This is a genomic window from Intrasporangium sp. (genome assembly GCF_040414665.1).
Classification (GTDB): domain Bacteria; phylum Actinomycetota; class Actinomycetes; order Actinomycetales; family Dermatophilaceae; genus Intrasporangium.
Genome location: NZ_JBEDUL010000021.1, coordinates 1 through 45616, shown reverse-complemented (window position 1 = coordinate 45616; position 45616 = coordinate 1). Strand labels below are relative to the sequence as shown.

The window sequence follows — 45616 nt, the reverse complement described above, 5'->3', positions numbered from 1 at the left end:
ACGCGGCCTTTCCAATCCCCTCCCGCGACGTTGGGACGCGCTGAGTCTGGCAGTGGGTCGCCTGCATTGGCGCGATTGCCTGCGACAGAAGGGCCGTCGACCTCTTGGAGGAGGCGGTTGTCCTTCTGGGCGGCGTGGTCTGCGAGGCGGCTGCCGCCGTGAGCGACTGCCCCGGCGCCGGCAGCGACCAGCCCGGCTGCGGCGACATTGATCGGAACCCCGGCGACCGCTCCCACGCCCGTGGCGTCCAGCGCGACTCCGGCGACCTCGCCTCCGGCTCCGACGACGATCATTCCGGCACCAATGGCCATCTCGAGGAGGTCCTCGGGATGCTCGGCGGCGGCTTCGAGCACGTTGGCCGCACCGTTCACCACGGGGACAGCGGTGTGGTTGTAGGTCCACGCGGCGGTGTCCCCGGCGGTCTCGAGCGCGCTCTCCCACCACGTGTCCGTCCCGGCCTGCGCGACGACCTGGCCGACCGGTGGGCTCGAGGCCGCCTGGATCTGCTGCTGCGCCAGGTGCAGCCCGGCGAGCACGTCAGCGCGAACGGCCGTGCCGCCACGACCCCCTCCGGCGGCGCCGCTCATCCGCGCGAGAGTGCGCGCACAACGGGCGCCAGACTCAGTGAGGTCGTCCACGCAGGCGCCGTAGGCACGATGGATCGCTCTCATCGTCTGATCGAGCTCGCGGTCGGCCCGCTCGCCGAGCTGGACCGCGATCACGGGGTCGGTTCCGCCCCGACGCGAGGCGGCGAGCGAGCGGGCGTGCTCGTCGCGTGCCCTCGCCGCGTTGGCCCGCAGGGCGCGGACCCGGCCCTGCGCGTGCTCGAGGGCGTCCGCATAGGTCGTCAGCGCCAGACTCGCCGCATCGAGCCCCGGCAGCAGCCGCTGCGCCCGAGCCGACAGCTGGCTGAGCTCCACTCCGGCCGCCACAGCGGCGGCCCCTTGCCAGTGGAGCGACAGCTCGGGCGCGGCGCCCCCGGAGACGCTCGGGGTGGCGAGGGCGCGGTTCGCGACCCGGCGAAAGCGGGCCGCCGCACCGCGAAGCGCCGCCGGATCGCCCTCCGGCACGGCCAGCTCACCTCGTGACCCGCCGCGCCCGGCCTCCCACGCCATCAGACCGGCGCCCCGTGCGAGTCCCGGGGCGGCTGAGCCCCGGCAGCGCCGAGCTCGGCAGCGACCGCGACCTCCACGTCGTGCGCCGACTGGGCTGCCCAGGTCAGATCACGACCAAGGGCGGCGTAGGCCGCGGCGACGGCCTCGATGACCGCCAGGTGCGTCGTCGTGAACTCGTGCAATGACTGGGCCAGCCACACGTGGTCCGCCGCGATGCCCCGACGAGCGAGCCCAGCGGCATACGCGAAGATTGTTGCGCAGTCGCGCAGTTCACTTCCGCTTGTTCGCAGGGTGGAGCCGAGCGCCTGGGTGCCGTCCGTGTCGATCGCATAGGTCACGACGCCCGAACCTAGACAACTGCTGCATCGGACCCGGGCAGTTATCCACAGCCCGGCCGTTGGTCACCCACGACGCCCGGCTCGCCCGCGTGCCGGAGCCGGTCGACCGGCCGCCCCTGCGCCGATCCTGCGCTGGCGGGCCGCCATGACCACCGTCCAGAGGAGCATCACCGCGCACACGGAGAAGCCGACCTGTGGGTTGAGCGGCAGGATGATGCCGAGCGTGCCCCCCAGCACCCAGAGCATCTGCAGCATGGTCTCGGACCAGCCGAACACCGACGCGCGGACGTTCTCCGGCACCTCGCGCTGCACGAGCGCGTCGAAGCACAGCTTCGCCAGCTGAGCCGTCAGCCCCTGCACCAGCCCGAGCAACCCGAGGGTCCAGGCGCCGTACCAGAGCGCCGTCGCGATGCACGCGACCGTGGCGAGCAGCACGGAGAGCATCGCGACGCGTTCCGGGTGCCGGTCGCGCAGGTTGTTGCCCAGCAGGCTGCCGAGCGCGTTGCCGACGCCGATCGTCGCCGCGGTGATCCCGAGCGCGAGCCCGCCGCTCATCCCGCTGATCGGATGCTCCTTGGCAAGGAACGCCACGTACATGATGAGGAACCCGGTGAGCAGTCGGGTGCCCCCCGTCGACCACATGGCGTGCCGGACGGGCCACGGGATGGCGTGCAGGCTTCGTAGGTAGCGCCCAAAGATGCCGGCTGAGTCGACCTCGAGCGCTGCCCCTTCCTGTGCCGCATTGACTGCCGTATGCCGCTGGGCTCGCTCCCGCTTCGACGTGGCCTCGCCCACCGGTTGCGTGTCACTGAGCGAGACCTCGCCGGCGTTGCTGTCCACGTCGGGCGGGAGCCGGATCGCCTGGATGGTGCCGATGACGAAGAGCACGAAGGCGACCCGAAGGGCCCACGGCGCGCCGACCTTCAGGGCCGCCGCGGCGAGCGCTCCGCCAACGAGGGCGCCGATGATCCCGGCGATCGAGATCCTCGAGTTGGCCTTGACCAGGCTCGTGCCTGCTGGGAGCAGTCGCGGGACGGCCGCAGCGCGAGCGATGTTGTACGCCTTGGAGGCGATGAGCACCCCGAGCGCGGCGGGGAAGAGCCAGTCGCTCTTGTTGTACACAGCCTCCGCGAGGACCCAGCAGAGGAAGGCCCGGGTCGCCATCGTCGTCCCGATCGCCCAGCGCCGCCCGTGGCTGAACCGGTCGAGGAGCGGCCCGACGAACGGCGCGACGAGCGTGAACGGGATCATCGTCAGGAGGAGGAACCCGGCCACCTGGCTGCGGGCCTCGGCCGCCTGCGGGTTGACGAAGAAGATCCCGGCGAGCGCCAGCATCATCGCGGCATCGCCGGCGGTGTGGCTGGCGTGGAGCTCGGTCATCCGGGCGAGGCCGGTCTCGCCGGCGCCTCCAGCGTGCGTGAACCCACGGAACTTGGCGGCGGCGAACCGGGACGTCGCTGCCGTCGCCTTGGCGCCGGCGACGGTCGCCTTGCCGATGCCCCGGCCGACGGCCTTGGTGGCGTTGACCGCCTGGGCGCGTCCCGGCGTCCGGTAGTCAGCCGGGTGGCCACCCTCGGGCACATCGCTCGCCTCGGGGGCATGCCGGACCTCGTGGTCCCGCTTCACCTCGTCGCTCGCGCTCACTCCGCCATCTTGCCCCGAGGGGGTGGCCGGGCGTCACCTGCCGCGCAAAGCGGACGCCCCACAAGCGGAGGGAGTCGGGGTCGATCCGGCTCCCTCCGACAATCCAGCCCGGGCCCACCTGTCGGTGCGTTCTCGGTCGAGATGACGCCGACAACCCCGCCTTGGCTGGATTGTCGGTGGTTACTAGCCGCCGTGAGGTGCCCGGAGCCGGGTCAGAAGTACCAGGGGAAGGGTGACCAGTCCGGGTCGCGCTTCTCGAGGAACTGGTCCCGGCCCTCGATGGCTTCGTCGGTCATGTATGCCAGGCGCGTGGCCTCGCCTGCGAAGACCTGCTGGCCCATGAGGCCGTCGTCGGTCAGGTTGAAGGCGAACTTGAGCATCCGCTGGGCCTGTGGCGACTTGCCCATGATCTCGGTCGCGGCCTGAAGGGCCTCCCGCTCGAGGTCGGCATGGTCGGCAACGATGTTCACCGCGCCCATCCGGTGCATGTCCTCGGCGGTGTAGGTGCGGCCGAGGTGGAAGATCTCGCGGGCGAACTTCTGGCCGACCGACTTGGCGAGGTACGCCGACCCGTAGCCGCCGTCGAAGGAGCCGACGTCGGCGTCGGTCTGCTTGAAGCGAGCGTGTTCGCGGGAGGCAATGGTCAGGTCGCAGACGACATGGAGTGAGTGTCCGCCGCCGGCCGCCCAGCCGTTGACCACGGCGATGACGATCTTGGGCATGGTGCGGATGAGGCGCTGGACCTCGAGGATGTGCAGGCGGCCGCCGTGAGCCTTGGCCCGGGCCTCGTCGACCGTGTCGGCCGTCTCGCCTGCGGCGTACTGGTAGCCGGAGCGGCCGCGGATCCGCTGGTCGCCGCCGGAGCAGAACGCCCACTTGCCGCCCTTCGGGGACGGACCGTTGCCGGTGAGGAGGACAACCCCCACGTCGGGCGTCATCCGCGCGTCGTCGAGGGCCCGGTAGAGCTCGTCCACCGTGTGCGGCCGGAAGGCATTGAGCACCTCGGGCCGGTTGAAGGCGACGCGGACCACGCCGGACTCGGCGTGCGGGCGACCCTCCCGGGCCTTGCGGCGGTGGTAGGTGATGTCGGTGAAGTCGAAGCCCGGGACGACGTCCCACTCCCTCGGGTCGAAGATCTCCGACACCTGTGCGGCGACCCGGCCGGTCGCGCCCGCTCCTTCGTCCGCTGGGCCGTCTGTCGTCTCAGTGCTCACGACATCCGACCCTAACGGTCGGTCTAAGGTCACCCCATGCCCATCCCGCCCTACGTCGCACACCTTCGGACCATGGTGGGACGGGAGCTGTTGTGGATGCCCGGGGTCACGGCGGTCGTCCTGCGACCGGCCCCCGATGGCTCGGGCGAGGAGGTGCTGCTCATCCAACGCGCCGACAACGGTGAGTGGACGCCGATCACGGGGATCGTCGATCCCGGGGAGGACCCACATGTCACGGCCGAGCGGGAGGCCCTTGAGGAGGCGTCCGTCGTCATCGCGGTCGAGCGCCTCGTCTGGGTGTCAGCCGAATTTCCCATCACCCATGTCAACGGTGACGTGGCGCAGTACCTCAACCACACCTTTCGCTGCCGCTGGATGTCGGGCGACCCAATCCCCGGGGACGACGAGGCGACCGCGGCGGCGTGGTTCCGCCTCGACGAGCTACCGCCGATGCGCGAGCACGTCATCGACCGGATTGCGTGCGCCGTGCAGAACCCGCGCGACGTGCGCCTCGGGCTCTGACGAGGTCACGGCACGTCGGCCTCGTCGATGAGCTCCTCGGGCATCTGTGCCTGACCGCGTGTGGTTGCTCGCGCCTCCGCCGCGATCGTTGCGTCACGGAGCGCGATCGTCTCCCGGCGGGTCCGCGACGTGAGCAGGTCTGTGCGGGAGAGCGGCTCGAGGTCCGGGAGCGTCCGTGGCCGCGACACCCAGGGCGGCTGCGGCGTGCCGAGCAGGCGCGCGACGTTCCGTCCCTTCGCGGCCGGAAACGTCGCGAGCCCGAGCTGTGCACACAGCGCCTTCTGTGTCACCCGGCCCGCCGGGGCCAGCGCCCCGTTGGCTCGGCCCACTGCCCAGCACACGCCGGCAGCGACCTGGACGGGATCCTCCGGCACCTGGCCGCCGAGCAGCTCCATGCCGACCGCCGCCAGCGCACGTCGGAAGGCCGTGCGCAGCTCGGGATCGAAGTAGGCGCCCGCCAACACATCGAGCACGTCGCCTGTGCGCCGGAATCGGGCCGCCAGGTCCCCGTCCCGGACCGCGTCCGCCGGGAGTGCGAGCTCCTCGTCGGGCAGCGGCTCGGCCGTCAGCTGGTCGAGCGCCTCCGGGCCGCCGACCAGGTGCTCGAGCCAGTCCACCGTGGCCCGCCACGGTGCGACCTCCCTCGTGGGCGGCGGCTCGCGGCGCCACAACCGCTCCACCTTGTCGACCCTCGGGTCGCCCAGCCACGGCGACTCCGTCAGCGGCTCGTCCCACGTGTCGACGACCCGTCCGTCGACGAGAACCACGTAGGAGACGGTGCGCTCGCGAGGTGACCGATAGCCGGTCGACCAGTGATCCGGCTGCAACGCGAACTCCGCGTACCGCTCGCCCACCCACGGATCGTCCGCCCAGCTCGAGCCGCCCATCACAGTGCCTCCGTCCTCTCAACCTGTCAGTGCCACGACTCTCCGCCCGAGCAGGAGCCAACGGCATCGGCAGGGGCGGAGCTGTGGATGACGGTGCCGGCACCGGGAGGGTGTGGACGGCCCGTTCCCGAGCCGTCGCGTCCGTGAGCGAAGATGAGGAGCGACGCACTGACCGTGAATCCCCCCGGAGGCCCGATGACCATCGAGACGTCCATCGTCACGCAGCCCGATGCGGACGTCCACCAAGCCGCGCTCCAGCGACTCGACGGCCTCGCCAAGCCCCTCGGTGCACTCGGCCGTCTGGAGGAGGTCGGCGCCTGGCTGGCGGCCTGCCAGGGCAGCTGCCCACCGGCGCCGATCGAACGCGTCCGCGCCGTGGTGCTCGCAGGCGACCACGGGGTCGCGGCCTCCGGTGTCTCCGCCTACCCGAGCGAGGTCACCGCCGCGATGGTGCACGCCTTCGTCGCGGGAGTGGCCGGTGTGAGCGTCCTCGCCCGGCAGCACGGCGCGAGCGTGCGGGTCCTCGACATCGCAGTCGATGCCGACCTCAGCAGCGCGCCGGCCGACGTCACCGCACACAAGCTGACCCGCTCATCCCGCCCGATCGAGGTCAGCGACGCGATCAGCCGCGAGCTGGCGGAACGGGCCATCACCGTCGGTGCCGAGATCGCCGACGCCGAGGTCGACGCCGGTGCACAGCTTCTCGTCCTCGGCGACATGGGCATCGGCAACACCACACCGTCGTCCGCCATCGTCGCCGCAACGCTGGGCCTCAGCCCCAGTGCGGTCATCGGCCGGGGCACTGGCATCGACGAACCGACCCACGCCCGCAAGCTTGACGTGCTGACCCGCGCTCTCACCCGCGCCTGCGACGAACACGGGCGTGTCGACGATCCGGTGCAGCGCCTCGCCGCCCTCGGCTCCGCAGACCTCGCCGTCGGCGCGGGTTTCCTCGCCCAGGCGGCCCGACGTGGCGTGCCCGTGCTCCTGGACGGCGTCATCGCCTGCGCCGAGGCGCTGGTCGCCGCGGAGCTTGCGCCCGGCGCCCAGGCCTGGTTCCTCGCCGGGCACCGCTCCACCGAGCCCGCCCAGTCGCACGCACTCGACGCGCTCGGCCTGGAGCCGCTCCTCGACCTCGGCCTTCGGCTGGGGGAGGGGTCCGGTGCCATGGCGGCAGTGCCGCTCGTGCGCTCGGCCGCCCTGCTCATGCGGGAGATGGCCCTCCTCACCGATCTCGTCGGCCAATGACGCGGCGCCGCAACCGAACCTCGCCTCGGTCATGATGTTCCCGTGACCGACCTGCCGCCACTGGCCGCCCTGCTCGAGCGGGCCCATGTCATCGCGATTCCGATGCGCGTGCGATTCCGCGGGGTCGACGTCCGCGAGGCGGTGGTCTTCGAGGGCCCCGCTGGTTGGGGCGAGTTCGCCCCCTTTCCCGAGTACGGCGACGAGGAGGCCGCCCGCTGGTTGGCAGCCGGAATCGAGGAGGCGTATGCCGCCCGGCCGGCTCCCGTGCGCGACGCGGTGCCGGTCAACGCCACGGTCCCAGCGGTCCAGCCGGAGCGGGTGCCCGAGGTGCTCTCCCGCTTCGAGGGCTGCACGACGGCCAAGATCAAGGTGGCCGAGCCGGGGCAGACGCTCCGGGATGACCTCAACCGGCTGGCCGCGGTCCGCGACGCGATGGGCCCGAACGCGCGGATCCGCATCGATGCCAACGGAGCGTGGGACGTCGAGACGGCCACGGAGGCACTGAGGAGGTCAGCGGTATACGGCATCGAATACGCGGAGCAACCCTGCGCCACTGTCGATGAGCTCGCCGACCTACGAACCGCCTTGGCCCGCAACGCGATCGACATACCCATTGCCGCGGACGAGTCGATCCGCAAGGCCGAGGACCCGATTCTCGTCGCCCGCAAGGGCGCCGCCGACCTCGTCGTCGTCAAGGTGGCGCCGCTGGGCGGCATCGTCCGTGCGTTGGAGATCGTGGAAGAGTGCGGGCTGCCCGCCGTCGTCTCCTCGGCGCTCGACACGAGCATCGGGATCTCCGCCGGCGTCGCGCTCGCGGCCGCACTCCCGGCGCTCGAGCACGCCTGCGGCCTGGGCACCGTGGGACTGTTCGCTCGCGACATCGCGGGGGAGCCGATGCGCCCCGAGGGCGGCCTGCTCCGACCGAGACGGGTCACGGCCGAGCCGGAGGCGCTCACCGCCCTCGCCGCAGCCCCCGAGCGGCGGCAATGGTGGCGTGAGCGCATGGCCCGCTGCCACGCGCTGCTCGATCACGCCGGAGTGCCGCGATGATCCAGGCCTGCCTCAACGGCGACCGGCATCCCAAGGCCCATCCCCGGTTGCCCGTCACTCCCGCTGACGTGGCGCGGGCCACCCGGGACGTCGTCGAGGCCGGCGCGTTCATGGTGCACGTCCATCCCCGTGACGAGCACGGGCTCGAGTCGCTCGCCGTCGAGCACGTCGTCGACACGGTGGACGCGATCCGTTCCCTCGTCCCCGATGTGGGCATCAGCGTCTCGACGCGGGACGGCATCGCGACGGACGAGCGGACGAAGCTCTCCCAGGTGTCGGCCTGGCCCGGCCCCGAGGAGGGCGGTCCGGACTGCGCGAATGTCAACTGGCATGAGCCCGGTGCCGTCCGACTGGCGGGGATCCTGCGCGCCAGAGGAATTGGCGTCGAAGCCGGGATCTGGACGCCCCACTCCGCGACCGCCTTCGTCTCGACGAACTGGCCCTGGCAGGTCGAACGCGTCCTCGTCGAGGTCATCCCCGGGCATACTCGTGGGAGCGACGGCGCCTGGGCCGCGGAGCGGATCCTGGCCGCGTTGGGCATGTCACCGGCCACGGTCCTCGTCCACGGCGAGCAGGCGTGGGCCTGGCCCGTGCTGCGGTGGGCGCAGCGGTCCGGCTACGACGTGCGGATCGGCCTCGAGGACACTCTCGTCATGCCGACCGGACGGGAGGCCCACGACAACGCCCAGCTCGTCGCGGAAGCGCTCAAGACCGGGGGCGGCGCTCCGACGCAGTGGCCGGTCCCGGATCCCCTCTGAGCCAGACGGATCGGGCGAGGTCGCGCAGGTGGTCGGCTTCCGCACGCCGCTCGCCTCGTGACACCGGGACCTCGATGAGCCGTATGCCGCTGGGCTGGGTCTCGAGGGCCGCCGCCAGGTGCTCCGGCTGGGTGATTCGCTCGTGGTCGATGCCGTGGGCCCGGCACAGCGCGGCAAGGTCGGTGTGGTGCGGGGTGCCGAAGACGCGCTCGAAGGCCGGAGCATAGGCGGGTGCCCCCTGTTCAAGACCGGCGAAGATCGCCCCGCCGTCGTCGTTGAGCACGACGAGGGTGACGTCGGGGCATGGCTCGTCCGGCCCGATGAGCAGGCCGTTCGTGTCGTGCAGGAGGGTGAGGTCCCCGAGGAAGGCGATGGTGCGTGACGCGCCTGCCCGGCCGAGGGCGATGCCGATGGCGGTCGAGACGGTGCCGTCGATGCCGGCGAGGCCGCGGTTGCCGACGACGAACCGGTGCTCGTGCGGTGGCCACGGGGTCGCCATGACGTCGAGGTCGCGAACGACGTTGGACGATCCGACGACGAGAGTCGTGTGCGCCGTGACCGCCTCGGCGACCACGGAAGCCACAGCCAACGGGGAGCCGGGTCGGCCCGCGACGGACTCGTCGATACGCGCCGAGAGGGCCTCATCGGCGGCACGCCAGCGCTCGAACCAGCCCGGCGCGGACTGCACACTCGACTGGGTGGGGGCCGGCGCCAGGGTCGGCACCTCGTCGACGATCGTCGCGATGCGGCCGGGGTCGGTCGCGGTGCCGGTGCGGTCGCGCACCGAGATGACCTCCAGGGCTGGGTCGGTGATGAGCCTCGTGACCGGACGCGACAGCGTGGGGTGGCCGATGACGATGACCCGCTCGATCTCGGCGCCCAGGCCGGTGCCGAGCAGCAGGCGGTAGGTGCGGATGGCCTGCCTGCCGATGCGGGCCCCGGACGTGGGCTCCGCGAGCAGCGGCCAGTTCGCGGCCTCGGCCAGGATGCGTGCGGCCGGCCCCGCGTCGTCACCGGCGACGACGACGGTGCGGGGCCCGAGGGCCAGTTCGGTCGGGCGCGCTGTTTCAGCCGCGGGTGGATTAGTGCGGTCGTGCGTGCCGATGGGCCGCGCTGTTTCAGCCGCGGGTGGATTGGTGCGGTCGGGGAGCGGAGCGGGGCCGGTCCACCAGGTGGCCGGATCGGGGTCCGGGGGCATCAGGTCGCCATGGAGCTGGACGTTGATCTGGCTGGGACCCACGCGGCAGCAGGCCTCGTGCGCAGCCGCCGCGACCGAGTCGAGTGGCGCATCCGGCACCAGGTCCACGACCGGCGCGAACCGGCCGAAGAGGCCCGCCTGGAACGTCGTCTGGTTCGCACCCGTGCCGCGGAGCCGCTCCGGACGGTCGGCCGAGACGACGACGACCTGAGCGCCGGTGTGGTGCGCCTCCATGACGGCGGGCAGCAGGTTGCCGACAGCCGTTCCGGAGGTCGTCACCACCGCAACCGGGCGCCGCGACCCCGTCGCCAGCCCGAGCGCGAGGAAGCCGGCCGACCGCTCGTCGACCCGCACGTGGAGGCGCAGGTCCCTTGCGGCGTCGGCCCGGTGGAGCACCAGGGCAAGGGGAGCGGAGCGCGACCCGGGAGCCAGGACGACGTCGCGAACCCCCTTGGCCCAGAGAGCCTGCACGAGAGCCAGCGACGTCGCGAAGGCACCGTTGGCTGGGAGCGAGCTCAGCGGCATACGGCCACTCAGTCGCTCGCGAGGGCGTCACGCATGGGGACGAGCTTGGCGTTCGACTCCGCGACCTCCGACTCCGGGTCGGACCCGGCCACGATGCCGCACCCGGCGTAGAGCCGGATCGTCGTCGGGTCGTCCGCGAGGATGGCCCCACTGCGCAGCGCGATGCCCCACGCGCCGTCACCCCGGGTGTCCATCCACCCGACCGGCCCGGCATAGCGCCCCCGGTCCATGTGCTCGAGCTCGGCAATGAGCGCGACGGCCGTGCTGGTGGGAGTGCCGCCGACCGCGGCGGACGGGTGGAGCGATGCGGCCAGCGTCAGCGACGACGCGTCGTCAGCGCCGACGGCGGCCACGTCGGTCGCAAGGTGCATGACGTTGGGCAGGTGGAGGACGAAAGGTGACTCCGGCACGTTCATCGACGAACAGTGCGGAGCGAGGGCCTCGGCGACCGAGCGGACGGCGTACTCGTGCTCCTCCAGGTCCTTCGACGAGCGGGCCAGCGACGCAGCAAGGGCAAGGTCCGCCTCGTCGTCGCCGGTCCGGCGGATCGTGCCCGCGAGCACCCGCGAGGTGATGAGGCCCTGGTCGCGGCGGACGAGCAGCTCGGGTGTCGCGCCGAGCAGCCCGGAGACGGCGAAGACCCACGTGTTCTCGTAGCGTTCCGCGAGCCGCCGCAGCACCCAGCGAGGGTCGATCGGCTCGCGTGCCGTCGCGATGAGGTCTCGCGCCAGGACCACCTTGTCGAGAGCGCCGGAGCTGATCCGCTCGACCGCCTCGGCGACCGCGTGGGCGTAGTCGCTCGGCGAGACGGCACCGTCGGCGAACGTCACGCCTGACGGCGGCGACGGTGGGGTCGCGATCGGAGGAGCCCCGAGCCGGGCCAGCTGCGGCTCGAGCGTCACCGACGTCACCCAGGTCCGGCCCTCGCGGCGACCGACGATGGTCGACGGCACGACGAGCCGGGCGGTCTCGTCGGAGTCATCCGCGAAGGGGAAGGACCCGAAGCAGACGAGGCCCGTGCCGGGGACGTCGACCTCGTCGCGCACCACCGCGCGGGCGGTCACCGCACGCCACCAGGCCTCCGCGTCGCGGAAGCGGCCGGCGCCGGTCGTGGAGCAGGCCAGCGCGCGGCCCCAGCCGACGAGGCCCTCGCCGCGGCGCACCCACGAGAAGACGTCGTCCTGCGCGGCCTCGGCGGGCAGGTGGGCCAGCAGCGGCTCGTCGCTGTCGAGGCGAGTGGTGCGCACGATCAGCGCCGGCGCAGCCGACGACGGGGACTCCCCGAGACTCTCGGGGGCGGGAAGCGAAGACATCGCCGGTAACTCTACGACCGCGGCGACCGGTGCGATGCCAACCCCGGGTGGAAGGATGGGCGCATGACTCGTGCCCAGCTCGACAAGCAGCCGGTCGACGTCGCGTCGATGTTCGACACCGTCGCCGACAAGTACGACGTCACCAACGACGTCATGACGGCGGGGATCGACCGGCTCTGGCGGCGCGCCGTCGTCAAGGCCGTCGACGCCAAGCGCGGTGAGCGCATCCTCGACATCGCTGCGGGGACCGGCACCTCGAGCGAGCCCTGGGCCGATCGTGAGATCGAGGTCGTGCCGGCCGACTTCAGCCTGGGGATGCTGCGGGTGGGACGGCGCAGACGCCCCGACATGGCCTTCACCGCTGCCGACGCGATGCGCCTGCCCTTCGCCGACGAGAGCTTCGATGTCGTGACGATCAGCTATGGGCTGCGCAACGTGGCCGACACGGAGGCGGCCCTGCGCGAGTTCCTCCGCGTCGCGAAGCCCGGTGGCCGGCTCGTCGTCTGCGAGTTCAGCCAGCCTGTCAACCGCGTCGTGCGAACGGTCTACGGCAATGTCGTGCTCCGGGTGCTGCCGAGCATCGCCCGGCGCACGGCGAGCAACCCGGAGTCCTACGTCTACCTCGCCGAGTCGATCCAGGACTGGCCTCCCCAGGGCGAGCTCGCGCGCCGGATCGAGCAGGCCGGGTGGTCGAGCGTCGGTTGGAAGAACCTGACGGGTGGGATCATCGCGCTCCACACAGCCGTGAAGAGATGAGCCGGTGGGGCTCGACTGCTGGGTAAGGGAGCCCCGACTGACAAGCTGGAGCCGCCGGGAGTAGGGTGCTCTGGAGTTCGTGAACTGATTCACAAGCAGCGCACGCAAGCATTCGGAACCTGCAGGGAGCCATGAGCACTACGAATGTCGACAGTCGGGTCGACACCGCAGACGTCATCGTCGTGGGAGCCGGTCCGGGTGGATCCGCGACGGCCGCCTACCTGGCGATGGCCGGCCTCGACGTGCTCCTCCTCGAGAAGACGCACTTCCCCCGGGAGAAGGTCTGCGGCGACGGCCTGACGCCTCGCGCGGTCCGCGAGCTGGTCAACCTCGGCATCCCGACACCCGAGGAGGACGGCTGGATCCGCAACAAGGGCCTGCGCATCATCGGTGCGGGCATGCGCCTCCAGCTCGACTGGCCGGAGAACTCCGCCTTCCCGCCCTACGGCCTGGTCCGCACCCGGATGGACTTCGACGACATCCTCGCCCAGCACGCGGTGAAGAACGGCGCCCGACTCATCCAGGGCGCCAACGTCACCGGACCCATCACCGACGCTCGTGGCTCCATCATCGGAGTCACGGCCAAGGCGGTCGACGAGAAGGGCCGCGCGACGGGAGAGACCCAGGAGTACCGGGCGCCCCTCGTCGTGGCCGCCGACGGGAACTCCTCCCGGCTGTCGCTGGCCATGGGTCGGGAGAAGCGCGACGACCGACCGATGGGGGTCGCCGTGCGGACCTACTACACGAGCCCGCGCAGCGACGACGACTACCTCGAGTCCTGGCTCGAGCTGTGGGCCAAGGACCCGTCCGGCAAGGACGTCCTGCTGCCCGGCTACGGCTGGATCTTCGGCGTCGGCGACGGCACGAGCAACGTCGGCCTCGGCATCCTCAACACCTCCAAGGCCTTCGGCAACGTCGACTACAAGGACGTCATGCGTCGCTGGGTCGCGACCATGCCGGAGGAGTGGACGTACAACGACGACACGATGACGCAGCCGATCCGCGGAGCCGCGCTGCCGATGGGCTTCAACCGGCAGCCGCACTATGCCGACGGCCTGCTGCTCGTCGGTGACTCCGGCGGCATGGTCAACCCGTTCAACGGCGAGGGCATCGCCTACGCGATGGAGTCGGGCCGGACGGCGGCCGAGGTCGTCGCGCACGCGTTCGCACGAGCCGACGCCGCGGGCCGGGAGCGCGTCCTCCAGTCGTACAACACGCGGATGAAGCAGGACCTCGGCGGCTACTACACGCTGGGCCGGCACTTCGCCACGATCATCGGCCAGCCAGACGTCATGCGGGTCATCACCCGGTACGGCCTGCCGCGCACGACGCTGATGAAGTTCATGCTCAAGGCCATGGCCAACCTGGCCGAGCCCGGCGGCAGAGGTGCGAGCGACCGCCTCATCAACGCCCTGTCGAAGCTCACTCCAGACGCATGAACACCACTGTGCCGTATGCCGCTGGGCTCGCTTCCCGGGAGCCCGTGACGTCGCGTGGGCGGTGGGCCTTGTGACCGGGAGCACAATCGTCGGAGACCCCCATAGGATGGGTGCGCCGTGCACCGTCAGCCAGCGTCGCCGCTGTTGCCACCGTTGCCACTGTTGCCAGGACCGAAAGGCAAGTGACCGAGGATGAACCCGTACGTCCCGATCCTGTTCATGCTGGGGCTCGGCTTCGCATTCGCAGCGTTGTCCGTCGGGACCTCGCTCGTCGTCGGGCCGAAGCGCTACAACCGCGCCAAGCTCGAGGCCTACGAGTGCGGCATCCAGCCGTCGCCGCACCCGGCCGGTGGCGGCCGCGTGCCGATCAAGTACTACCTGACGGCAATGCTCTTCATCATCTTCGACATCGAGGCGGTCTTCCTCTATCCGTTCGCCGTCGCCTTCAACCAGCTCGGCCTCTTCGCGCTCGTCGAGATGATCCTGTTCATCCTCGCCGTCTTCGTCGCCTACGCCTACGTGTGGCGGCGCGGCGGCCTGGAATGGGACTGAGAGCACACGGGAACCAAGGATCGCTAGGAGAAACCATTGGGCATCGAAGAGAAGCTCCCGGCCGGATTCGCGCTCTCGACCCTCGAAGGGCTCGCCGGCTACATGCGCAAGGCGTCGATGTGGCCGGTGACGTTCGGACTCGCGTGCTGCGCGATCGAGATGATGGCCGTCGGCACGCCGGACTACGACATCGCCCGCTTCGGCATGGAGCGGTTCTCCGCGACGCCGCGGCAGGCTGACCTCATGTTCGTCGCCGGGCGGGTGAGCCAGAAGATGGCCCCCGTCGTCCGGCAGATCTACGACCAGATGCCCAACCCGAAGTGGGTCATCTCCATGGGGGTCTGCGCCAGTTCTGGCGGCATGTTCAACAACTACGCGATCGTCCAGGGCGTCGACCACATCATCCCGGTCGACATCTACCTGCCCGGCTGTCCGCCCCGGCCGCAGATGCTGCTCAACGCGATCATCGAGCTGCACAAGCAGGTCGAGAGCATGCCACTCGGAGTCAACCGGGAGAAGGCAGCCCGGGCTGCCGAGGAGGCGGCGCTGCGGGCGACGCCGACGCACCAGATGAAGGGGCTGTTGGCATGACGAATGACGACACGACCAAGAGCGACGTCGTCACGAATCCCGAGAAGATGCAGGAGGGCGGCCTGACGCCGGGCGAGCTCGAGCTCTCGCGGGTCGACTCCGCAGCTGTGGAGCCCGGTGAGACGACGCCCGAGGTCGTCGGCTACCGCCAGGGCATGTTCGGTCCGTCGCTTGGCGGCGACACCTCCGGCTACGGTCTGCTCCGCCGGCCCGTCCTCGTCGCCGGCGAGACCGCCCGTCCCTACGGCGGCTACTTCGACGACATCGCCGACTCCCTCGAGCGGGGACTCGCCGAAGGGCCAGCGTCCTTCGACGAAGCGGTCGCCGCCGTCGTCGTGGACCGTGGCGAGATGACGCTCAACGTCAACCGCGAACACCTCCCGGCCGTCGCCCGCGTCCTGCGCGACGACCCAGCCCTGCGCTTCGAGATCTGCACCGGCGTGTCCGGAGTGCACTACCCCGACCGCGCGGGCGAGGAGCTGCACGCGGTCTACCACTTCCTGTCGATCACCAACGGCAGCAAGCGGGTCCGCGTCGAGGTGTCCTGCCCGGACGACGACCCGCACATCCCCTCCATCGTCGAGATCTACCCGGCCAACGACTGGCACGAGCGCGAGACGTGGGACTTCTTCGGGATCCAGTTCGACGGCCACCCGGCCCTGACCCGGATCCTCATGCCCGACGACTGGCCGGGCCACCCCCAGCGCAAGGACTACCCCCTCGGCGGCATCCCGGTCGAGTACAAGGGCGCGACCATCCCGCCGCCCGACCAGCGGAGGTCATACAGCTGATGAGCACCAACACCGACACGAACGCCGACAGGGACGAGGAGCACACCGTCTTCGGTACGAGCCCGGGCCTCGACCCAAGGCTCGGTGGCGACCCCTACGCGACGACGGCTGCCGACGAGGCTGCCGCAGGAGACGCGCCGGTCTTCAACGCGTCCGGCGGCGACTGGTACAGCGTCGTCGACGAGGCCACCGCGCTGCACGAGGAGCGGGTCGTCGTCAACATGGGTCCGCAGCACCCGTCGACGCACGGCGTGCTGCGGCTCATTCTCGAGCTCGACGGCGAGACGGTCACCGAGGCCCGCGCGGGCATCGGCTACCTCCACACCGGGATCGAGAAGAACATGGAGTTCCGCACCTGGGTGCAGGGCGTCACGTTCTGCACCCGGATGGACTACCTGACGCCGATGTTCCAGGAGACGGCGTACTGTCTCGCGATCGAGAAGCTGCTCGGCATCACCGACGACGTCCCCGAGCGCGCCAGCGTGCTCCGGGTCCTCATGATGGAGCTCACCCGGATCAGCTCGCACCTGGTCTGCATCGGCACCGGTGGCATGGAGATGGGCGCGACGACGGTCATGACCGTCGGGTTCCGCGAGCGCGAGCGCATCCTCAGCATCTTCGAGATGGTCACCGGCCTACGGATGAACAATGCCTACATCCGCCCGGGCGGTGTCGCCCAGGACCTGCCGCCCGGGGCGATCGACGCCCTGCGCGAGATGGTTCCCAAGGTGCGCAAGGGAATCGGGGAGCTCGAGGCCCTGCTCAACGAGAACCCGATCGTCAAGGGCCGCATGGTCGATGTCGGCATCCTCAACCTCGCCGGCTGCATGGCCCTGGGCATCACCGGGCCGGTGCTCCGGTCGACCGGGCTGCCGCACGACCTGCGCAAGAGCGAGCCGTACTGCGGCTACGAGACCTACGACTTCGACGTCATCACGCGCACCAGCTCGGATGCCTACGGTCGCCTCCGAGTCCGCATCGACGAGATGTACGAGTCGCTCAAGATCGTCGAGCAGTGCGCCGACCGGCTGCAGAAGTCCGAGGGCAGCCAGGGCTCCGTCATGGTCGCGGACAAGAAGATCGCGTGGCCGGCGCAGCTGGCCCTGGGCGGTGACGGGCTCGGCAACAGCCTCGACCACATCCGCGAGATCATGGGCACCTCGATGGAGTCCCTCATCCACCACTTCAAGCTGGTCACCGAGGGCTTCCGGGTGCCGCCCGGCCAGGCCTATGTCGCCGTGGAGTCGGCCAAGGGCGAGCTGGCCTGCCACCTCGTCTCGGACGGTGGCACGCGTCCCTACCGTGCCCACTTCCGCGACCCGAGCTTCAACAACCTCCAGGCTGTCGCCGCGATGTGTGAGGGCGGCCAGATGGCCGATGTCATCGTCGCCGTTGCCTCGATCGACCCCGTGATGGGAGGAGTGGACCGCTGATGTCCGCCAACGACACGTCCCACGTCTCCGGGTTCCTGCATGTCAGCCCGGAGTCCAAGGAGCCGTATGCGCCCGAGGTCCTCGCCGGACTTCGCGCCGACGCCGCCGAGGTCATCGCGCGCTATCCGCAGAAGCGTTCGGCCCTGATCCCGCTGCTCCACCTGGTCCAGTCGGTCGATGGCTACGTCACCGGCAGGGGAGTGTCGCTCTGTGCGGAGCTGCTCGACCTCACCGAGGCCGAGGTCAGCGGCGTCGCGACGTTCTACACGCAGTACAAGCGCCACCCGAACGGCGAGTACACGGTCGGGGTCTGCACCAACACGCTCTGCGCGATCATGGGCGGCGACGTCATCTTCGACACCGTCTCCGAGCACCTCGGCATCGGGCACGACGAGACGACCGAGGATGGCAAGGTCACCCTCGAGCGGATCGAGTGCAACGCCGCGTGTGACTTCGCCCCGGTCGTCATGACGAACTGGGAGTTCTTCGACAACCAGACGCCCGAGAGCACCGTGCAGCTCGTCGACGACCTCCGGGCGGGCAAGGACGTCAAGCCGACCCGCGGTCCCGACCGGGTCTGCACCTTCAAGCAGGTCTCCCGGGTCCTCGCCGGCTTCCCGGACGGCCTCGCCGACCAGGGACCGGGCGCCGGGCCCGCCTCGCTGCTCGGGCTGCGCATCGCCAAGGAGCACGGCTGGGTGGCTCCGCAGGGCGATACCGGCTCGACCTCCGACGGGTCCTCTACATCCGCAACGGACGGGAAGGACGGCTCGAAGTGACCGACACACTGACCCCGATCCTCACCAGGCTGTGGGACGAGCCCCAGTCCTGGACCTTGGCGACCTACGAGCGGCACGACGGCTACAAGGGACTGCGCAAGGCGCTCGGCATGACCCCCGCGGAGGTCCTCGATGCGGTCAAGGACTCGAGCATCCGCGGACGCGGTGGTGCCGGGTTCCCGACGGGCCTCAAGTGGTCGTTCATGAGCCCTCCCGACGGCGGTCCGCGCTACCTCGTCGTCAACGCCGACGAGTCCGAGCCCGGCACGTGCAAGGACATCCCGCTCATGATGGCCAACCCCCACGCGCTCATCGAGGGGGTCATCATCAGCTCCTACGCGATCGACTGCGAGCACGCGTTCATCTACCTGCGCGGTGAGGTCGTCCACGTCTACCGCCGCCTGCTGCGCGCCGTGGAGGAGGCCCGGGCGGCCGGCTACCTCGGCGACGACGTCGGCGGCAAGGGCGTCAAGGTCAACATCACCGTCCACGCCGGCGCCGGCGCCTACATCTGTGGTGAGGAGACCGCGCTGCTCGACTCGCTCGAGGGCCGTCGCGGCCAGCCGCGCCTCAAGCCGCCGTTCCCCGGAGCGGCCGGCCTCTATGCCCGGCCGACGTCGGTCAACAATGTCGAGTCGATCGCCTCGGTGCCGGGGATCATCCTCGAGGGCCCCGACTGGTTCAAGGGCATGGGCACCGAGAAGTCCACCGGCTTCGGGATCTTCAGCCTCTCCGGCCACGTCGCGAACCCGGGGCAGTTCGAGGCCCCGCTCGGCATCACGATGCGCGAGCTCGTCGACCTCGCGGGCGGGATGCGCCAGGGCCACCAGCTCAAGTTCTGGACGCCGGGCGGCTCGTCGACCCCGATCTTCACGGACCAGCACCTCGACGTGCCGCTCGACTTCGACTCGGTCGCGGCCGCCGGCTCGATGCTCGGCACGCGCGCCCTCCAGGTCTTCGACGAGACGGTCTCGGTCGTCCGCGCCGTCTCGCGCTGGACGGACTTCTACGCGCACGAGTCGTGCGGGAAGTGCACCCCGTGCCGCGAGGGCACGTGGTGGCTGCGCCAGATCATGACCCGCATCGAGAACGGCCAAGGCACGCAGGACGACATCGACAAGCTCGTCGACATCTGCGACAACATCCTCGGGCGCAGCTTCTGCGCCCTCGGTGACGCGGCCACGAGCCCGATCACCTCCGCCATCAAGTACTTCCGTGAGGAGTTCGAGGCCGGCATGCACACCCCGGCGCACGTCCTCTTCCCGCCGGAGAAGTCGGTTCTCTTCAAAGTTCCGGATGTCAAGACCAAGGAGCCCAGCGGGATGGTGACCGCATGACCGCCACCTCGACCAACACTGCCGCCGGCACAGGCGCCCCGGTCAACCCGGACCTCGTGGCCCTGACGATCGACGGCATCGACGTCAGCGTCCCCAAGGGCACGCTTGTCATCCGTGCCGCCGAGACGGTCGGCATCGAGATCCCGCGCTTCTGCGACCACCCGCTCCTCGACCCGGTCGGTGCGTGCCGTCAGTGTCTCGTCGACATCGCCCTCCCGGACAAGGAGGGCGTCGCGCGGCCGATGCCGAAGCCGCAGGCGTCGTGCACCATCACGGTGTCTCCAGGGATGGTCGTCAACACGCAGCACACCTCCGCCGTGGCCGACAAGGCGCAGCACGGCCAGATGGAGTTCCTCCTCATCAACCACCCGCTCGACTGCCCGGTCTGTGACAAGGGCGGTGAGTGCCCGCTGCAGAACCAGGCGATGAGCAACGGGCGGGCCGTGTCCCGCTTCGAGGACGTCAAGCGCACCTATCCCAAGCCGATCAACATCAGCTCGCAGGTCCTGCTCGACCGGGAGCGGTGCATCCTGTGCGCACGCTGCACCCGGTTCTCCGACCAGATCGCCGGTGACCCGTTCATCGCCCTGGTCGAGCGGGGCGCGCTGCAGCAGGTGGGCATCTACGAGGAGCAGCCGTTCGAGAGCTACTTCTCCGGCAACACCGTCCAGATCTGCCCCGTCGGCGCGCTCACCGGTGCGGCGTACCGCTTCCGCAGCCGGCCCTTCGACCTCGTCTCGACCTCGTCGGCCTGCGAGCACTGCGCGAGCGGCTGCGCGATCCGCACCGACCACCGCCGTGGGGTCGTGCTGCGCCGCATGGCCCTGCGCGACCCGGACGTCAACGAGGAGTGGAACTGCGACAAGGGCCGCTGGGCCTTCACCTATGCCACGCAGCCGGACCGCCTCCAGTTCCCGATGGTCCGTCAGGCGGACGGCGAGCTCAAGGTGGTCGGTTGGCCCGAAGCCCTCGCCGCAGCGGCCGCCGGCCTGTCGAGGTCGAGGGCCGCGGGTGTCCTCGTCGGCGGGCGCGTCTCCACCGAGGACGCCTACGCCTACGGCAAGTTCGCCCGCGTCGTGCTGGGCACGAACGACATCGACTTCCGGGCCCGGCCCCACTCCGCAGAGGAGGTCGCCTTCCTCGCGCAGCACGTTGCGGCCACCGGCCCCGCTGGCGGGGCGGTGACCTATGCCGACCTCGAGCGGGCAGGGACGGTGCTCCTCGTCGGCCTCGAGCCCGAGGACGAGAGCCCGATCGTCTTCCTGCGCCTGCGGAAGGCGTTCCGCCACAACAAGACCAAGGTGTATGCCGCTGGGCCGGCTCCCACGCGGGGGCTTGCCAAGATGGGTGGCACACTCCTTCCGACCGCGCCCGGCAGGGAGTCGGCCGTGCTGCGTGACCTCCGCTCGAGTGAGGTCGGCAGCGCCGCACGTGACGGTCTGGCGGAGGCAGGCATCATTCTCGTCGGTGAGCGGGCGGCCACGTCGCCCGGTGCGCTCTCGGCCGCCGCGCAGCTCGCCGCCGAGACCGGTGCCCGCCTGGCGTGGGTGCCCCGTCGCGCGGGCGAGCGCGGAGCCCTCGAGGCGGGCGCGCTCGGCGCGCTCCTTCCCGGGGGCCGCCCGACGACCGACGCTTCGGCCCGGGGCGAGGTGGCAGCGGTGTGGGAGGTCCCAGGGCTGCCCGCAAGCCCGGCCCGCGACACCGCAGGCATCATCGCAGCGGCCGCATCCGGCGAGCTGGATGCGCTCGTCGTCGGTGGGGTCGACCCGGCAGACCTCGGTCTCAGCGACACGAGGAATGCCCTCGAGCGGGCCTTCGTCGTCTCCCTCGAGCTGCGCGAGTCCGACGTCACGCCGTTCGCGGACGTGGTGCTCCCCGTGGCGGCGCAGGCCGAGAAGCAAGGCTCCTACGTCAACTGGGAGGGGCGGATCCGTCCCTTCGAGCTTGCGCTCACGACGAACCACGTCAGCGACCACCGAGCGCTCGACATGCTCGCCGGTGAGCTCGGCCACTTCCTGGAGACCGGGACGAAGCGCCAGATCCACGACCAGTTCGAGGCGCTCGGGCCCTGGTCCGGCCAGAGGGGTGTCTCGGCGTCCGGCCAGGCGGAGGCGGCTCCGGTCGTCGGGGATGGTCTCGGCGACCACGTGCTCGCGACGTGGCCGACGCTGCTCGACCGTGGCCGGATGCAGGACGGCGAGCCGTTCCTCGCCGGAACCGCGCGTCGGGCGATGGCGCACCTCTCCCCGGCTTCCGCCGAGCGGCTCGGAGTCGCCGACGGCAGCGACGTGACGGTGACCGGTCCGCGCGGGAGCGTCACCGTGCCCGTCGCCGTGGTCGACGGCATGGTCGACGGTGTCGTGTGGCTCCCGACGAACTCCGAGGGTGTCTCGGTGCGGTCCGGGCTCGGCTCCCAGGCCGGGCACCGGGTCTCGGTGACCGCGGCGACCAACCCAGCCGACCACACGAAGGGTGGCGTCGCATGACACTCAGCTCAGCGGCATACGGCCTCGTCACTACGCTGCCGGCGACCGAGAACCCCTCCGCGGACTTCAGCGACACGCCCCTCTGGCTCTCGCTGATCAAGGCCGTCCTGATCTTCGTCTACCTGCTGCTCTCGACCCTGATCGTCATCTGGTTCGAGCGTCGCATCATCGGGCGGATGCAGCAGCGTCCCGGCCCGAACCGCAACGGTCCCTTCGGCCTGCTCCAGACGCTCGCCGACGGCATGAAGTCGATGCTGAAGGAGGACATCGCGCCGGCGAACGCCGACCACAAGATCTACCGGGCCGCAGCCCTCATCACAGCGACGATGGCGTTCGTGGCGTTCGCCATCATCCCGCTCGGCGGCACCGTGTCGATGTTCGGCCACGAGACGCCACTGCAGCTGACCGACGTTCCGGTTGCGGTGATCCTCGTGCTCGCCGTCGCGTCGGTCGGGGTCTATGGCATCGTCCTCGCCGGCTGGAGCTCCGGCTCGACCTATCCGCTCCTGGGCGGCCTGCGCTCGACGGCGCAGGTCATCTCCTACGAGATCGCCATGGGTCTGGCGCTCGTCGCGGTCTTCCTCTACAGCGGGTCGATGTCGACGTCGCAGATCGTCGATGCCCAGAGCTCGCTCTGGTACATCCTCCCGGCGTTCTTCAGCTTCGTCGTCTACGTCATCACGATGGTCGGCGAGACCAACCGACTGCCCGTCGACCTGGCCGAGGGCGAGGGCGAGATCGTCGGTGGCTTCCACACCGAGTACTCCGGCATGACGTTCGCGATGTTCTACCTCGGCGAGTACGTCAACATGTTCACCGTGTCGGCGCTGGCCACGACGATGTTCCTCGGCGGTCCTGCGGCGCCACCGCTCATCTCCGCCATCGGCGACGGCACGTTCGCGGGCGGCTGGTGGGGCCTGCTGTGGTTCACCCTCAAGATGTGGCTGTTCATGTGGTTCTTCGTGTGGCTGCGTGGGTCGCTGCCCCGAACCCGCTACGACCAGTTCATGCGGTTCGGCTGGAAGTTCCTCATCCCCGTCACGCTCGCCTGGATCGTCGCGGTCGCCTTCATCCGCGGCGCGCAGCTCGGCTTCCTCGGTGACGAGACCGTGACGATCGCCGGCCTGTCCTTCAACCGGGCGACGCTCATCCTCATCAGCGTCGTCGCCGTCCTCGCCCTCATCATCACGTGGGTCTGGGGCGACCGGGTCGATGCGCGGCGGGCCGAAGTCGACACGGCACCACCGGACGAGATCGACCCGTTCGCGGAGGGCTACCCCGTCCCACCGCTGCCCGGGCAGCGGCTGCGCGAGCCCGCTCGGGCGGACCGCGTGCTCGCGGGTTCGGCAGGCGGGCGTGGCACGACCGTGCGCGGCACCGCGTCGCCCACCTCGCCCACGTCGTCCACGACGGATCCGGACGACACCCTCGACGCCACTCCCGGCGACACCCCGGACGGCACCCCCGGCAAGGAGGAGACCCATGGCTGACGAGAACGTCAGCAAGGACAACGAGCGGAAGGGCAAGGGAGCCTTCGCGGACTTCTTCGCCCCTGTCGCCGGTTTCGGCGTGTCCTTCTCGACGATGTTCCGCAAGGTCGCGACGGAGGAGTACCCGGAGAAGCCGCGCCCGACCCAGCCGCGGTTCCACGGCCGCCACCAGCTCAACCGTCACCCGGACGGCCTCGAGAAGTGCGTCGGCTGCGAGCTGTGCGCCTGGGCCTGTCCGGCCGACGCGATCCTCGTCGAGGGAGCGGACAACGACGACACCCCGCTCGAGCAGGGTGGCAAGGGTCGGTTCAGCCCCGGTGAGCGTTACGGGCGCGTCTACCAGATCAACTACCTGCGCTGCATCTTCTGCGGCCTGTGCATCGAGGCCTGTCCGACGCGCGCCCTGACCATGACCAACTTCTACGAGCTGGCCGACAACAACCGGGGCGACCTGATCTTCACCAAGGACCAGCTCCTCGCGCCGCTCCAGGAGGGCATGCTCGAGCCGCCGTTCCCGATGGCCGACGGCCTGGAGGAGCGCGACTACTACCAGGGCAAGGTCACCGGACCGACGGCTCCCCAACGCGACTACGTCAGCGCCCGGGAGTCCCGAGTGGTGGTGGACGAGAGCCCGCTGGCCCACGACGAACCGGGCAACATCGCAGCGAGCGAGCCCGGCGAGCATGACGTCGTCCACACGACGGCGCCCACGGCCGCGCAGACCCGGGAAGGGGCGAACCCGTGACCTCCTCCGCTGAAGCCGCATTGTTCTGGGTGCTCGCACCCATCTCGGTCCTCGCCGCACTCGGTCTGGTCTTCGCCCGGAAGGCGGTTCACGCCGCCATCGGGATGGCCATCACCATGACGTCCCTCGGCGTCTTCTACCTCGCGCAGAAGGCCGACTTCCTCGGCGTCATCCAGGTGTTCGTCTACACCGGTGCCGTCATGATGCTCTTCCTCTTCGTCATCATGCTCGTCGGCGTGGACTCGTCCGACTCGCTCGTCGAGACGATCAAGGGCCACCGGTGGATCTCGATGCTCGTCGCACTCGGGCTCATCGGGCTGCTCGTCTCGACGATCGGTTCGGCCAGCTTCGACGAGGCCACCGTGCAGGCCGGGATGGATCGTCTCGAGTCGAGCAACGCCACGACCGGCAACATCACCGGCATCGCGAACCTCATCTTCGGACAGTACGTCTGGATCTTCGAGGTCCTGTCGGCCGTGCTCATCACCGCGGCTGTCGCCGCGATGGTCCTCGCACACCGTGAGCGCCTCGCTCCGAAGCTGACCCAGGCCCAATGGGCGGCGAAGCGGGTTCGGGACAACACGTTCGTCGCCGGGCTCCCGGCGCCCGGCGTCTACGCCCGCCACAACGCGGTCGACACACCGGCCCTGCTGCCCGACGGCACGCCCAGCAAGGAATCCGTCTCCCGGGTGCTCGTCGCCCGCGAGCAGGTCGCCCGTCCGGACGAATTCCTCGACGTCGAGCGTCACATCGTCGAGGCCGCCCAGGCAGAGCGTGACGCTGCCCGGGGCGGGACTCGTTCCCGCCGGTCGGTTGGCCCAGAGGAGGGTGCAGACCAGTGAGCCCGGTTCACTACATCTACCTGTCGATCGTGCTGTTCTCGATCGGGACCGCGACGGTGCTGCTGCGACGCAACGCGATCATCGTGTTCATGGGCGTCGAGCTGATGCTCAACGCCACGAACCTCTCGCTCGTGACGTTCGCGAGGATCCACGGCGCGCTGGACGGCCAGATCATGGCGCTCTTCGTCATGGTCGTCGCCGCCGCCGAGGTCGTCGTCGGCCTGGCCATCATCATGGCCATCTTCCGTGCTCGACGGTCGGCCTCGGTCGACGACGCCAACCTGCTCAAGCTGTAAGGGAGCCCTCACTCGATGTCAACAGGCATGGGATACCTCTTCGAGACGTCCGGCACGTATGCCGCTGGGCTGGCCACGCACGCCGGCGAAGTGCACGCTGCCAGCGGGGTCACGTCGTTCGCGTGGCTGCTCATCGCGCTGCCCATGCTCGGCGCTGCGCTGCTCCTCTTCGGCGGGCGTCGCACCGACGGCTTCGGCCCGGTGCTCGCCACGGCGCTGTCCTGGGGATCGTTCGTCGTCGGCGCGCTGATCTTCATCCAGATGCTCGGCCAGGACGCCGAGAACCGGTCGTCGACGGTGCACCTGTTCAACTTCGTCACCGCCGGGTCGTTCTCCGCGGACGCGTCGCTGCTCGTGGACCAGCTCTCGATCGCCTTCGCGCTGCTCATCACCTTCGTCGGGTCGCTCATCCACGTGTACTCCCTCGGGTACATGGAGGGTGACCCCGACAAGAGGCGCTTCTTCGGCTACCTCAACCTCTTCGTCGCAGCCATGTTGCTGCTCGTGCTCGCCGACAACTACCTGCTCCTGTACGTCGGCTGGGAGGGTGTCGGCCTGGCGTCGTACCTGCTCATCGGCTTCTGGAACTGGAACCCGGCCTACGCGACCGCGGCAAACAAGGCCTTCGTCGCCAACCGGGTCGGGGACTTCGGCCTGTCGGTCGCCATCATCCTGATGTTCTTCCACTTCGGGGCGGTGGACTTCCAGACCGTCCTCGGGGCGGCCGGCAGCGAGGCCAACCAGGCGTTCATGACGGCCATCGGCCTGATGCTGCTGCTCGGAGCGTGCGGCAAGTCGGCCCAGTTCCCCCTGCAGAGCTGGCTCGGCGACGCCATGGCCGGTCCGACACCGGTGTCTGCCCTGATCCACGCGGCGACGATGGTGACCGCTGGCGTGTACCTCGTCGTGCGCTCCGGCCCGATCTTCGAGGCCTCGCCCAACGCCCAGCTCGCCGTCGTGATCGTCGGCGCGATCACGCTGCTGTTCGGGGCCATCGTCGGGTGCGCCAAGGACGACATCAAGAAGGCCCTCGCCGCCTCGACGATGTCGCAGATCGGCTACATGATGCTTGCTGCCGGGCTCGGCCCGATCGGCTACGCCTTCGCGATCTTCCACCTGCTCACCCACGGCTTCTTCAAGGCCGGGATGTTCCTTGGAGCCGGATCGGTCATGCACGGCATGAACGACCAGGTCGACATGCGCCGGTTCGGCGGCCTGTCCGGGGTCATGAAGATCACCTGGGCCACTTTCGCTCTCGGCTGGCTCGCGATCATCGGTGTCCCACCGTTCTCCGGCTTCTGGTCGAAGGACCAGATCATCGAGGCCGCCTTCATCGGCGAGGGTTGGCGCCCCTGGGTCTTCGGCGGGGCCGCCCTCATCGGAGCCGGGATCACGGCCTTCTACATGTCCCGCCTGTTCTTCATGACCTTCCACGGCAAGAAGCGCTGGACCGATGACGTCCACCCGCACGAGTCAGGCAGCCTGATGACGGTGCCGATGATGGTGCTCGCCGTCGGCTCGGCCTTCCTCGGCCTCATCATCGGCCCGACGGGCCTGTTCACCTCCTGGCTCGAGCCGGTGACCGGCGCCGCGCCAGAGGAGCACCCGGTCCTGTCGGTGCCGGTCATCGTGGCGCTGACCCTGATCCTCGTGGTCGGTGGCGTCGCCTACGCCTGGCTGCGGTACTGGCGCGACGACGTGCCGTTGCTGGCCCCTGCGGGGTCGATGCTGACCCAAGCAGCCCGCAAGGACCTCTATCAGGACCAGGTCAACGAGGCCCTGCTCATGCGCCCCGGCATCCACCTGACCCGCTCGCTCGTCTTCCTCGACGGCAAGGGAGTCGACGGCGGCGCCGGCGGGCTCGCTGCGCTGATCGGCGGGACCTCGTCCCGACTGCGCAGGATCCAGAACGGCTTCGCGCGCTCCTACGCCCTGACGATGCTCGCCGGTGTCGTCGCCATCCTCGGTGCACTGTGGGTGATCTCCTGATGAACGAATCGACCACCGCGATGTCCACGATCCCGTGGCTCACGATCCTGGCCGCGCTGCCGCTGCTCGGATCGCTCGTCGTGGCGTTCGCGCCGGGAACCGTCGAGAACGCCAAGCGCATCGCGCTCGGCACCTCGATCGTCACCCTCGCCGTCGGAGTCGTCGCCGCGCTGCAGTACGACACCGGGTCATCGGCACAGTTCCAGCTCGGCGAGTACGCCGAGTGGATCCCGCAGCTCGGCGTCAGCTACTCCATGGGTGTCGACGGGATCGCACTCGTGCTCATCATCATGGCGCTGGTCCTCACGCCCATCTGCCTGCTCGCGGCGTGGCACGACGTGCCCGACGAGGGGGACGCCGTCAGTGCACGCCGCGCCAAGGCCTACTTCGCACTGCTGCTCTCGCTCGAGACGTTCATGGTCGGCGTGTTCGCCGCAACCGACGTGTTCCTCTTCTACGTCTTCTTCGAGGCGATGCTGATCCCGGTGTACTTCCTCATCGGTCGCTTCGGCGGACCCCGCCGCCAGTACGCCGCGATGAAGTTCCTGCTCTTCTCGCTCGCGGGCGGGCTCATCATGCTCGTGGCCGTCATCGCGGTCTACCTGCAGGGACCGGGTGGAGCGGACGGCTTCCTCGTCGCCAAGCTCACCGGCCTCGACATCGACCCCACGACGGAGCGCCTGCTCTTCGCCGGCTTCTTCCTCGCCTTCGCGGTCAAGGCCCCCATGGTCCCCGTGCACACGTGGCTGCCGGATGCCGCCACCGAGGCGACGCCTGCGACGGCGACGATCCTCGTGGGCGTGCTCGACAAGGTTGGCACCTTCGGGATGATCCGCTTCTGCCTCCAGCTCTTCCCGGGAGCGAGCGAGTGGGCGACGCCCTTCGTGATCGCACTTGCGGTCATCTCGGTGCTGTACGGGGCGCTGCTCGCCATCGGCCAGACCGACATGATGCGCCTGATCGCCTACACCTCCGTGAGCCACTTCGGCTTCATCGTGCTGGGGATCTTCGCGTTCACCAACGTCGGCGGTGCCGGCTCGTCGCTCTACATGCTCAACCACGGGTTCTCTACGGCGGCCCTGTTCCTCTTCGCCGCCATGCTCGTGCACCGGCGCGGGAGCAAGCGCATTCCCGACTACGGCGGCTGGCAGCGTGTCACGCCGGGCCTGGCCGGGATCTTCCTCGTCGCCAGCATGTCGGGCCTGGCCCTACCGGGGCTGGCGAGCTTCGTGTCGGAGTTCCTCGTCTACGTCGGGACCTATCGGACGCAGCCCGTGGCAGCGGTTCTGGCCACCAGCGGCATCATCCTGGCCGCCCTCTACATGCTGCTCATGTACAAGCGCGTCATGACCGGTCCGAAGCCGGAGTCGCTGGCGCTCGACCCCGGCCTGGTCGACGAGCGATGGCGCAAGTCCTCCGGGGGCACGGTGATCGCCGACCTGTCGCTGCGGGAGAAGCTCGTCGCCGCACCGCTGATCGCGGCGTTCCTCGTGCTCGGGTTCTATCCGAACCTGGCCCTGGACGTCATCAACCCGGCCGTCGACACGTCCCTGTCGCACGTCTCGACCGCTGACACGTCACCACCCGCGGCGGATGCCGCGGTTGAAGGGAGCTCGAAGTGACCGCCGCCGCTCCGCTCGCGGTGCCGACCGCCTTCCAGCAGGCACAGGTCGACTACGTCGCCATCCTGCCGTTCCTCGTCGTCCTGGGCGCGGCGGTGATCGGGGTCATCATCGAGGCGTTCGCTCCGCGAGAGCGACGCTTCGTCACCCAGACCACCCTCGCTGTCGTCGCCCTGCTCGGCGCTTTCGTCGCGGTCCTCGTGGCCGTGAACCACCAGGGCTACACGATGGGGATCACCGACGAGGCATCCGGCCGCAAGCTGTTCGCCCTGACCGTCGACGGGCCCGCCCTCTTCATGCAGGGCACCATCGTCCTGATGGGAGTGCTCGGCATCCTCACCATGGCCGAACGGCTCGGTGGTGTCGGGCCGGACGCGTTCACGCCGAGTGGCGCCTCGACCCCGGGGTCGGCGGTCGAGGCGGCTGCGACCCGCGCGGGTGCGCTCACCTCGGAGGTCTTCCCGCTCGCGATGTTCGCGATCGCAGGGATGATGCTCTTCCCGACGACGAACGACCTCATCGGCATGTTCGTTGCCCTCGAGGTGCTCTCCCTGCCGCTCTACGTCCTCACCGGCCTCGCGCGCCGGCGCCGCCTGCTCTCCCAGGAGGCGTCGCTCAAGTACTTCCTGCTCGGATCGTTCAGCTCGGCGTTCTTCCTCTTCGGCACGGCCCTGCTCTACGGGTACGCGGGCTCGGTGTACTTCGCCGACCTCAGCGCCGCGATCGCGGCCGGTCCCCTGGCGATGAACGGCCTGCTCGTCCCGGGAGCCTTCCTCGTCTTCGTCGGCCTGCTGTTCAAGGTCGGCGCCGTGCCGTTCCATGCCTGGACACCGGACGTCTACCAGGGCGCCCCGACGCCTGTCACCGGCTTCATGGCTGCGGCCACCAAGGCGGCCGCGTTCGGCGCCATCCTGCGGCTGGCCTACGTCGGTCTCGACACCGCCCGGTGGGAGTGGACGAACGCGCTTGTCGTCGTCGCCCTGCTCACCATGGTCGTCGGATCGGTGCTCTCCGTGACGCAGACGGACATGAAGCGACTGCTGGCCTACTCGTCGATCGCACACGCGGGCTTCATCCTCGTCGGCGTCCTCGCCTTCGACCGCAAGGGCATCAGCTCCGTGCTGTTCTACCTCGTCGCCTACGGGTTCGCCACGATCGCAGCGTTCGCCATCGTCAACCTGGTGCGCCAGGACGGCTCAGAGGCGACGCACCTGTCGCAGTGGGCCGGTCTGGGCAAGCGCTACCCGGTGGTCGCTGGAGCGTTCGCCTTCCTCATGCTCGCGTTCGCCGGCATCCCGCTCACCTCGGGCTTCGTCTCGAAGTTCGCCGTGTTCTCCGCGGCCATCGGGTCGGGAGGGGCCACCGGCACCGTGCTCGCCGTCGTCGGGGTCATCTGCTCCGCCATCACGGTCTTCGTCTACGCCAGGGTCATCGTGCTGATGTTCTTCAGCGAGCCGCCCGGCGACTCCGTCGTGGTCGTCACGCCCTCGATCGGGACGACGTTCTCCATCGCCGTGGGGACGATGATCACCCTCGCCCTCGGGGTCCTCCCCTCGGCGTTGCTGGACCTCACCGACCGAGCCTCGCAGTTCGTCCGCTGACCCAACCGAGGTCTGCGGCCCAAGCCCCAGGAAGTCCATGACGACGCACGCCACCCCGCCGCTCCTTCGCATTCCCGGTGCCACGCCGGAGCTGGCGGCACACCTGCAGGACGGGCTCGCCCGGGTCGACGCCCTCCTTCGCGAGGTCGTCGACCACGAGGATCCGTTCATCGCGGCCGCCTCCGCGCACCTCGCACAGGCGGGTGGCAAGCGTTTCCGACCGCTCCTCACCTTCCTGGCCGCTGAGCTCGGTGCCGGCATCAACGAGGACGTGGTGCGGGCCGCCGCGGGTGTCGAGCTGACTCATCTCGCGTCGCTGTACCACGACGACGTCATGGACGAGGCGGAGGTGCGCCGCGGGGTTCCCTCCGCCAACGCCGCCTACGACAACTCGACGGCGATCCTTGTCGGGGACCTGCTCTTCGGCAAGGCCTCGGAGCTCATCGCCGCCCTCGGCGCCGAGGCCGTGCTCATCCAGGCGCAGACCTTCGTCCGCCTGTGCTCGGGGCAGATCCGGGACGACCGGCCCTGCCCTCCGGGCGTCGACCCCGTTGACTACTACCTCGGCGTGCTGGCCGACAAGACCGGCGCCCTCACCGCCACCGCGTGCCGCTACGGGGCGATGTTCGGCGGGAGCAGGCCGGAGGTCGTCGAGACCCTGCGGGTCTATGGGGAGAAGGTCGGCATGGCCTTCCAGCTCGCCGACGACCTCATCGACATCGCCTCGGACTCGGATGCGAGCGGCAAGACCCCGGGTACCGACCTCCGCGAAGGGGTCGACACCTTGGCGGTGCTCCGGGCGAAGGCCTCCACCGACCCGGCGGATGGGCGGCTGCTCGAGCTGCTCGGCTCGGACCTCTCGGACGACGACGAGGGCGTCGCCGAGGCGCTGGGGCTGCTCCGACAGCACCCGGCCCTCGAGTCGGCCCGGACCGAGACCTTGGTCGTCGCGCGGGAGGCGCAGGCCCTGCTGGAGCCGCTGCCGGACACTCCCGCGAAGGCCGCGCTCCAGACGCTGGCCCTCTCCGTCGTCGAGCGCGTCGGCTGACCGCGACCGGACCATGAGCCGACGAGCGCACCCGAGCCCGGTCGCGGACCGGCTCTCCCGCGCGACGGCCCATCTGCCCGCCCCGCTCGCCGTCGTGGACCTCACGGCGTTCGACCGCAATGCCGACACCCTCGTCGACCGCGCCCACGGCAAGCCGATCCGGATCGCCACGAAGTCGCTCCGCTGCCGAGCCCTCATCGAGCGCGCCCTCGCCCGGGACGGCTTCGACGGTCTCATGTGCTACTCCCTGCGTGAAGCCCTCTGGTGGGCACGTGCCGGCCATACCAACCTGCTCGTCGCCTATCCGAGCGTTGACATCCCCGCCCTCATCGAGCTCGCCACCGATCCAGGTGGTCGCGCCGCCGTGTGCGTCATGGTGGACAGTGTCGAGCTCGTCGATCTCATCGCCCGCGAGGTCCCGGGCCACCAAGGCCTGCGGGTCGCCGTGGACGTGGACGCCTCCCTCCGACTCGGGCCCGCCCACCTGGGCGTCCGCCGTTCACCCCTGCGCGAGCCGGAGGACATCGAAGCTGTCGTGCGACGGGCCCAGGAGCACGGCCTCGTGGTGGCGGGGCTGATGTTCTACGACGCCCAGATCGCCGGTCTCCCCGACACGTCGCCCGCCGTCCGACAGGTGAAGGTCCGGTCCGGGGCCCAGCTGCGAACCCGTCGCGCCGAGGTGGTTGCCGCCGTCCGCAGCCTGACCGATCTCGAGCTCGTCAACGGGGGCGGCACCGGCAGCCTGCACATCGCCGGTCTCGACCCGTCCCTCACCGAGCTCGCCGCAGGCTCGGGGCTCTACGCTCCCACGTTGTTCGACCACTACGACGGGCTGGCGCTCGAGCCCGCGGCCTTCTTCGGCTGCCCGGTGGTGCGCCGCCCCTCGGACGAGTTCGTCACGGTCTACTCGGGCGGCTACCTGGCGTCCGGGCCGCCGGGATGGTCTCGCGTCCCCCAGCCTCTCGAGGAGCAGGGGCTCCGCCTCGTGCGCACGGAGGGGACCGGCGAGGTCCAGACGCCGCTCAAGGGTGCGGCGGCCGCCCGCGTCAGCCTCGGTGATCGGATATGGTTCCGGCACGCGAAGGCGGGCGAGCTCGCCGAGCGTTTCACGGATCTGGCGCTCGTCGACGGTGTCGAGGTCGTCGGGGTGGCGCCGACCTATCGCGGGGAAGGGCAGTGCTTTGGCTGAGACGCAGCGCAAGGTCGTCCGCAGCATCGAGTGGTCTAACTGGGCGGGCACCGAGTCGACGACGCTCGCGCGCGTCGCGACGCCACGCTCCGAGGAAGAGCTCATCGAGGAGATCGGCAAGGCCAGGCGGCGCGGCCTGCGCGTCAAGGCGATCGGCGCCGGGCACTCCTTCACGGGAGTGGCGCTCACCGATGGCCTGCAGCTGCGCCTCGGCGGCCTCACCGGCGTCACGACCATCGATGCCACTCGCGGCGAGGCGACGATCCGCGCAGGGACGCCCCTCCACGTCCTCAACGAGGAGCTCGCCCAGCTCGGCTTCGCGCTGCCCAACCTCGGCGACATCGACCGTCAGAGCCTCGCCGGCGCGATCGCCACTGGCACTCATGGCACGGGCCTGCGGTTCACCGGTCTCGCTGGCGGCGTCCGCGCGCTGCGGATCGTGCTCGCCGACGGGTCGGTCGTGGACTGCTCCCCGACGCAGACACCTGATCTCTTCCACGCCGCACGACTCGGCCTGGGCGCGCTCGGCGTCATCACCGAGGTGACGCTCGAAGTCGTGCCTGCCTTCCTGCTGCACGCGGATGAGCGCCCGGAGCCACTCGCCGCCGTCCTGGACTCCCTCGATCACGAGATCGAGTCGACCGACCACTTCGAGTTCTACTGGTATCCCCACACGGAGCGCACCCAGGTCAAGCGCAACACGCGAGTCGAGCCGGGCACCGAGGCGGATCCGCTGCCCCGATGGCGGCAGTCCCTCGACGACGAGATCCTGACCAACCGGGTCTGGGAGGCAGCCTGCCGGTTCGCCACGCGGGTGCCCCGCGCGACCAAGCCGCTCATGCACGTCGCTGCCCGGGCCCAGACCGCGCGCAGCTATACAGATACCTCGTACAAGGTCTTCGCGACCGCGCGTGACGTCCGGTTCCGCGAGTCGGAGTGGGCCGTCCCCCGAGCGGCCCTCAAGGACGTGCTCCTCGAGGTCAAGGCGTGGGTCGACGGCCACGACGAGCCGATTTCGTACCCGGTCGAGTGCCGCGTCGCGGCGCCCGACGACGTGTGGCTGTCGACGGCCTACGAGCGCGAGACCGCCTACGTCGCGGTGCACCACTACCATCGCCGCGCCGAGGGTGCATACTTCGACGCCGTCGAGCAGATCGCCATCAGCCACGGAGGGCGCCCGCACTGGGGCAAGATGCACTCGCGGGACGCCGACTACCTCCACTCGGTCTACCCGCGCTTCGACGACTTCCGCGCCGTCCGCGAGCGCGTCGACCCCGACCGGCTCTTCGGTAACGCCTACCTCGAGAGGGTGCTCGGGAGCTGACGCGCGGGTCTACCGGGCGCCGCGGCGTTGCATCGACCACGCACGTCGGATGGCGTCGCGGATCGCGTCGGCGTCGCCCGCCAAGTCAGCCTGGAGCTTGTGGTGCGCCTCCCACCGCGGCGGTACGCCGAAGGTTTCCGGATGGCGCGCGAGCAGGTCCTCCCGCTCCGTCATCGGCACGCGCACGAGGAGAGTGCCCGGTAGGTCCTCGCGCACGACGAGCCGGTCGTCGACATACCACGCGACGCGGCCCGGGTGGCCCTTTCGTCGCACCCCCGGGAGCGAGGTCGCGAAGGCATCGACCTCGTCAAGCCTCACGTCGTCGAGCGTAGCCCCGCGCCCAGGCCCGGTCCCAGCCCACCCAGCCATCAGCAACACGCCCGGCACTACGCAACGGACCCCTGAAGCAACCGTGGTGGGTTCCGAGTTCCCGGGCGTGTTGCGGCGTTGGGAGCCCAGCGGCATCCGCAATGAGTCGTATGCCGCTGAGTTCCCTGCCGCTCCCACGCGGGCTCCCAGCCCAGCCACCCGCAACACGCCCGGCACTACGCAACGGACCCCTGAAGCAACGTGGTGAGTTCCGATCTTCCGGGCGTGTTGCGGGGGAAGCTCAGGCGGAGGGTGGCCGGGTCATGGCCAGCACGTCGAGCGCCTCGTCGAGCTGCGCCTCGCTGAGCCGGCCGTCCGAGACGTGACCGTCCTCGATGACGACCTCACGAATCGTCTTCCGCTCCTTGACCGCCCGCTTGACGACCGCCGCCGCGGCCTCGTATCCGATGTACCGGTTGAGCGGTGTCACGATTGAGGGCGAGCTCTCGGCGAGGGTGCGCGCGTGCTCCTCTTCAGCCGTGATGCCTTCGACGCACCGGTCGGCGAGGAGGCGGCTCGTGGCCGCGAGCAGCTGGATCGACTCGAGGACGTTCTTGGCGAGGACGGGCAGCATGACGTTCAGCTCGAAGTTCCCGGCTGCGCCGGCTGTCGTGATCGCCACGTCGTTGCCGATGACCTGGGCGCACGCCATCAGGGTGGCCTCGGGGATGACCGGGTTGACCTTGCCCGGCATGATGCTCGATCCCGGCTGCAGGTCGGGCAGGTGGATCTCGCCGAGCCCGGTGCGTGGTCCGGAGGACATCCACCGCAGGTCGTTGCAGATCTTTGTCAGGCTGACCGCGACCACCTTGAGGGCTCCGGACAGCTCGACGACGGCGTCCTGTGCGGACTGGGCCTCGAAGTGGTTCTCGGCCTCGCGGAAGGGCTGGCCGGTGGACTCCGAGACCCGCTCGATGACAGCGCGTGCAAAGCCCGGCGCCGCGTTGAGTCCGGTGCCGGCCGCAGTTCCACCGAGTGGTAGCTCGGCGGTTGCGTCGGCCGCCTGCCGGACCCGGTCCGCGCCGAGCTCGACCTGGCGGCGGTAACCGCCGAACTCCTGGCCGAGGGTCACCGGCACCGCGTCCATGAGGTGAGTTCGGCCAGCCTTGACGACGTCGGCGAACTCCGCCTCCTTGCGGTCCAGAGCGGCCGACAGATGGCGCAACGCCGGCACCAGGTCCTCCCGTGCGGCGATCGTCGCGGCGATGCGCAGGGCGCTCGGGAAGGTGTCGTTGCTCGACTGGCCGTAGTTGACGTGGTCGTTCGGGTGGACATCCAGTCCGCTCGACGTGCTGGCGAGTCTGGCCACGACCTCGTTGACGTTCATGTTCGTCGACGTCCCGGACCCCGTCTGGAAGACGTCGATGGGGAAGTGTCCGTCGTGACGGCCCGCGGCGACCTCCCGGGCGGCCTCCACGATGGCCCGCGCACGTTCTCCGTCGATCACGCCGAGCTCGGCGTTGACGGCGGCCGCGGCGGCCTTGAGCCGGGCGAGCGCGTGGACGACGCCCGGGGGAACGGGCCGGCCGCTGATGGGGAAGTTCTCGATCGCCCGCGCCGTCTGCGCCCCGTAGAGGGCGTCTTGCGGGACCTGCACCTCACCCATCGAGTCGTGTTCGGTGCGGAAACCTCTCGTCTGCTGCTCGCTCATGACCCCCATCATGCTCTGCCCGCCAACGGGGCGCGGCCTAGCTGGTGGCGACTGCTGCGGCCTCGCGCGCGATCTCGAGCTCCTCCTCCGTCGGCACGACGAGCACGGCCACCCGGCTCGAGTCCGTCGAGATCCGGTGCTCACCCGACGTCGCGGCGGCGTTGGCCGCCTCGTCGAGCTCGATGCCGAACAGTTCCGTCAGGCCCTGTAGGGCGGCCGCCCGGACCGGGGGACTGTGCTCACCGATCCCCGCCGTGAAGGCCACGGCATCGACGCGACCGAGCACAGCGGCATACGCCCCGATGTACTTGCGCAAGCGGTGGGCCACGACGTCGAGCGCGAGGCAAGCGTCGCGATCCCCCGCGTCGGCCCGCTCCTGGAGCTCACGGAAGTCGTTGGTCCCGGCGAGGCCCTTGACGCCGCTCTCCTTGTTGAGGGCGCGGTCGTACTCCTCGAGGGAGATGCCGGCGCGGGACAGATGCGCGGGGAGGGAGGGGTCGAGATCACCCGGCCGGGTGCCCATGACGAGGCCCTCGAGGGGCGACAGGCCCATCGACGTGTCGACGCTGCGCCCGCCAGCGACAGCGGTCGCGCTGGCGCCGTTGCCGAGGTGGAGGACGATGACGTTGGCGTCCTCGACGGCCAGGCCCAGCAGCTCCGCGGCGCGCCGTGACACATAGGAATGCGAGGTCCCGTGGAAGCCGTAGCGGCGCACCCGGTGATCCTCGCGCCAGTCCCGCTTGATGGCATAGGTGTAGGCGCGTGGCGGCAGCGTCTGGTGGAAGGCGGTGTCGAAGACGGCGACCTGCGGCACGTCGGGGAAGTGGGCGCGGGCGACCCTGATCCCCTTGAGGTTCGCGGGGTTGTGCAGGGGCGCCAGGGGGATGAGCCGCTCGATCGTCGCCTCCACGTCGTCGTCGATCCGGGTGGGCTCGCTGAAGTCGGCGCCGCCGTGGACGACTCGGTGACCGACAGCGAGGAGCTCGATCTCGCCGAGGTCGGGGCCGTGCTCACCGAAGGCTGCGAGTACCAGCTCGAAGGCCGCGCCGTGGTCGGCCAGACTCGCCTCCTGACGGTGATCCTGGCCGTCCACGGAATGCCTTGCCAGCGAAGATGCCTCGCCGATCCGCTCGACCAGTCCGCTGGCGAGGGACTCGGCCGAGCCGACGTCGATGAGGTCGTACTTGAGGGATGACGACCCGGCGTTGATGACGAGGACGAGCCCGTTCACCGGCTGGCCTCCGCCTGGATCGCGGTGATGGCGATGGTGTTGACGATGTCCCGCACGAGTGCTCCTCGGGAGAGGTCGTTGACCGGCTTGTTGAGTCCCTGGAGCACGGGCCCGATGGCGACCGCCCCGGAGGTCCGCTGCACGGCCTTGTACGTGTTGTTGCCGGTGTTGAGGTCGGGGAAGACGAAGACCGTCGCTCGTCCGGCCACCGGGCTGTCCTTCAGCTTGGCGGCGGCCACGGCGGCATCGACCGCCGCGTCGTACTGGATCGGTCCCTCGACCGACAGCTCCGGCGCCCGGGACCTCACGAGCTCCGTGGCAGTGCGCACCTTGTCGACGTCTGCGCCGGTGCCCGAGCCTCCGGTCGAGTAGGACAGCATGGCAACGCGCGGTTCGATCCCGAACTGCTGCGCGGTCGCGGCCGACGAGATGGCGATGTCGGCGAGCTGCTCCGCGGTCGGGTCGGGGATGACGGCGCAGTCGCCGTAGACGAGGACGCGGTCGGCCAGCGACATGAGGAACACCGACGAGACGGTGTTGACGTCGGGGGTCGTCTTGACGACCTCGAGGGCGGGCCGAATGGTGTGCGCCGTCGTGTGGATCGCACCGGACACCATGCCGTCCGCCAAACCGTCGACCACCATCATCGTGCCGAAGTAGCTCGGGTCGACGACGACGTCGCGGGCCTGCTCGAGCGTGATGCCCTTGTGCGCGCGCAGGGTCGCGTACTGCTCGGCGAAGCGGGTCCGCAGTGGGTCCTCGCGCGGGTCCACGAGGGTGGCACCATCGACGTCGAGGCCGAGCTGGCCGGCCCGCCGCCGGATGGCGTCGGGGTTGCCGAGCAGGGTGAGGCGCACGACGCGTCGGCGGAGGAGCTGGTCTGCGGCACGCAGGATCCGGTCCTCCTCGCCCTCCGGCAGGACGATGTGCTTGTCGGCGGCCCGAGCCCGGTCGACCAGCTGGTGCTCGAACATGAGCGGCGTGACGACGTGGCTGGGGGAGACCTTGAGGCGGTCGAGCAGCTCTGCGCCGTCGACGTGCTCGTCGAACAGGCTGAGGGCGGTCTCGATCTTGCGCGACGCCGAGCGGGTCAGCCGCGGCACGACCGCCGAGAGGGTCGCGGCGGTCTGCATCGTGCCCGTGGCGCAGCTGAGCACCGGCACATGCACCTCGAGGCCCTCGACGAGCGTCGCGATCGGTGCCGGCAGGTCGAAGCCGCCGTTGAGGACAATGCCCGACGGAGTCGGCAGGGTCTGGGACCGGTGGGCCAGGAGCAGGCCGAGCAGCACGTCTCCGCGGTCCGGAGGGGTGATCACGACGCATCCCTCGAAGAGCCGGTCCAGGACGTTGGGCAGGGTCATCGCTGCGACGACGAGGCCGAGGGCCTCGCGGTCGAGCAGGTCGTCGTCGCCGTACAGGTGGGTGCCCTCGACCGCAGTCAAGAGGTCGCGCACCGTCGGCGACTCCAGCACCGGCGCACTCGGGATGACGTATGCCGCTGTGTCCCCGAGCGCCTCCGCCAACGCCGCCCGGGTGGCCGGGACGGCCTCGGGCACGGCCCGGTTCGCCACGACGGCGAGCACGCGTGCGTGGTTCGTCCTCGCCTCATCCGAGGCGATCTCGGCCGCGACCCGGACCTGCTCGGGGGTGCGCCCCTTGCTCGAGATGACGAGGACCATCGGCGCGTCGAGGTTCGCAGCGATGCGCGCGTTGTAGGAGAACTCGGTCGGGGAGGTCACGTCCGTGTAGTCCGAGCCGATGATGAGCATCGCGTCGTACCGCTCGGCCACGGTGTGGAAGCGGTCGACGATGGTGGCCATCGCGCCCTCAGGGTCGGTGTGGACGTCGTCGTAGCCGACGGCGGACGCCTCCGCCGCGGTGAGCCCGGTGTCGAGGCGTGACAGCAGCAGGTCGAGCACGTGGTCGCTCTCGGCGCTCTCGGCGCTCTGGGATCGCACGATCGGGCGGAAGACGCCGACGCGCTCGACCCGTCGGCTCAGCTGGTCGAGGATCCCGAGGGCGACGGCGGACTTGCCCGACAGTCCCTCGGAGGACGCGAGATAGACACTGGTTGCCACGACGGCAGGCTATCGGCCGGCTGACGGTGGTGATGGATCAGCCGGGCCAGACCCAGTCGCGGACCTCTGGCATGTCCTCCAGGTGCTCTCGGATGTAGTCGTGGTGCCGCGAGAGCTGCGTCGTGCAGTAGTCCGTCAGGGTCTGCCATGCCGGCGGGCGACGCAGCGTGCGACGCAGCGCCTCCTGGGCGAGGTGGTAGCGCGACGTGCGGTTGAGCACCACCATGTCGAACGGTGTCGTCGTCGTGCCCTGCTCGCTGAAGCCGCGCACGTGGAAGCGCCCCGGATCGGACCGGCCGTGGATGAGCTGGTGAACCGCCCGCGGGTAGCCGTGGAAGGCGAAGATGACGTCGACGTCGCTCGTGAACAGACCATCGAAGACCGAGTCAGGGAAGCCGTGGGGGTGGTCGGCCTCCGGCAGCAGGGCCATGAGGTCGACGACGTTGACGACCCGGACCTTGAAGTCCGGGGTGTACTCGCGCAGCAGCTCGGCCGCGGCCAGCGTCTCCTGCGTGGCGACGTCACCGGCACAGGCCAGGACGATGTCCGGCTTCTCCGTGGCGGGGATGTTCGAGGCCCACTCCCAGATGCCCGCGCCGGCAGCGCAGTGCGCGTTGGCCTCCTCGAGGGTGAGGTACTGCAGGTGCGGCTGCTTGTCGAGGACGATGAGGTTGACGTGGTCGGTGCTGCGCAGGCAGTGGTCCATGATCGACAGCCCGCTGTTGGCGTCTGGTGGCAGCCAGACGCGCACGACGCCCGGTGCGAGCGGCAGCAGCGAGTCGATGAGGCCCGGTCCCTGGTGGGAGAAGCCATTGTGGTCGTTGCGCCAGCAGGTGCTCGTCAGGAGCAGGTTGAGCGAGGCGATGGGCGCGCGCCAGGTCAGCTCCTGCGCGTGCTGCAGCCACTTGACGTGCTGGACCGTCATCGAGGTCGAGACCATGGCGAAGGCCTCGTAGGTCGCGAAGAGCCCGTGCCGCCCGGTCAACACGTAGCCCTCGAGCCAACCGGAGCAGAGGTGCTCGGAGAGGACCTCCATGACCCGGCCGTCCGGGGAGACGTCCGCATCAGTCTCTGCGGAGGGCGCCTGCAGACAGCGGTCGGTCGCCTCGAAGACGGCCTGGATCCGGTTGCTCGCGGTCTCGTCCGGACAGAACAGCCGGAAGCTGCCGCCGCCGTCCGGGCGGATGTCCGCGGCATAGATGTCACGCATCAGCTCGCCCAGCGGCCTGGTGCTCTCGTGCCACAGCCGGCCCGGCTGTGGCACGTCGAGCGCGAAGCGCTGCAGGTCCGGCAGCGGCAGCTCGGCGCGCAGCCGGCCGCCATTGGCGTAGGGGCTCGCCGCCATCCGTTTGTCGCCGTCGGGGGCTAGGGCGACCAGCTCGTCGACGAGGCGGCCGTCCGCATCGAAGTGATCGTCCGGGTGGTAGCTGCGCATCCACTCCTCGAGCATGGTGAGGTGGCTCGGGTCATCGCGCAGCCCCGACAGAGGGACCTGGTGGCTGCGGCTCGTCCCCTCGACCTGCACCCCGTCGACGACCGCTGGGCCGGTCCACCCCTTGGGCGTCCGCAGGATGATCGCCGGCCACGTGTGCGTGACGGGCTCGCTGTGGTCCCCGGTCCGGGTCGTCTCGCGGAGCTGCATGATGGCGCCATAAGAGGTGACGAGTGCGCGCCACAGGTCACGGAAGACCGCCTCAGGGTCGTCCCCGCTGACCACGATCGGGTCCCAGCCCTGGCTCGCGAGATATCCCGCGACGTCTTCGTCGCTGCTGCGCCCGAAGACCGTCGGGCCGGCGATCTTGTACCCGTTGAGGTGGACGATGGGCAGGACCGCCCCGTCCCGGCGGGGGTTGGCGAAGTGGGGCAGGCGCCAGGATCCGGCCAGCGGGCCGGTCTCGGCCTCGCCGTCCCCGACGACGCATGCGACGAAGAGGTCCGGGTGGTCGAACGCCGCCCCGGCGGCATGCGCCAGCGCATAGCCGAGCTCTCCGCCCTCATGGATGCTTCCGGGCGTCTGGACACTGACGTGGCTCGGCACGCCTCCAGGCGTGGAGAACTGGCGGAACAGCCGGTGCAGGCCGCCGGCGTCGGTCGTGACGTCGGGGTAGATCTCGGAGTACGTGCCCTCGAGGTAGGCGCTCGCGACCAGGGCGGGCCCTCCGTGGCCCGGTCCGGTGATGTAGATCCAGTCGGACCCGGTGCGCCTGATGAGCCGGTTGAGCAGGGCGTAGAGCATCGAGAGCCCCGGGCAGGTGCCCCAGTGGCCGAGCAGCCTCGGCTTGATGTGGTCGATGGTGAGCGGCTCGCGCAGCAGCGCGTTGTCCTGAAGGTAGATCTGTCCGACCGTGAGGTAGTTCGCCGCCTCCCACCACCGCAGGTCCAGGGCAAGGTCGTCGTCCGAATAGCCGGCGAGCGCCGTGTTGGTCGTCGTGCTTGTCATCTCGGTGCCTCCTCAGGCTTCGATGTCAGTGCTCGGATCCCCGCAGCACGTCGACGTCCGTGACAGGAGCCGCGTACCCGATTGCCGTGCCCGGGCACCCCTCGGAGCCAGAGCACGACCAGCCTGCAGGTGCCGTATGCCGCTGGGCTGGCTTCCCGTCGACCGTGACCTCGGCCGGGGGCCGGGCTGCGGGGGGCGCCGGGCGCTCGGGGTTCCGGATGAGCAGCCAGGACACGACGCCTCCCCCCGCGAGCAGGAAGGAGCAGATCCACATGGCGCTCACATATCCCGCATTGAACGCCTCCGGCCGTTGGTAGTCGGCCCCGCTCAGGCCGACGACGGCCGGGAGGGCCGCGACCGCGAGCAGGCTGCCCGCTCGGGCCACGGCGTTGTTGACGCCGCTCGCGATGCCGGCCCACCGGTCCGGGGCCGCCGCGAGAACGGTGGCGGTGAGCGGCGCGACGAGGATGCTGAGGCCGAGGCCGAAGACGGTGACGCCGGGGAAGACGGCCGTCCAGTAGTCGTCGCCGGCTCCCACTCCGGTGAGCAGCCACGTCCCGATGGCGCAGACGATCGGCCCGATGGTCATCGGCAGTCGCGGCCCGATGCGGGCTCCGATCTCCCCGCCCTTGGCGGCGAGGAACAGCATCATCCCGGTGACGGGCAGTGACGCGACGCCCGCCAGCAGGGGCCCGTAGCCGAGCACGGTCTGCAGCTGGAGGGTGAGGAAGAAGAACATCGCCCCAAGGGCTGCGTAGACGAGCATCGTCATGAGGTTCGCCGCAGAGAACTGGCGAGAGCGGAAGAGCGATGGCTGGACCATCGGGTGCGAGCTGCGCTGCTCGACGATGGCGAAGGCGACGCCGAACGCCAGGGCGAGGACGACGAGCGTCAGCGTGAGCCCGGCACCGAGCGACTCGTACTGGATCAGCGCGAAGGTCGACAGCGCCAGGGCCACCGTGGCGAGCGTCGCGCCCAGGATGTCGAACTTCCGGGGGGCTCCCTCGTCAAGCGTCTCCGGGACGGAGCTCTGAGCGATCCACACGGTGACCGCGCCCAGGGGCAGGTTGAGCAGGAAGGCCCAGCGCCATGAGGCGTACTCGACGAGCCACCCGCCCACGAACGGGCCGACCGCCGTCGCGATCCCGCCGAGCCCGGACCAGGCACCGATGGCCTTGGCCCGGTCGCCCTCACGGAACACCGACTGGATGATGGACAGGCTCCCGGGGGTGAGGAGCGCGCCGCCGACACCCTGGAGGATCCGCGCCGCGATGAGCTGCCCGGAGGTCTGCGCGAGACCGCAGGCGAGCGACGCGAGCGCGAACCAGACGACGCCGATGACGAAGACCCGCCGTCGCCCGAACCGGTCACCGAGCGAGCCGCCGAGCAGGATGAGGGACGCGAGCGCGAGCAGGTAGCCGTTCGTGATCCACTGGAGGTCCGCCATGCTCGCGTCGAGGTCCTCGCCGATCCGGACGAGCGCGACATTGACGACCGTGCCGTCGAGCAGGGCCATGCCGGACCCCAGGACGGCAGCGGTGATGACGAGTCGTCCGGTGCGGGTCCCCAGCTCGATGCTGGCCATCCGTCCACTCTGCCAAGCGAAGCAGCAGTTGGCGACCGCGAACCGCTCTTTGCGACCCGGGTCAGCGGGGGCAGTCGTCTGCCGGGATGGCTGCGGGGATGGTTGCAGGGATGGTCGCGCGGCTGGCGGCGGCCCGTCGACGTGCACGGCGCATCGCGAGGATGGAGTCGACACTGAGGACGATGAGCGCGACCCACACGATGCCGAAGCCGATCCACCGCTCGGTCGACATCACCTCGTCGAGCAGGACCACTGCGACGAGCAGCTGCATGACGGGGGTGATGAACTGGATGAGCCCGATGCTGACGAGCGGGATGCGTCGCGCCGCAGCCGCGAAGAGCAGCAGGGGAACCGCCGTCGCGACGCCGCTCCCGACGAGCAGCCAGGTGTGCGACGCCCCATGGGCCCCGAAGGCCAGGCCCCCCCGGTTCGAGATGACGATGAGGATCCCGGCCGCAACCGGGGCGAGGATGACCGTCTCGAGGGTCAGGCCCTGGACCGCCTGGAGGGACGCGCCGACCTTCTTCTTCGTCAGGCTGTAGATCGCGAAGGAGAACGCCAGCGCCAGGGCCATGACGGGTACCCGGCCGCCGGCCACGGCGAGGTAGATCCCGGCGACGAGCCCGATCCCGACCGCGACCCATTGGAGGACGCGCAGGCGCTCGCCGAGGACGACGACACCGAGGGCGACGGTCACGAGGGGATTGAGGAAGTAGCCGAGAGCCGCCTCGCTCGTGTTCCCGGACGTCACCGCCGTGACGTAGAGGACCCAGTTGACGGCGATGACGACGGCCGCGACGGTGATGCCCGCCATGAGGCGGGGCCGTCGCAGCAGCGGACGCAGCCAGGCGAAGTCGCGCAGCACCGCAAGGAGGATCACGCAGAACAGCAGGGTCCAGAGGATGCGGTGAGCGAGGATCTCCCAGGGGCTCGCCGGCTTCAGGGCATCGAAGTAGAGCGGGAACAGGCCCCAGATGCCGTAGGCCGCGAAGCCGAACAGCATGCCCCGACCGATCTCGCTGTGCGGCTCCGAGTGCGATGCGAGCTGCCGGCTGCTCGACTGCGCCGTCGTCACGCCCCGGTCGTTTCGGCCACCTGCCAGTTGTCCCTGCCGGCGAGCAGTGCATCGATGTCGGCGTCGGTGATCGGGCCGGTGCGCGCCGCGTCGATCTGCTCGCGGAGCAGGTCGTCGTAGGTCGGCCGGGTCACGTCGCGGAACACGCCCATGGGCACGCTGGTCAGCTCGTGGGAGTCGAGCCGGGAGAGGGCGAACGCGGCGGCGGGGTTTGTCGCCGATGCGTCGTGGACGACAATGCGGGCAGCTGGGTTGCGGTCGGCCTCGGCACGTGGCACGACGGTCATGACGCCCTGGTCGTCCCGCACCACGACCTTCTGCTCGTCTCCTTCACCGGCCACGACCGGCTGCCCGTCGACGAGGTGGAAGATCCGGGCCTGCGCCTCCGTGCGGTCCTTGAGGACGTCGAAGACGCCATCGTTGAAGATCGGGCAGTTCTGGTAGATCTCCACGAACGCGGAGCCGCGGTGCTCGGCCGCCCGGCGCAGCACAGAGGTCAGGTGCTGACGGTCCGAGTCCAGGGTCCGCGCGACGAAGCTGGCCTCGGCGCCGAGCGCGAGGGAGACCGGGTTGAACGGCGTGTCGAGCGAGCCGAACGGGGTGGACTTGGTCACCTGGCCCTGATGCGAGGTGGGCGAGTACTGCCCCTTGGTCAGGCCGTAGATCTCGTTGTTGAACAGCAGGATCTTGAGGTTCACGTTGCGGCGCAGCGCGTGGATCAGGTGGTTGCCGCCGATCGACAGCCCGTCGCCGTCACCGGTGACGACCCAGACGTCGAGATCCGGACGGGCGAGCGCGATCCCGGTGGCCAGGGCGGGCGCGCGGCCGTGGATGCTGTGCACGCCGTACGTGTTCATGTAGTACGGGAAACGAGCTGCACAACCGATGCCGGAGATGAAGACGGTGTCCTCCCGCCGGACGCCGAGCTCAGGCATCAGCAACTGCAGCGCGGCGAGGATCGAGTAGTCGCCGCAGCCCGGACACCAGCGAACCTCCTGGTCTGACTTGAAGTCTTTTGCGCTCAGCGTGGTGTCCGCAGCCATCTCTAGAGCAGCGCCTCCACCG

38 protein-coding genes are annotated in these 45616 nt (G+C 70.1%); 23 read left to right on the top strand and 15 right to left on the bottom strand.

Going from position 1 to position 45616, the window contains the following annotated elements; translation table 11 throughout:
• From ABF401_RS02655 to ABF401_RS02640, 4 genes are all read right to left on the bottom strand, one after another.
• Positions 1–1070 (bottom strand): hypothetical protein (locus tag ABF401_RS02655; protein WP_353507981.1); only part of this gene is annotated, 1070 nt, incomplete at its 3' end.
• A gap of 44 nt (positions 1071–1114) precedes the next feature.
• Positions 1115–1453, bottom strand: a complete 339-nt coding sequence (locus ABF401_RS02650; protein ID WP_353507980.1) for a hypothetical protein — start codon at positions 1451–1453, stop codon at positions 1115–1117.
• Positions 1454–1516: 63 nt separating this feature from the next.
• Positions 1517–3097, bottom strand: a complete 1581-nt coding sequence (locus ABF401_RS02645; protein ID WP_353507979.1) for an MFS transporter — start codon at positions 3095–3097, stop codon at positions 1517–1519.
• 212 nt (positions 3098–3309) lie between these two features.
• Positions 3310–4242, bottom strand: coding sequence for a 1,4-dihydroxy-2-naphthoyl-CoA synthase (locus ABF401_RS02640; RefSeq protein ID WP_353507984.1), 933 nt, complete (start codon positions 4240–4242; stop codon positions 3310–3312).
• A gap of 105 nt (positions 4243–4347) precedes the next feature.
• On the opposite strand from ABF401_RS02640, the gene ABF401_RS02635 reads away from it, so the two are divergent.
• Positions 4348–4833 carry an NUDIX hydrolase gene (locus tag ABF401_RS02635; RefSeq protein ID WP_353507978.1) on the top strand — a complete coding sequence of 162 codons (486 nt, stop codon included), beginning with the start codon at positions 4348–4350 and terminating at the stop codon, positions 4831–4833.
• Between the two features lie 5 nt (positions 4834–4838).
• On the opposite strand, the gene ABF401_RS02630 is transcribed toward ABF401_RS02635, so the two are convergent.
• Positions 4839–5720, bottom strand: a complete 882-nt coding sequence (locus ABF401_RS02630) for a hypothetical protein (protein ID WP_353507977.1) — start codon at positions 5718–5720, stop codon at positions 4839–4841.
• Between the two features lie 195 nt (positions 5721–5915).
• Between ABF401_RS02630 and cobT the strand changes: the two genes are divergently transcribed.
• The 3 genes from cobT to ABF401_RS02615 are packed head-to-tail and all read left to right on the top strand — an operon-like array spanning position 5916 to position 8776.
• A complete protein-coding gene (cobT, locus tag ABF401_RS02625; RefSeq protein WP_353507976.1) occupies positions 5916–6968 on the top strand; it encodes a nicotinate-nucleotide--dimethylbenzimidazole phosphoribosyltransferase in 1053 nt (350 codons plus the stop codon).
• Between the two features lie 42 nt (positions 6969–7010).
• Positions 7011–8018, top strand: a complete 1008-nt coding sequence (locus ABF401_RS02620) for an o-succinylbenzoate synthase (RefSeq protein WP_353507975.1) — start codon at positions 7011–7013, stop codon at positions 8016–8018.
• Positions 8015–8776, top strand: coding sequence for a 3-keto-5-aminohexanoate cleavage protein (locus ABF401_RS02615; protein ID WP_353507974.1), 762 nt, complete (start codon positions 8015–8017; stop codon positions 8774–8776). Before ABF401_RS02620 ends, ABF401_RS02615 begins: the two co-directional genes overlap by 4 nt.
• Here ABF401_RS02615 and menD read toward each other — a convergent pair.
• On the bottom strand, positions 8724–10499 hold the full coding sequence (menD, locus tag ABF401_RS02610; RefSeq protein ID WP_353507973.1) for a 2-succinyl-5-enolpyruvyl-6-hydroxy-3-cyclohexene-1-carboxylic-acid synthase: 1776 nt from the start codon (positions 10497–10499) through the stop codon (positions 8724–8726). The two genes, ABF401_RS02615 and menD, sit on opposite strands and share 53 nt — an antisense overlap.
• 8 nt (positions 10500–10507) lie before the next feature.
• On the bottom strand, positions 10508–11812 hold the full coding sequence (locus ABF401_RS02605) for an isochorismate synthase (protein WP_353507972.1): 1305 nt from the start codon (positions 11810–11812) through the stop codon (positions 10508–10510).
• Between the two features lie 63 nt (positions 11813–11875).
• Here ABF401_RS02605 and ABF401_RS02600 point away from each other — a divergent pair, with 63 nt between their 5' ends.
• From ABF401_RS02600 to ABF401_RS02510, 19 genes are all read left to right on the top strand, one after another.
• Positions 11876–12568, top strand: coding sequence for a demethylmenaquinone methyltransferase (locus ABF401_RS02600; RefSeq protein ID WP_353507971.1), 693 nt, complete (start codon positions 11876–11878; stop codon positions 12566–12568).
• A gap of 131 nt (positions 12569–12699) precedes the next feature.
• Positions 12700–14007, top strand: coding sequence for a geranylgeranyl reductase family protein (locus tag ABF401_RS02595; RefSeq protein WP_353507970.1), 1308 nt, complete (start codon positions 12700–12702; stop codon positions 14005–14007).
• A 192-nt stretch (positions 14008–14199) separates the two neighbouring features.
• Entirely contained in the window at positions 14200–14559 is a 360-nt protein-coding gene (locus tag ABF401_RS02590) for an NADH-quinone oxidoreductase subunit A (RefSeq protein WP_353507969.1), read from the top strand.
• A gap of 36 nt (positions 14560–14595) precedes the next feature.
• Positions 14596–15150 carry a NuoB/complex I 20 kDa subunit family protein gene (locus ABF401_RS02585; RefSeq protein WP_353507968.1) on the top strand — a complete coding sequence of 185 codons (555 nt, stop codon included), beginning with the start codon at positions 14596–14598 and terminating at the stop codon, positions 15148–15150.
• Positions 15147–15941, top strand: coding sequence for an NADH-quinone oxidoreductase subunit C (locus ABF401_RS02580; RefSeq protein WP_353507967.1), 795 nt, complete (start codon positions 15147–15149; stop codon positions 15939–15941). Before ABF401_RS02585 ends, ABF401_RS02580 begins: the two co-directional genes overlap by 4 nt.
• Positions 15941–17374 (top strand): NADH-quinone oxidoreductase subunit D, encoded by a 1434-nt coding sequence (locus ABF401_RS02575; RefSeq protein WP_353507966.1) that lies wholly within the window; start codon positions 15941–15943, stop codon positions 17372–17374. The genes ABF401_RS02580 and ABF401_RS02575 overlap by 1 nt, the downstream gene beginning before the upstream one ends.
• On the top strand, positions 17374–18153 hold the full coding sequence (gene nuoE / locus ABF401_RS02570; RefSeq protein ID WP_353507965.1) for an NADH-quinone oxidoreductase subunit NuoE: 780 nt from the start codon (positions 17374–17376) through the stop codon (positions 18151–18153). The genes ABF401_RS02575 and nuoE overlap by 1 nt, the downstream gene beginning before the upstream one ends.
• Complete coding sequence (gene nuoF, locus ABF401_RS02565; protein WP_353507964.1) at positions 18150–19490, top strand: NADH-quinone oxidoreductase subunit NuoF; 1341 nt, start codon at positions 18150–18152, stop codon at positions 19488–19490. Before nuoE ends, nuoF begins: the two co-directional genes overlap by 4 nt.
• Entirely contained in the window at positions 19487–21976 is a 2490-nt protein-coding gene (locus ABF401_RS02560; RefSeq protein ID WP_353507963.1) for an NADH-quinone oxidoreductase subunit G, read from the top strand. Before nuoF ends, ABF401_RS02560 begins: the two co-directional genes overlap by 4 nt.
• Positions 21973–23466, top strand: a complete 1494-nt coding sequence (nuoH, locus tag ABF401_RS02555; RefSeq protein WP_353507962.1) for an NADH-quinone oxidoreductase subunit NuoH — start codon at positions 21973–21975, stop codon at positions 23464–23466. Before ABF401_RS02560 ends, nuoH begins: the two co-directional genes overlap by 4 nt.
• Entirely contained in the window at positions 23459–24211 is a 753-nt protein-coding gene (gene nuoI, locus ABF401_RS02550; protein ID WP_353507961.1) for an NADH-quinone oxidoreductase subunit NuoI, read from the top strand. Before nuoH ends, nuoI begins: the two co-directional genes overlap by 8 nt.
• On the top strand, positions 24208–25053 hold the full coding sequence (locus tag ABF401_RS02545; RefSeq protein WP_353507960.1) for an NADH-quinone oxidoreductase subunit J: 846 nt from the start codon (positions 24208–24210) through the stop codon (positions 25051–25053). Before nuoI ends, ABF401_RS02545 begins: the two co-directional genes overlap by 4 nt.
• Positions 25050–25349 (top strand): NADH-quinone oxidoreductase subunit NuoK, encoded by a 300-nt coding sequence (gene nuoK / locus ABF401_RS02540; protein ID WP_353507959.1) that lies wholly within the window; start codon positions 25050–25052, stop codon positions 25347–25349. Before ABF401_RS02545 ends, nuoK begins: the two co-directional genes overlap by 4 nt.
• Positions 25350–25364: 15 nt before the next feature.
• Positions 25365–27338 carry an NADH-quinone oxidoreductase subunit L gene (gene nuoL, locus ABF401_RS02535; RefSeq protein WP_353507958.1) on the top strand — a complete coding sequence of 658 codons (1974 nt, stop codon included), beginning with the start codon at positions 25365–25367 and terminating at the stop codon, positions 27336–27338.
• The gene (locus ABF401_RS02530; protein WP_353507957.1) at positions 27338–28960 is read left to right on the top strand and encodes an NADH-quinone oxidoreductase subunit M; all 1623 of its coding nucleotides are present in this window, start codon (positions 27338–27340) and stop codon (positions 28958–28960) included. Before nuoL ends, ABF401_RS02530 begins: the two co-directional genes overlap by 1 nt.
• Positions 28957–30561, top strand: coding sequence for an NADH-quinone oxidoreductase subunit NuoN (gene nuoN / locus ABF401_RS02525; RefSeq protein ID WP_353507956.1), 1605 nt, complete (start codon positions 28957–28959; stop codon positions 30559–30561). The genes ABF401_RS02530 and nuoN overlap by 4 nt, the downstream gene beginning before the upstream one ends.
• A gap of 37 nt (positions 30562–30598) precedes the next feature.
• Positions 30599–31609: a polyprenyl synthetase family protein gene (locus ABF401_RS02520; protein WP_353507955.1), complete on the top strand. Its 1011-nt coding sequence runs from the start codon at positions 30599–30601 to the stop codon at positions 31607–31609.
• 13 nt (positions 31610–31622) lie between these two features.
• Positions 31623–32798 carry an alanine racemase gene (locus tag ABF401_RS02515; protein WP_353507954.1) on the top strand — a complete coding sequence of 392 codons (1176 nt, stop codon included), beginning with the start codon at positions 31623–31625 and terminating at the stop codon, positions 32796–32798.
• The gene (locus ABF401_RS02510; protein ID WP_353507953.1) at positions 32791–34122 is read left to right on the top strand and encodes a D-arabinono-1,4-lactone oxidase; all 1332 of its coding nucleotides are present in this window, start codon (positions 32791–32793) and stop codon (positions 34120–34122) included. The genes ABF401_RS02515 and ABF401_RS02510 overlap by 8 nt, the downstream gene beginning before the upstream one ends.
• 9 nt (positions 34123–34131) lie before the next feature.
• Here the strand turns inward: ABF401_RS02510 and ABF401_RS02505 are convergent, their stop codons facing one another.
• The 8 genes from ABF401_RS02505 to ABF401_RS02470 form a co-directional block, all read right to left on the bottom strand.
• The gene (locus ABF401_RS02505; protein WP_353507952.1) at positions 34132–34440 is read right to left on the bottom strand and encodes a hypothetical protein; all 309 of its coding nucleotides are present in this window, start codon (positions 34438–34440) and stop codon (positions 34132–34134) included.
• Positions 34441–34732: 292 nt separating this feature from the next.
• Positions 34733–36142: a class II fumarate hydratase gene (locus tag ABF401_RS02500; protein WP_353507951.1), complete on the bottom strand. Its 1410-nt coding sequence runs from the start codon at positions 36140–36142 to the stop codon at positions 34733–34735.
• A 37-nt stretch (positions 36143–36179) separates the two neighbouring features.
• On the bottom strand, positions 36180–37373 hold the full coding sequence (locus tag ABF401_RS02495) for an acetate/propionate family kinase (protein ID WP_353507950.1): 1194 nt from the start codon (positions 37371–37373) through the stop codon (positions 36180–36182).
• Positions 37370–39451, bottom strand: coding sequence for a phosphate acetyltransferase (gene pta, locus ABF401_RS02490; RefSeq protein WP_353507949.1), 2082 nt, complete (start codon positions 39449–39451; stop codon positions 37370–37372). Before pta ends, ABF401_RS02495 begins: the two co-directional genes overlap by 4 nt.
• 37 nt (positions 39452–39488) lie before the next feature.
• Positions 39489–41891, bottom strand: coding sequence for a phosphoketolase family protein (locus ABF401_RS02485; protein WP_353507948.1), 2403 nt, complete (start codon positions 41889–41891; stop codon positions 39489–39491).
• A 25-nt stretch (positions 41892–41916) separates the two neighbouring features.
• Positions 41917–43476, bottom strand: coding sequence for an MFS transporter (locus ABF401_RS02480; RefSeq protein WP_353507947.1), 1560 nt, complete (start codon positions 43474–43476; stop codon positions 41917–41919).
• Between the two features lie 61 nt (positions 43477–43537).
• Positions 43538–44479 (bottom strand): EamA family transporter RarD, encoded by a 942-nt coding sequence (gene rarD, locus ABF401_RS02475; protein ID WP_353507983.1) that lies wholly within the window; start codon positions 44477–44479, stop codon positions 43538–43540.
• A gap of 68 nt (positions 44480–44547) precedes the next feature.
• Positions 44548–45594, bottom strand: a complete 1047-nt coding sequence (locus ABF401_RS02470; RefSeq protein ID WP_353507982.1) for a 2-oxoacid:ferredoxin oxidoreductase subunit beta — start codon at positions 45592–45594, stop codon at positions 44548–44550.
• Between the last annotated feature and the right edge of the window lie 22 nt (positions 45595–45616).

Excerpts from the sequence above, each read along its gene's own strand:
- ABF401_RS02515 (WP_353507954.1), top strand. The coding sequence starts at position 31,623 with ATGAGCCGACGAGCGCACCCGAGCCCGGTCGCGGACCGGCTCTCCCGC.
- ABF401_RS02485 (WP_353507948.1), bottom strand. The coding sequence starts at position 41,891 with ATGACAAGCACGACGACCAACACGGCGCTCGCCGGCTATTCGGACGAC.
- rarD (WP_353507983.1), bottom strand. The coding sequence starts at position 44,479 with ATGCTGTTCGGCTTCGCGGCCTACGGCATCTGGGGCCTGTTCCCGCTC.
- cobT (WP_353507976.1), top strand. The coding sequence starts at position 5,916 with ATGACCATCGAGACGTCCATCGTCACGCAGCCCGATGCGGACGTCCAC.
- ABF401_RS02480 (WP_353507947.1), bottom strand. The coding sequence starts at position 43,476 with ATGGCCAGCATCGAGCTGGGGACCCGCACCGGACGACTCGTCATCACC.
- ABF401_RS02590 (WP_353507969.1), top strand. The coding sequence starts at position 14,200 with ATGAACCCGTACGTCCCGATCCTGTTCATGCTGGGGCTCGGCTTCGCA.
- ABF401_RS02630 (WP_353507977.1), bottom strand. The coding sequence starts at position 5,720 with ATGGGCGGCTCGAGCTGGGCGGACGATCCGTGGGTGGGCGAGCGGTAC.
- ABF401_RS02560 (WP_353507963.1), top strand. The coding sequence starts at position 19,487 with ATGACCGCCACCTCGACCAACACTGCCGCCGGCACAGGCGCCCCGGTC.
- ABF401_RS02530 (WP_353507957.1), top strand. The coding sequence starts at position 27,338 with ATGAACGAATCGACCACCGCGATGTCCACGATCCCGTGGCTCACGATC.
- nuoI (WP_353507961.1), top strand. The coding sequence starts at position 23,459 with ATGGCTGACGAGAACGTCAGCAAGGACAACGAGCGGAAGGGCAAGGGA.
- ABF401_RS02595 (WP_353507970.1), top strand. The coding sequence starts at position 12,700 with ATGAGCACTACGAATGTCGACAGTCGGGTCGACACCGCAGACGTCATC.
- ABF401_RS02500 (WP_353507951.1), bottom strand. The coding sequence starts at position 36,142 with ATGAGCGAGCAGCAGACGAGAGGTTTCCGCACCGAACACGACTCGATG.
- ABF401_RS02580 (WP_353507967.1), top strand. The coding sequence starts at position 15,147 with ATGACGAATGACGACACGACCAAGAGCGACGTCGTCACGAATCCCGAG.
- ABF401_RS02605 (WP_353507972.1), bottom strand. The coding sequence starts at position 11,812 with ATGTCTTCGCTTCCCGCCCCCGAGAGTCTCGGGGAGTCCCCGTCGTCG.
- ABF401_RS02615 (WP_353507974.1), top strand. The coding sequence starts at position 8,015 with ATGATCCAGGCCTGCCTCAACGGCGACCGGCATCCCAAGGCCCATCCC.
- nuoH (WP_353507962.1), top strand. The coding sequence starts at position 21,973 with ATGACACTCAGCTCAGCGGCATACGGCCTCGTCACTACGCTGCCGGCG.
- ABF401_RS02600 (WP_353507971.1), top strand. The coding sequence starts at position 11,876 with ATGACTCGTGCCCAGCTCGACAAGCAGCCGGTCGACGTCGCGTCGATG.
- menD (WP_353507973.1), bottom strand. The coding sequence starts at position 10,499 with ATGCCGCTGAGCTCGCTCCCAGCCAACGGTGCCTTCGCGACGTCGCTG.
- ABF401_RS02575 (WP_353507966.1), top strand. The coding sequence starts at position 15,941 with ATGAGCACCAACACCGACACGAACGCCGACAGGGACGAGGAGCACACC.
- ABF401_RS02635 (WP_353507978.1), top strand. The coding sequence starts at position 4,348 with ATGCCCATCCCGCCCTACGTCGCACACCTTCGGACCATGGTGGGACGG.
- nuoL (WP_353507958.1), top strand. The coding sequence starts at position 25,365 with ATGTCAACAGGCATGGGATACCTCTTCGAGACGTCCGGCACGTATGCC.
- nuoE (WP_353507965.1), top strand. The coding sequence starts at position 17,374 with ATGTCCGCCAACGACACGTCCCACGTCTCCGGGTTCCTGCATGTCAGC.
- ABF401_RS02520 (WP_353507955.1), top strand. The coding sequence starts at position 30,599 with ATGACGACGCACGCCACCCCGCCGCTCCTTCGCATTCCCGGTGCCACG.
- ABF401_RS02470 (WP_353507982.1), bottom strand. The coding sequence starts at position 45,594 with ATGGCTGCGGACACCACGCTGAGCGCAAAAGACTTCAAGTCAGACCAG.